Here is a 57671-nt window from a genome sequence, read left to right as displayed (position 1 = left end):
GTAATGAGGATTACTATCCTCCCTTAAACCTGTGGCAGGAAAACCGGGTGTATCCATCAGGCAAAGGCGTTTCCATGTTTATCAGAGATATAACCGGGCGAAAGATCAATGATTTGCACAAGGCTTTACTTGCCGAAATTGCCGCCATTTTTAATGAACAGGCTACTCTTAAAGAAATGCTGTTCAGGGTTTTAGGCGAAATTGCCCGTTTCGGCAATTTTAAAATTGCGGAAGTCTGGTTGGTATCGTCTGACAAGAGAAAGATTAACCTGACCGTAAACTACTGTGAAACGGATGAGGCCCGGTCTTTTTATAATGAAGGCGGCACGCAACTTAGTTTTGTAAAAGGAGAAGGTTTGCCCGGAATGGTATGGGAAACCAAAGCCATACAGTTTTTCGCTGATGTGCAGCGGAATGATTTTTTTGCACGTAAGCCTGAAGCGCTTATTGCCGGGATCACCAGCGCCTACGGGGCTCCGATAATGTTTGGAGGCGAGGTAATAGGGGTTATCCTATTAGGGTTATCGGTAACTGATTACCCGGAAAGCTTTTATACCTTGCTATTTGAGCGCTTTAGCCAAACTTTTGGCGCGGAAATATGCCGTAAACAGGTTGAGCAGGAACTTGACCAGATTTTTACCCTTGCACCCGACCTGATCTGTTCCACCGGCACAGATGGTTATTTTAAAAAGGTAAACCCCGCCATGATTTCATTACTTGGCTACCCGGAACTGGAATTATTAAACAGGCCTTTCGTTGATTTTATACATGTAGATGATAGAGAAATCTGTCTTGCTCAATTCCATACTATCCTGCAGGGAGAAGCCACCACTTATTTTGAATGCAGATTTGAAACCCGGGAACACAAAACCAAATGGCTTGCCTGGACAACCTCGGCCCCCTCTGAAGATGGTTTGATTTTTTGCGTTGCCAAAGATATTACAGAAAAGAAGGAGCTTGAAGATTTGCTTGCAAAAGCCAACAGTATGGCCCGGATAGGAAGCTGGGAGTTTGATTTGCGCACGGGAAGCATTTACTGGTCTAACGTAACCCGGGAAATCCATGAAGTGGATGATGGTTTTGTGCCTGACCTTGATACAGGCATCAACTTTTATAAAGAGGGCGAATCAAGAAATATCATCAGCGCAAAAGTTAAGGAGGCCATTGAAAAAGGTGTATCATGGGATATTGAGGTGCAAATAGTTACCCAAAAAGGTCACGATAAGTGGGTAAGATCAATAGGCGAGGCCGAATTTGCCAAAGGCAGGTGCCTGCGGCTTTACGGTAGCTTCCAGGAAATTGATGCGCGTAAAAAAGCGGAAATAGCAGCTTCGGAAATACTGGAAGAACGAAACTTAATATTGGAAAGCATTGGTGACGGTTTTTTTGCAGTGGATAAAAATTGGGTGATAACTTATTGGAACAGCATGGCCGAAAAGGTGTTGGGCAAATCCAGGGAAATCATGCTTAATTCCAATTTATGGAATGTGTTTAATGAATCGGTAAATTCTAAATCCTACCATAACTATCACCAGGCTGTGGAAACCGGGAAAGCCGTTCATTTTGAAGATTTTTATGATCCCCTGCAAAAGTGGTACGAAATTAGCGCTTATCCATCGGCTACGGGGTTGTCGGTCTATTTTAAAGATATCACCGAGCGTAAGCTTTCTGATCAGCGCCTGATGGAGTTAAACGAGAGTTTAAAACGTCAGACCAAAGAGCTAACCGCATCCAACGCCGAACTGGAACAGTTTGCATACGTTGCATCGCACGATTTACAGGAACCGTTAAGGATGGTTACAGGTTTCCTTTCGCAAATTGAAAGAAAATATAACGATAAACTGGACGAAAAGGGCTTGCAATACATAAACTTCGCTGTAGACGGCGCTAAGAGGATGCGCCAGATTATACTTGATCTGCTTGAGTTTTCGCGGGTAGGATCAATGGCCGAAAATATTGATGATGTTGAGGTAGACCGCTTAATTAAAGGCATACTGGCGTTTTATCATAAACGGATAGAAGCAGGGAAGGCAACCGTTTTGTTTGCAAATATGCCGGTGGTGCGGACCTACAAGGCCCCGTTGCGGCAGGTTTTTCAAAACTTAATAGGTAACAGTTTAAAATACCACGACCCAAAAACGAATGTACACATAGAAATAAAATATGAAGAAACAGAAGAGTACTGGCAATTTTCGGTAGCGGATAACGGCATCGGTATCGAGCCGCAGTATTTCGATAAGATCTTCGTGATATTTCAACGGCTGCACCACAAGGATCAATATTCAGGAACCGGAATGGGGCTTGCCATAACAAAAAAAATAGTAGAGAACCTGGGAGGTAAGATTTGGGTTGAATCTGTTTATGGACAGGGAACTACCTTTTATTTTACCATAAAGAAAACAGAGTTATGAAATCGGTAAGTATTTTATTGGTTGAGGATAATGAAGGAGATATCCTGTTAACCACCGAAGCACTTGGTGAAAGCAAAATCATTAATGAAATAACCATTAAGCGGGATGGTAGAGAGGCGATAGATTTTTTTGAAAGCCTCAACTCAAAGGATTTACTGCCCGACATTGTGCTGCTGGATATTAACCTGCCCAAAGTAAGTGGGCATGAGGTGTTGATGTATTTGAAAAACAGCGAAAAGTACCGGCATATACCGGTTATTATTTTAACAACATCGTCATCTGAAAAGGATTTGTCCAAATCGTACAACAATCATGTTAACTGCTACATTGTGAAGCCCATTGAAGCAAATGACTTTATCAACGCGGTAAGTAAAATAGAAGATTTTTGGATAAACATTGTTTCAATTCCCCCCAGGTAATCATGTCAATGTCGGTGGATACAAGAGATTATAGCATTTTAATTATTGAAGACAACGCGGGCGATTTAGCGCTTATTGAAGATTTCCTGTTCGAGGAGATCGAAGTGCCTCACATCAGGCATTGTTTTAATTTTGAAGCCGCCCGCGAGGTGTTGTTAAACAACACCTTTGATATTGTTTTGTTAGACCTCACTTTACCCGACAAAACAGGGGAGGAACTGATCAGAAATATTCTTGATTTGATCGGCTCGTCGCCTCTGATTGTGTTAACGGGTTACACAGATATCAATTTCAGCGTTAAATCATTATCAATGGGGGTTGCCGATTATCTTTTGAAGGATGATTTAACCCCAACTGCGTTGTATAAAAGCATTTTATACAGTATTGAACGTAAAAAGAAGATCATTGAATTACAGAACTCCGAAAGGCATAGCAGTAACTTATTTAATTTCAGTCCGTTACCCATGTGGGTGATGGATATTGAAACAATGAGGTTTCTGGATGTTAACCAGGCCACGGTAAACCATTACGGATTCAGCTATGCGGAGTTTTCTGTTATGACGTTGAAAGATATCAGGCCCCCCGAGGAAATACCGCACCTGCTGAATAGCCTTGCCAAAGCCGGGGCAAACCCTGAAGAAATAGCCCGGGAAGTGTATATCCACAAAAAAAAGAGTGGCGAATTAATAACTGTAAAAATCCAGGTATCGCCAATACAATATAAAGGCCGAAACGCTAACCTGGTAATAGCCACTGATATAACAGAACAGTTAAAACACGTTAAAGCCATAGAAGAGCAAAATAAAAGGCTTAAAGAGATCTCCTGGATACAATCACATATTATACGCGCACCTCTGTGCAGGATCATGGGATTGGTACCACTGATAGATGACCCAACTGTTACCGATAAACAGCAAGTACTCGACTATATTCTTTCCTCTGCTTATGAACTGGACGACGTAATTAAAAAAATAACGGATACGTCAAATCTTTCTGGCTTATAACTTACTGGCAACCGGTTATCACCAGGCTTTGAGCCTTTTTTAGAAGCATTTTATTATTTGCAGTGAACCCGGAATAATTGTTATATTGACACCAATTTTCCGGCCACCTATAGCCGTAGCTAATTAAACCAAAAAATGAAGATATTCCGGCGTACTCCTTCGCTGCAACAGCGAACAACTGGGTGGTTTTTGATCCATTGGCTTTTTTATTCAGCAATATTTGCCGGTTGCGGCAATAACAAGCCTGTTGCAGATACAAATACCCCGCTGTTTAAACTGCTTGCTCCCGAACAAACCCATATTGATTTCGCTAACACTTTAACCGAAGGCTTAAATACCAACGTACTCATGTACGAATATTTTTATAATGGGGGAGGCGTTGCTACCGGCGATTTAAATGGCGACGGCCTGCCCGACGTGTATTTTACCGGCAATATGACCGATAATAAACTATACCTGAACCAGGGGAAACTGCAATTTAAGGATGTAACTGCCGAAGCAGGCGTAGCCGGTAGGCCGGGCCCCTGGAAAACCGGGGTAACGATGGCCGATGTGAACGGCGATGGTAAGCTTGATCTGTACATATGCTATTCTGGTAAAGTGCGCGCCGAAAAACGGGTCAACCAGTTATTGATAAACCAGGGGAACAACGCGGCCGGAGTCCCGGTGTTTAAGGACATGACGGCCGACTATGGTTTAGATTTTCCATCCTTCAGTACCCAGGCTTATTTTTTTGATTACGACAGGGATGGCGACCTCGACCTGTTGCTGATCAACCACAATCCCGGCCGTATCAGCATTATGGATGAGGCTTTTGTAAAAGATATGGCCGCGAAAAGGGATGCTGAATCGGGTATCCGTTTATTAAGAAATGACAATAACCGGTTTATTGATATTACCGAAAAAGCCGGTATCGTAAACAATCCGCTATCATATGGCCTGGCTGCCGGGATTGCCGATATTAACGACGATGGCTGGCCTGACATTTATATTTCTAACGATTACAGCGTGCCCGACAGGTTGTATATCAACAACGCGAAGGGCGCTTTTACGGATGAACTGCAAAAGCAAATGGGCCATACCTCATTTTACTCAATGGGCAACGATGTAACAGACATCAATAACGACGGCAAGCCCGATATTTATACGCTGGATATGCTGCCCGAAGATAATAAGCGCCAAAAGCTGCTTTTTGGTATTGATAATTATGAGGCGTTTGATCTGAACCTGAAGGTAGGCTTTTATTACCAGTATATGCGTAATATGCTGCAGATCAATAACGGCAACAATACCTTTAGCGAGGTTGGGCAACTGGCCGGTGTTTCCAATACCGACTGGAGCTGGGCTCCGCTCTTTGCCGATTATGATAACGACGGCTGGAAAGATCTTTTTGTAAGCAACGGCTACACGCGCGATTATACCAATATGGACTTTTTAAAGTTTATGGGCGATAACCTGAAAGACAGGCGGGTAATGCGCGAAGATCTGCTCAATATTGTAAACCAAATGCCGTCGTCGCAGGTTAAGAGTTATTTTTTTAAAAATGAAGGTAATGCCATGTTCAGCAATGTAAGCAGCCAATGGGGTATTACCATGCCATCAAACAGCAACGGGGCGGCCTATGCCGACCTGGATAATGATGGCGATCTTGATCTGGTGATTAACAACATTAACCAACCTGCGTTTGTATATGAAAACCAGGCATCCGCGCAAAATAGCAATCATTATTTAGCAGTCAGCCTTAAGGGCGCAGGCGGGAATACGCAGGGCATAGGCGCTAAAGTTTCTGTTTATAGTAAAGGCAAACAACAACTGCTTGAACAGATGCCAACCCGTGGTTATCAATCTACCGTATCATCCGTATTACACTTTGGCATGGGTGCTAATCAGGTAATTGATTCATTAAGGGTTACCTGGCAAAGGGGTGGTTCGCAATTACTCACCAATGTAAAGGCAGATAGGCAGGTTACCTTGAATGAACAGGATGCCAAAGGCACAAAACCGTTCCTTAAAGCGATAAAACCCGTATTTAAAGAAACAGCTTCGCCCATAATAACGCATCAAATCGAAAATACAACCAACGATTTTAAACGGCAGCCTTTATTACCCAATTCGATATCCTTTTCGGGCACCTGCCTTGCCAAAGCTGATGTTAACGGCGATGGTTTAGAAGATGTGTATGTTGGTGGCCACGATGGGCTGCCGGGTGCTTTATACCTGCAGCAAAAGGATGGTAAGTTTACCGCTAAAGCCAACGCAGCATTTACGGCCGACCAAAAAAGCACTGACGCAGCCGCACTTTTTGTTGATGTTAATAACGATGGCAAACCTGACTTATACGTGGCCTCTGGTGGGTACGCCGATTACAAAGTGGATGACCCTTTATTACAGGACAGGCTTTACCTTAACAATGGCGGGGGTAATTTTACCAAGGCCGCGCAGGCGCTGCCAAAAATGACCGGCAGCAAAAGCTGCGTAAAAGCGGCAGATATTAACGGGGATGGTTTTGCGGACCTGTTTGTAGGAGGCCGGGTAATACCCGGGCAGTATCCCGAAGCGCCGGAGAGCTATATTTTAATTAATGATGGCAAAGGCCATTTCAGCAACCAAACGGCTAATTACAACCCGGCCATAAAAAATATCGGCATGATAACCGATGCCGCCTGGGTAGACATGAACGGGGATCAAAAGCCCGACCTGGTGTTGGTGGGCGAATGGATGCCGATCACCATTTTTGAAAATAACAACGCGAAGCTAACCGATGCTACCGGAAAATATTTTGATAAAAAATATACAGGCTGGTGGAACTGCATCACGATAAGCGATATTAACCATGATGGGCACCCCGATATTATAGCGGGTAACATCGGTCTCAATACCCAATGTAAAGCTACCGATGCTGAACCTGCCGAAATGTTATACAAAGATTTTGATGACAATGGCTCTGTGGATCCCATCCTTTGCTTTTATATCCAACATGTTAGTTACCCGTATGTCACCCGCGATGAAATGCTTGATCAGATGAGCATCATGAGGGGCCGTTTTCCTGATTATAAAAGCTATGCCGATGCTACCGTTGATAAGATCTTTACCGCCGAAGAATTACAGGGGGTAAAAAAACTCAGTGCCAATCATTTAGCTACAAGCTTTTTCCTGAGCAATGCGCAAGGTAAATTGCATGAAAATAACCTGCCTGCCCAGGCCCAGTACGCCCCGGTTTATACCATCACTATCCTTGATTATGACCATGATGGCAAAAACGACCTGCTGCTTTGCGGTAACCTAAACCACGCCCGCATCCGTTTTGGTAAATACGATGCCAATTACGGCGTATTACTTAAGGGCGATGGAAAAGGCGGTTACAGCTATGTAAACCAACCCGAATCGGGCTTTAACTTAAAAGGAGATGTAAGAAGCGTACTTCAATTAAAAAATATGCTTCTTTTCAGTACGGATCAAGGCGGTCTTAAGGCCTATAAACAACAGTAACAGGTTATGAAAAGAAATATATGCATATGGGTATCAGGTTTATTAGCATTAAGCGGCTGCCACAAAACACCACCGCCGCGGTTGGGCAACCGCGATATCGGTAAGGTAATTAACCAAATGGCTGATGTAATGATCCATGATGTTACCAACCCACCATTGGCCTCCCGCTTTTTTGCCTACACCTGCCTGGCGGGATACGAAGTAGTAAGCCGGGACAATAAACAGGTAAAAAGTTTGCGGGGTAAACTAAATGATTATCCTGTAATTGATGTGCCCAAACAAATTTCGGGATATAGTAATGAGCTGAGCGCGGTACTCGCTATGTATGAAACAGCCGCCAAGCTTCAACCTTCGGGCAGTTTAATGCTTAAAAAGGAGGAACTCTTTGTAGATTCGTGCAGAAGGATCGGTTTCAGCGACGCAATAATCGACAGTTCAAAAAGCTACGCGAAACTGATCAGCAAAAAGATCCTGACTTACGCCAAGGCCGATAACTATCGGAAAATAAGCAACTATCCGCGCTATAAGCTCAAGGGCACTCCCGGCAGTTGGGACCTAACCCCGCCGGCCTATATGTTGCCGGTTGAGCCTTATTTTAATACGGTGAGGCCTTTTACACTTGATTCGGCAGCACAGTTTGTTCCGGATCCGCCAATTCCTTTTTCTACCGATAAAAATTCGGCTTTTTATAAATTCCTGTTAATGAGCTACGCTAAAAGCGGAAGCGGTTTAAAGCAGGAAGAAAAGGATATAGCCAACTTTTGGGATTGCAACCCTTTTGCCGTTCAAAACGATGGTCATATGCTTATCGGTTTAAAGAAAATTTCGCCGGGGGCGCATTGGATGGGTATTGCCAATATAGCCTGCAGGCAAAGCAATGCCTCTTTCGCCAAAACAATGGAGGTGAACACCGTTGTCGCCATAGGCTTGATGGATGCTTTTATTTGCTGCTGGGACGATAAATACCGCACCAACCGCATCCGCCCCGAAACGGCCATCCGCAAATACATCGATCCGCATTGGAAACCGCTGCTGCAAACACCGCCTTTCCCGGAGTATATCAGCGGGCATTCGGTGGTTTCAAGTACATCAGCGGTTATCCTTACGCATTATTTCGGTAATAATTTTGCATATACCGATAATGTGGAGGTAAGTTACGGGGTACCGCCAAGGCGCTTCGCTTCCTTTACGCAAGCGGCTAAAGAAGCCGCCATATCGCGCTTTTGGGGCGGTATCCATTTTATGGATGCTATTGATAACGGTGTCATGCAGGGAAATAAAGTGGGCAACAGGGTGTTAAGCAAACTAAGTATTGATCTGCATTAAAGAATTTTACGTTTAGCAAAAGCGGTTTATAGAAAGCTATAAGCCGCTTTTGCTTTTATAAACTATTTGGTTTGAGCTTTATAACGGTATTTTTACATACCGCCGGCACATTTTGCATACAAACAGTTAAATAAAACCTTTTACATCTGTAAAAAATACATTTATTTGTATTGTTAACCGCAATTATAAACCGCCTTAAACTTTTTACTATCTATGACTAAAACGTTTTTCCTGAAAAATAACCTTGTTTTGTTTAGCCTTAGCTTTATTTTTTGCTGTAAGGCAGGCTTCGGCTTCCAGGCGCCTGCGGGCAGCAGGTTATCGGCGACAGATACCGCTTTTGTACCTAAGGAAATTGAAGACCCGGAAAATATCGGTATCAATAAAGAAGCCAGTCATGCTACGCTGATGCCTTATGCCTCTTTAAAGGAAGCATTAGCTGCCAACCGTCATGCATCGTCGTTTTGTCGCAGTCTCAACGGCTTGTGGAAATTTAACTGGGTTGACTGGCCGCAAAAACGCCCTGTTGATTTTTATAAGCCTGGTTTTGACGTATCTAAATGGAAAGATATCAAAGTGCCCTCTAACTGGCAGATTGAAGGTTACGGCACACCTTATTACAGTAACTACAACTATATTTTTCAAAAAGATTTTCCGAGGGTAATGAGTACCCCGCCTCAAAAATTCACCGCCTACACCGAGCGCAACCCGGTAGGCAGCTACCGCCGCGATTTTACAGTGCCTGCCGAATGGAGCGGCAGGCGCATTTTTATCACTTTTGACGGCGTTGATGCGGGTTTTTTTATCTGGGTAAATGGTAAAAAGGTAGGCTATAGTGTTAACAGCCGCAATGCCGCCGAGTTTGACCTTACCAAATACATTAAGCCCGGTAAAAATACATTAGCTGTCGAGGTTTATCGCTTTACGTCGGGCAGTTACCTGGAAGACCAGGATATGTGGCGCCTGAGCGGCATTTTCAGGAATGTAACGCTGTGGAGCAGTCCGCAGGAGCATATCCGGGATTACTTTGTTAAAACCAATCTTGATAAACAATATAAAAACGCAGAGGTACTGGTATCGGCCAAAATAAAAAATTACAGTACCGCCGCGGTTAAAGCCCGTGTGCTTGATGTTGCGCTATATAATGGCACCATGCCGGTTCCCGGAGCAATAGCAAAGAAAATTATTCCGGCGCTTAAACCGGGTGAAGAGGTTACTGTGGAAACCAGTTTTCATGTAAACAACCCGCAAAAATGGACCGCCGAAACGCCCAAGCTGTATACCACCGTAGTTAAAATTAATGATGGCAATAACGCGGTTGAAACATTATCGTCACGCACCGGCTTCAGGAGTATTGAAATTAAAGGCCGGTTGTTTTTGGTTAACGGTGTGCCGGTTAAGCTTAAGGGCGTAAACCGGCATGAAAACTGGCCGAACGACGGTCATGCAGTTACAGAAGAACAGATGATCAGGGACCTTGTAATGATTAAACAGGCCAACTGCAACCATGTACGTACCTGTCATTATTCCGACGATCCCCGCTGGTACGAACTATGCGATCAGTACGGGATTTACCTGGTAGCCGAAGCCAATTTGGAAAGCCACGGCGCCTGGGATGAGTTTAACGAAGAGCCAAGGATTAAAGCCGCGCTGATTGACAGGAACGTTGCTAACGTACAAAATTTCAAAAACCATCCGTCAGTGATTATCTGGAGCCTGGGTAATGAATGCGGCAGCGGAGGATCAAACTTCCGGGCCATTTTAAAAGCCATTAAAGATATCGACACTACGCGGCCAACGCACTATCAGGGTTTCGGCATCGGTAAAAACAACCCTGCCGATATGGACAGCGAGATGTATACCGATGTGCAAAACCTGGAAAAGCATGCCAACGATAACACTTTAACCAAGCCGTTTTACCTGTGCGAGTATGCGCACGCTATGTTCAACTCCATGGGGTCGGTAGATATTTACAACGAGTTGTTTGATAAATACCCGCAGTTACTGGGTGGTGCGATATGGGAATGGCAGGACCAGGGCATTTACAATAACCGCGACCCTGAACACCCGATAACGGCTTATGGCGGCGGTTTCGGCGAATTCCCTAACGATCATTATTTCATCCACAAGGGCGTTGTGTTTTCTGACAGATCGCCAAAACCCCATTATCCCGAGCTAAAGCATGCTTATCAGTGGATCGGGATTCGCGCTAAAGATTTGAAAAATGGTGTGGTGACCATTAAAAACCGGTACCAGTTCATTACCTTAAACAGTTTTACCGCTAAATGGGAAGTAAGCGAAAACGGGAATATCATCTCATCCGGCAGTTTACCTTTAAAAGAGATTAAACCGGGAGCAGAGCAGGATGTAAAAGTACCATACCATATTACTCCGAAACCTGGTGCCGAATACTTCCTGCGTATATCTTGTGATCAGGCTGCCGGCAATATGTGGGCCGCCAAGGGCTTTGAAGTTGCGGCGCAGCAACTGGAATTGCCGATAGCCATCCCGGCAGCGAAAGAACAACCTGTAACCAACCAATTGACTTTAGCCGATGGTAAAGATGAGATCAGGGTAAAAGGCAAGGGCTTCGCGCTTGAATTTGACAAAGCCAAAGGTACGTTTAGCAAAATGGAAACAGATGGCGGTAACCTTTTAGAAGGTAACGGCGGCCCGATGCTGCATCTTTGGCGCGCGCCTCACCGTATTGATGATATGTGGGCATACGATGATTACTGGGTTAAATACGGCTTGAAGGAGCTGGCCTGGAAAGCCGGTGATGTGAAAGCCACTCAACTGCCTACCGGCGAAGTGGAGATAAAAGCAAGCCTTACCGGCACCGGTAAACATGATTTCGCAGTGCATCACCAGGTGGTTTACACCATTAACGGCAACGGTAATATCAGGGTTGATAATAACGTAAGTTTTGATGGGAATGATAAAATTGTATTTGCCCGCTTAGGTGTGCGCCTGTTCCTGAAAAAGGATCTGGACAGGTTTGAATATTTTGGTCGCGGACCGATGGAAAACTATGCCGACAGGAAGAGCGGCTTTGACGTTGGCCACTACAGCAGCAGCGTAGCGCAACAGGTTACTCCCTATGAAAAACCGATGGACAACGGCAACCATGAAGATGTGCGCTGGGCTAAGCTGTTTACCGGTAAAGGATCGGGCATTGCGGTAAAGCAAACTGATGAACTTTTACAGGTAAGCGCGCAGCCTTATTGCGATGAAGAAATGACCGATGTTGAATACAAAATTGACATGCCAAAAAGCAAATGGACTGTTTTGTGTATCAGCCATAAAACGCTCGGCGTAGGTTCAAATGGTTGCGGACCAAGACCATTGGAGCAATACCGGGTATATTCCAAACCAACGTCATTTAGTTACCAGATTCGGTTGCTGGGCAGGGAATAGCCTGAAGTTCAAAGTCTTAAATTCTAAGTTGGGTAGCGGACGCTTAAACTTAAGATTTGCACAGTTGCTTTCACTAAGCATGTTCCGGTGAATAACTTTTAAATTCATCAAAAAGTTGATAGCCCGCGTGTACCTCTTAACCTCACAGGATTAAACGGTACACGCGGGCTATCTGTATTTAAAGAGCCTTTATGGCAGAGCCGGTACCCGGCTCTTTAGTACTCTCTTTCCGTTCCGGCTGCTTATTGCCGACTTTTAAAGCTTTTAGTTAGGGCCGGTCGTCAGTTTTAGCGGTTATATAATTATAGATGGCTACCCGTACATAAAAATCCGCAAAGGCTGTGGCAACCGTACTTGCTGCTTGCTGATAAGCGCTTTGCGCATCAAGTACCTCCGAAATGGTAGCCAGGCCGGCCTTGTAATTGTCCTTGTTCACTTTTAAATTTTCAGTGGCCTGCTCCAGGTTGTCCTTGGCGTAATGAATCTGCGTTAGTTGGTCCTGCATATCGTACCAATAGCGCATAATGCCTACCCGCAGTTGGTTCTGCCCGTCTCGGTAATCATTTTGTGCAATTTCTTCGCTGATCCTGCGCTGATTTACCTTTTGCTTACCACGGCCCCATAAGCCGCCGGATATAGGTATGCTCAGGGTTACAAAACCCGCCGGAGAAAAGGTGCCGCCTACGCTGTTGCGGATAGTGCCTACCTGCGAAGCGCTCAGGCCTACAGCCAGGCTGGGCAGGTTATCGCCGTTGGCCAAACGGGTTTGCAGCTTTTCGCCTAACACACGTTTGGTTAACAATTGGTAATTGGTATTCCTGTCTAAGGCGGTATCTGGCTGCAAGGCCGGCAAGGCAGGGATGCTGTTTTTATTCAGGGTATCCTGCATCACCATCAGCGAATCAAAAGGGATGCCGGTATATACCGAGAAATCCAGCAGGGCCACCCGGCGGCCGTTCTGTAATTTACTTTTAGATACCAGCAACTGGCTCAACTGTACTTTAACCTTGAGCAGGTCATTACGGGCTATTAAACCGGAGGCCAGCATGTCCTGCTGCATTTTCAATACGCTGTTTAACAAGGTTTCGTTAACCGCCAGCGTTTTCTGCTGTTCCTGTATGTTCACCAGGTTCCAGTATTTCTGCTCGGTGAGCAACAATACCGAATCTGCTGATTGTTTTTTGCGGATCTCGTTTACCTGTAGTTGCAGCGCTGCCAGTTCGTTGCCTGTTTTAACTTTGCCGCCGGCATAAATTGTTTGTGTGCCGGTAACGCCTACAAGGTAAGCGTTGTTGATGCCTTTGGTTAATACGCCGGGTATTGCAGGTACAAAATCTTTAAAACCAAACAGGCCTACGCCTGTGCCGTTAACCGAAGGCAGGTAATCTGATTTGGCCGCGGCAACATCCGCCTTTGCCGAATTTACCCGCAGCAGGCCATTTTTAAGGGCATAGCTATAGGCTATGGCGGCCTGCTTGCTTTGCTCCAGGGATATGGTATGCTGCTGCGCGTTAGCCTGCAGGCCTACCAATAAAATAATATATATGATAACTGATTTCATGATGATAAACTTATTCGGTTACGGTTTCCGGTGTTTCCTTCGCCGGGTTAATGTTGTCTTCCTTGCGGAAGAACAGCCAGTATAAGGTTGGCAGTACAAACAGGGTGAACAGCATGGATACCAGCAAACCGAAGCAGATCACGGTACCCAGCGGCCCCCAGAGGGATGACCGGCTGATCACCATTGGTATCACACCAACTGCCGCCGCCGCGGAAGTTAAAAAGATAGGGCGCATTCGGCGTTCGGCGGATAGCTTTGCCGCTTCAAATACCGATTTACCTTCGTGCAGCCTGAGTTCTTCTGCAAAATCTATTAGGATGATGCCGTTACGTACAACTATACCGCAAAGGGCCAACAAACCAAGGAATGACGTAAACCCAAATGGGTAACCCATAATCAGCAGGCCGGATGCTGCGCCCAATAAGCTTAACGGCATTGTGGTAATGCTGAGCAGGGCGTGTTTAAGGTGTTTAAAGTGCCACAACAGGATCAGGAATATAAGAATGATGCTTACGCCAAGCGCCGTGCCCATCGGGCCCTGGTTTTCGCCTTGTAATTCCAGTTCACCCCCATAACGCAATTCAACGCCTGCGGGAAGTTTTATTTTTTCGATGGCGGGCTGCATGTCCTGCAATACGGCATTAGCAACTGCGTCTTGCGTTACATCCATCCTAACGGTAAGCGTACGCACACTGTTTCTGCGGGTAATCTGCCCATCGTTCCATTCCTGGTTAATGTCTGCCACCTGCCTCAGCGGAACCAATGAATGGTTTTGCTGCGAAACGATGTTCAGGTCGCGCAGCGCCGAAAGGTCGCTCCGGGAAGCTTTAGGCGATTTGATCTTTACGTCTATCGCGTAGTTGTTTTCCCAAACCTGGGTTGCGGTAATCCCTTCCGAATGCATTGCTACGGTGTTGGCGATATCGGTTTTACTTATGCCGAGCCTCGACGCATCTGCCGTTTTAATATCCAATTTAAGCGTAGGTTGGATCTCATTGTAGTCTGTCCTTACCCAGGTAACCTGTTTGTGCGTTTTGCCTATGGCTATCACCTGGTTAGCCACCTGTTTTAAGGCAGGGATATCATTACCGCTGATCCTTACCTCGATAGGGGCCAGGGCATTGATCATGTTCAACTGCTTCATCCGCACGTAAGCGGCCGGAAAAAGGTTGCTGTATTTATGCTGATAGTCTACAATCACCTTCGCGGTAGCATCTTCTGATTCAGTTTTTACCAGGATCTGGGCATAGTTCTTCGACGGCAGGTTTGGAGCGTAAACCGAATGGAAGCGCGGTGAACTGCTGCCGATAAAACTGGTATAATTTAGGATGCGTTTGTCCTGCTTTAATATCTTCTCCATGCCTTTCACTACGCTGTCTGTTTGCGCGAGCCTGTAACCGGATGGCAGGTATATTTCCATGGCAAACTGGTTCCGTTCAACTTTCGGGAAAAGTTGCTGCGGCAGTATCCCCATAATGGCCATACCTGCCACTACAGATAGCGCCGCGAAAAATACGGTTAGTTTGTAGTGCTTCATGGAGTTGCCGATATGGTTGTCAAAGAAATCCTGCAGCCTGTCAAGAAACGACCGCTTTTCGGCTGCTTTATTGTGCAGCAGGCCCTTTTTGATGAACAGGGTATTGAAAAAAGGTACAATCATCATAGAGATGATCAGGGAAAGTGTTAAAGCGATCATGATGGTTACCGGGAACACCCGGATAAAATCCTTGGCGGTGCCCGTCATGAAAAATGCAAGAGGTACAAAGGTTGCCGATATGGCCAGCGTAGCGGTGAACACAGACGGGAATAACTCCTTAGCGCTGCTGATGGCCGCTTCCCAAACCGACATCCCGTGATCCAGTTTTTCAACATGGTTATCAATTACTACAATCGGGTCGTCCACCACAATCCCCAGTACAACAATCAGCGCTGCAAGGGTAACGGTGTCCAACTCAATACCGGCCATGTACATGATGGCTAATGTTGCTGCTATGGTGATGGGAATAGTTGCGGCGGCAACGGCGGCAACCCTGAACGGAAGTAATAAAAGGGCTACGCAAACTACGCCGATAAGCGCGAAGGCAAACTCCTTCATAAAATGGTTGATGGAATCATCTACTACTTCCGATTGGTCGGCCAGTTTTACCAGCTGGATATCGGGCGGCAAATGCTGCTTTACCTTTTCGATATGTTCTTCCAGTTCTTTACCAAACTGTACAATGTTTTTACCGGCGATCATCTCTAAAGAGATCACAATAGATTTGGTGCCGTTAGAGGTTACGTAGCTGTCCGGATCGTCATATTCCCGTTTAAGGGTAGCTACATCGCGCAGGCGTACCACATTGCCGTTCGCATCCTGCCTGATGATCTGCCCGGCAAGTTCTGCCTCTGTTTTATAGTAGGTACTCAGGTGGATAGGCTCGTCTACCACTTTGCCTTCTTCTTTACCGGCAGCACTGATAGCGCCTTCGTTTTGCAATACCTGCATCACATTACCAACCGATACCCCTTTTTGCAGCAGCTTATTATTGTCTACATAAATGGTGATCTGCTCGTTTAGGTTTCCGGTGTGGGATATTTTGGCCACATCCTGAACCTGCCTTAATTCGGCCTCAATATCTTCCACATTACGAAGTAATTCTTTGTAGGGCCGCGTTTTTGATTCTACCGACATCAGCAACGCGGATGTATTACCGAATTCGCTGTCGATGTAAAAGCCTTTTACCTCTTTAGGGAGCTGACTTTGCAGGATGAGCATTCCGTTTTTGATCTTGTTCCAGAAAGCTTTGGTCTGGATGGCGTCCTGGTTATCTGCTACCTCCACAAAGATGTACATTACGCCATCGCGCGAAAAGGAATAGGTTTTTTTCTTGTTAACCTCGTTGTTGCTGAAAAGGTATTCCTCTACTTTTTTGGTTAGTTGTTCTTCTACCTGTTTTGACGAAGCGCCCGGGTATTGGCCCACAATGAGGCCCTGCCGGATGGTGAAATCAGGGAATTCGTTCCGCGGCATGTTAACCAGCCCGGCCAGACCGAGCAGTACTAATATGGCGGAAAGCGCCAGCGGGAATACATGGTATTCCATGGCCCATTCAATTAAATTTGAGTTCTTTTTCATGATGGGCGCTTATTTACTAACTATCACAGGGGTTTGATCGGCAAGTTTCTGGTAACCGGATGTGATCACTTGCTCATTACCCGAAAGGCCAGATTGGATGGCGATGCCGTTGTTGTAAAGCTGCCCGGTTGTAACCTCTTTTCGCACTGCCTTATGTTGGGCGTTCATAATGTACAAGAAATTGTTTCCTTTTTCATCTACCTGTACGGCTTCAACAGGTACGATAATTTCTTTGGCACCGGCGGGAGCATTTGTTTTTTTAGTAGCGGCGGCAAAAGTAACTTTACAAAGCATACCTGGCCTTAATTTCAAACCGGTATTAGGGATAGCTATTTTAATATTGTAATTGGCGCTGCCATTTAAAGCGGTTACACCAACCTCGGCCACTTTGCCTTGTAACGGCTGATTGCCCAGCGCGTCGATTTTTATGGTTGCGGGTGTACCTGCCTGGTAACGGTTTACCTCATTTTCGGGCACGGCAACCAGTACCTTTACAGATCGGGTATCCAGCAGCTGTAATACCGGCTGCCCGGGACCGGCTACCGCGCCTGCTTCGGCCATCTTATTGCCGATGTAACCGCTAACAGGGGCATATAAGCGGGTATGCACAATATTTTGATAGGTGGCGTGGGCGGCCGCGGTTGCCTGTTCGTAATTTGATTTGGCTTCCAGCATTTTGATTTCCGCAACACTGCCTTTTTTAAAAACCTCGTTAATACGGGTGTAATTTTCATTGGCCAGTTTAGCCTGTGCCAGTTGCGCGTTGTACTGGCTGCGGTAGGTGGTTTCATCTATAGATGCCACCAACTGACCTTTGTTAACATAGTCGCCTGTTTTGAACGGGAACGATACGATGGTTCCGGAAACCTGGAAGCTCAGGTCGATGGTTTTTTCCGCTTCAAGGGTACCGTCATAAACAATACCATTGTTGGTCGTCGCGGTGTCGGCCGACAAATTAAAAACTTTTACAGTGAGGGTATCGGAACCCGTTTTGAGTTTGGTGTTGCTGGAGCAGCCGGTTATCCACAGGGTGGTCAATACCGCTCCGGCCATTGTAATTGTTGTTTTCATTTAATCAATTGAACGTTTAGTGTTTTTTTGTCGACTATTTTGCATGGCATTGAACCGGATTCCATCAACCCTCCATATTCGCAGTTTGAACCAACAGGTTCATGAAGCCGGATAAATTTTTAATTTTCGACAAATATACATTTTTTGTATCTGCATTGTTTTTAATTTTATTGTCATAAATGTATAAATACAATGTTTTCTAATTAAAGCCATCAATTATGCTGGCTATAATGAACAAATAATGTATTTTTGTCGACTATGAAAAGAACAGAAAACGATCAGGTGCGGGAAGAAATAATTTTAGCCGCGGAAGTGGTTTTTGAGCGTTACGGTTATATCCGGGTTTCCATGCAGGATATTTCTGATGAGTGTAAAAAGGGAAGGAGCACCATATACCATTATTTTAAGAACAAGGAAGAGGTTTTGGACGCGTTGTGCGAGAAGCTTTTTTTAAATTGCCTGGCAGAGAGCGAAGCTACGATAAGTAAAAGGCGCTCCTTTTCGGCCAATATCGAATCTTTTAATATCACCAAGCTAAAAAATCTCCGTCACTTTGCCGCGAAGTATAAGTTGGCGATCGACGACCTGCGTTTAGATCTTGCAGGCTTTATACTGAAAATGCGGGCATTTGCCGAAAGGGAGGTTGCATTAGTGCGGCAGATCATAGAATGGGGTGTTGAAAACAAAGACATCAGCCAATTCACCACCGAAGAGATTGACTTTTTGTCGGTAACATTGAATTCTGCTTTTAAAAGCTTTGAGCAGGAAGTTATTGTTTTTGGGAAGTTTCCGCAAACCGATAGCCAGGTTGCCTGGCTGGCGCAGATGATACATAAAGGTTTGTCATAATTTTTAAAACGGGTTGTTGCCTGGTTATACAACAAATTTTATGCTTTGATTTGCGCGTCTGATGTTGTTGTTGACGAATTTTGAACCCGTAATGGCTTTCCGTGTCTGGCCGTGATGTCATGATCAGCGCGTTTTGTTCCGCCGGCATTTTTCTGAACAGTACTTAACTTCTTCCCAAACTTTTTCCCATTTCTTACGCCAGGTAAAAGGCTTGCCGCAGGTTAGGCAATTTTTTTGCGGCAAATGTTGTTTTTTAACCCCTTGCATATCCTGGTATTTTTTAGATCGTATTGATCATTATTTGCAAAATGCGCGAAATACTAACCGCAAAGATAGTTTTTAGGCGTCTCGCACTCCAGCTCATTTTTGCACAACTAAAATATCGCTATAACCAGGTTAATTTGTGGCATACCTTACGCGCTCCCATTTATCAGTTTCCTTGTTGTAGCACTTAATTATTTTAGCCGGATTGCCTGCCACCACGCAAAAGGAAGGTACACTTTTGGTGACTACAGAACCGCCTGCGACTACGCTATGTTTTCCAATGGTAACACCGGCTGTAATCACTGAGTTTGCCCCAATCCATACCTCATCTTCTATAAAAATATCAGCGGTAGTCACTTTTTGTAACCTGATGGGGGTATTAATATCCGTATAAGTATGGTTAAGGCCGCTTAGCACAATGTTTTGTGCAAGGATAACGTGGTTACCTATGCTTACCGGGCCAATAATTACATTACCGATCCCCACGCGCGTATGATCGCCGATAATTACTTCACCAACGCCATTGTTTACCGTGCAAAAATCTTCAATGGTTGAATATTGGCCTAACCGGAAGTTATTGAACGGTAATATATCCATTCTCGCGGTGCGCCTGATAGCTGATTTTTTGCCGCGTTTATAAAAAAGCGGGCTAACGAAACAGCGCACCCACCAACGCGGCCTCGCGTTGCTGACAATGAGCTTATAAACAAAGGCTTTGATTGCCGGGTTTGATTTAATGGCAGCTTTAAGGCTCATGATTAACTATGAATAAGGTTTGATATTTCACGATTGATGAGGGCTTCATCTTTAAGGCTTTTAATAAATTTAGCCGGTACGCCGCCAACCAGCGTGTGCGGCAGCACATCTTTGGTAACTACAGCACCTGCCGCAACTACGGCGCCTTCGCCAATAGTTACACCTTTTAAAATTGTAGCCCGGGTGGCTATCCAGGCGTTATCACCAATAATGATGGCCTCTTTTACCGAACAGTTTTTCTCGGCGGCATACACATCATGGAAGTCATCATCCATAATAATTACCTGGTTAGCAATCTGGCAGTTTTTTCCTATCCTGATATTCTTCCGGGAGGTAATGATTGTGCCCGTATTGATAAATGTATTTTCGCCTATTTCGATAACCGCGCGGGGGCCTGCCGATAGTTGTGTTGTACCGATGTGCGACCAGATGCGGCAGCCATTGCCAATTATTATTTTGCCTTCGTTCCTGACCATTAACCGGCCCTTTACGGTGACTAACCTGCCCGTAAGGCAGTTGCGCAGACGGTATTTGGCGTTCAGCACATTAATTACGCTGCTTAACAATCTCCTGAGCAGCACCCAATAAATAAAAAGTTTTTCGCGGGCTGTTTTTGCCCTGCGGCCATAGTAATCAGTTGCCAGGACATCAACCTTATCAAGTATTCTTTTTTTCATTTACTTAATCATTTTTTCTACTTCGTGATAAACTGAAACCGTTTTTTTTGCCGCATCTTCCCAATTAAAGAGCGCCGCTCTTTGTGTGCCGACTTCAGACAGCCGCCCCGCAACTGTCGGATCGGTTAAAATGATGTGCGCTGCAAATGCCAGTGAAGCAGGTTTTCCGGGATCAATATAAAGGGCGGCATCACCGGCTATTTCGGGCATACACGATACTGATGAGGTGACAACCGGAGTGCCCGACGCCATTGCTTCCACAATCGGTAAACCAAACCCTTCGCTGAAAGATGGGAACCAAAGCATGCTTGCGCCCTGGTAAATCATAGGCAGGTCTGCGCAGTCAATGTATTCTATGGTATCTATTTTCTGCTCTAACCACTGTAAATCTGTTTTGGCAAGCAATACATTAAGTTTTTCCCGGTTTATGCCTTTCATGAGCAGCCTGGGCGCATTGTTGTTATGTTGTAGCAGCTTTGCATAGGCTTTTAAAACACCGGTAGTGTTTTTACGTGGATCCGTGTTGGCCATGAAAAATATGTATCCCCGTAGCAACCCCAGCTTACCAAGCGTGTTGCTGATAGTTTCCTGGGTATGACGAACAAAGAAACGTTCATCGGCGCCGTTATACACTACCTTTATTTTGTCTTTCGATATCTTAAGTTTTTCGGCTATCACATCCCGTTGAAACTCGGATACGGTAATGATCTTCAGCGCCTTTTTGGCAATTTTTGTTACGATCAGGCCGCGATAGATATTTCCTAAGCGCTGGTACCAATTGGTATTGGCCTGCCTTGCAGATTTTTCGAGGAATATAACATCATGAAGCGTTAAAATAAGCGGCACCTTGCTGTTCAAGGGGGCGGTATTTGCCGTACAATGCAAAACATCGGCATGATACTGGCGGCAGGCTTTGGGTAAAAAATATTGCTCCCAGATAAAATATGGCGCCCTGCGTATAGTATGTATAATGCGGTGGGGGATGCTTGACAAACAGGCGTCGGCATCCGGTTTAACCATAACGTGGTAATCAAAGCTGTCTTCACCATAAGGGAGCCTTTTTAGCAATTCATGAGCTACAACATCCATTCCGTGTTTTCGGGGCCTGAAAATCCTTTGCACTTCTATGGCTATTTGCAAATTAGGAGATAGGGTTTGAGAATTTAGTAACATGGCGTTTAAAAATTTATAATCAGATAGTTGCATTGCCCTAACCTATAAATATGCCAGTTGTTAAATTGTTGTAAATCAGATATTTATTTTAATTCTAAATTCCGGATATTGGAATAATTCCTGTTTTTAGCATGAGGAAACCGCTATAAAAAACAAAAGCAGGAACCGGATGGTTCCCGCTTAAGGAGATTGAGATATAGTTGATTTTGGTTGTTATTGCTTATTTGAAAGTCCCTTTCCATACGGCCCCGTTAATAACCAGGATTAGGATATAAACCGGTTGCTGACCGGTAAGCGTGTCAGGTACGTTATCTATAATTTATTCATCATCATTTTACCTATGTATTCTTTAAGAGTCTTTTGCAGAGACATCATCGGCAATCAATATTTAAAACCATTGTTTTAATAATACGCGGTTGACTATTTTCCCTATCTGCTAAAAGTATGCCGGTATTTTAATTAATTTATTGTCAGAATGTTGTAATATCCGGTAGTCTAACAAATGGAAAAAGTATCCATTTGTTGGACTTATAGCGAGTGTATGGGATAAACGTAACAGCATTCCGTAATGAACGCGCCGTTAAAGCGCAAAATCCCCACCAATCGGCGACCAAAAATTCCAGCAGCAAGAAAGTTTTCCATAAAATGGAAATTAAATAATTTGGTTCTTTATGTAAGCTATTGGTAGTCAGCAGGTATTGTGAATTTTTATAATTGGTATAGTTGATGGTTCTAACGGAGGAGACAACGCTATCCTCAAACTATATTTTAAGAATAAAAAATGCGATACTTTGTAATTATATATTTCCTCCTGTTAACTGCTACGGTTCCCTCTTTCGGGCAGGCAAAGCAGGCAAATCCAAATAAAGTCCCGCCCGCGCTTGATGAAAGTGCAGATCTCCAGGCGCAGTTGGTTCCGCTCGATAGTATCATTGACCTTGCCATCAAAAATTCACCTTCAGTAAAATTCCAGAAAGACCTCGTTGAGTCGTCAAAAGCGCAACTTGATTTTGCGAAGAGGGTTTGGACCAATAACATCATGGGCTTCGTAAACTACTCTACCGGCAATCAAAGCATCGTATCGTCTGATAGCCAATCGCCGGGTTCGGTGGCATCGTCAAATATCACCAGCGGTTTCCGGATGGGGGTGCAGATCAATCTGCCGCTTTATGAGCTTGTCGGGCGTAAATCGCGGGTTAACCTTTATAAATATCAATACAATTCATCCATTAACAAGCGCGATGAATCAGTACAGGAATTAAAGAAAGAGGTAATACAAGCCTATTATAACCTCTTGTATGCCAGTAATGTATTATCTATACGTAGTGAAGCTAAAGAATCAGCTATCAGCCAATATTCCATTGCCAAAAAGCAATTTAAGGATGGCGCGATAGACGCGCTTGAACTATCCCGGTTAAAAACCATTGAGGTTAACGCCCGGGCCGATTACGAAGAGGCCAAACGCCAGTTTTCAACCTATTACGCGCAGATGGAACCCATGGTTGGCGTACCATTTAACCAATTAGTAGCTAAAAAATGAACCTGATCCATTATATAAAGTTATTGCTGCGGCACAAAACCTGGCTGATATCAGTACCCTTAATTTGTGCTTTAACTGTGTTTTTTTTAACCAAAAAAAGCAAAAAGCAATATACAAGCTCAACAACCCTTTACACCGGCGTAGCCAGCGGTTATTCAATTACCAGCACCGAGGACGAACGGCTTGACTATTTTGCCGTAAACAATGCGTTTGATAACCTGATGGCTTCGGCAAAATCGCGCGAAACTATACAGGCCGTTTCCCTGCATCTTTTAGCAGAACACCTTTTATTAAAAAAGTCCGATTTTCATGTATTAGGTACTGTTGACTTTAATAAGTTAAAAAAACTGGTTAGCCCTGATGTGATCAATAAGGCACAAAAGTTGGGTAATGAACCGGCGGTTTACAGTTATTTAAACGCTCTTTACACCGATAAAACCAATAATACAATTGCTTACATTCTTGATAACCCGGGATCATTTTACAGTATTGACGATTTGAAATCAAACCTGGCGGTAACCCGGTTAAATGCCAGCGATATTTTGCAGGTGGTGTATACATGTACCGATCCGGCCGTGTGTTTACGTACGCTTGAGTTACATAGCGCTATTTTCACTGAAAATTATAAGCGTTTAAAGGCCGACCAAACCTACAGCGCGGTACAATATTTTGAAGGTAAACTTGCAGAAGTTAAAGCCAAGCTTCAAAAATCAGAAGATGATTTGAAACTTTTCGGTCAAAAAAACAGGGTAATTAATTATTACGAACAAACGAGGTATATAGCACAATCAAAAGAGCAGCTGGAAAAAGAGATTTATGCCGAAAAAGTTACCCAGAAGGGCAGTCAACAAGCTTTGGGAGCTGTCGAAAAAAAATTAAACTCCCGCAATCAGCAAATTGATAACAGCCTTAACGTAATTAATACCCGGCAGCGCCTGAGCCAGGCAAAGTCAAACCTTGAACGCGCCAAATTATATGGCGATAATGAAAAAATAGCGCAGTATTCATCCCGCGTGCAAGTACTGGAAGACTCGCTTAAAACGGCATCCGACGATTATCTTAAACTAAATTACACCCTCGAAACGGTGCCCCGCTCAAACCTCATCCAGGAGTGGGTTGATAACGCCGTTACCGGGCAAAAGGCAACCGCTGGTTTGGATGTTCTTGATAAACAGCGTCAAAACTACCTCAACCAGATCGATGAATTCGCACCGCTGGGCTCAACGCTCAAAAGGCTTGAAAGGCAGGTGGATATTAACGAAAAAGAGTTTTTATCTATTTTGCATGGCCTTAACCTTGCCCGGCTTCGCCAAAGCAACATCGCGCTCAACTCAAACATTGTGGTGCAGGATAAGCCGTTTTTTCCGCTGCGTGCCCAACCGTCAACCAGGGGTTTACTGATAATCGTTTCGTTTGTTCTCGGTTTTGTTTCGGTGGTTTCGGTGGTGGTGGGCCGCGAGTTGATGGATTCATCCGTTCGCACAGCCGAGAGGGCTGAAAAAAGCATTGGCTTACCGCTTGCAGGTATGTCAATAGCATATAGAAATGAAATCTTGCTGCCTTATCAAACGCAGTTAATGCATTTGCTGGCCGAGCGCCTTACCAGCGCTATTTTACCCTTTGTTTCTGCGGGTATTGAAAGTGAGGGTAAAGCTACCCTCGCTTTGATTGCCACAAGGCAGGAAGTTTATAATCCAGTTGACGTACAACTGTTGCACCAGTCGCTGCGGGCCGTATTCAAAAAGGTGTTTTGGGTGGTGCCGGTTGGGTATTCTCATATTTTTTTGGCTGCAATCCCTCCTGAATCCATATACATATATACGCCGGCGCTCGAACAGTTAAATTATAAAGACGTTCGCAATTTTTCTGAAGATTCAATTCCGCAGGATGGTCTGGTGGTATATGTTTCGCCCAATTTATCATTGAACAGCCTTCCTGTAGCTGTTGCCAAAGGGGCGGAAATGATGTTGTACGTGTTTAACGCAAAAGATACTAACCAGCAAGCCGACAGGCAGGTGATCACTAAAACCCAAAATGCGGCTCCCGGAGTGCCTTTGTATACCTGGCTTGTCAATGTTGATGAAGCCAATATTGATAATACAATAGGTGAAATTCCTAAAAAGCGCAGTTGGTTGAGGCGTAAAATTAAAAAAATGATAACCCTTAATTTACGATAATATGCCTGATACCAAACCCCGGCACATTGTTTGCCTGGCGTTGCCCGCCTGGGAAGCCGAATACCTCAGATCCACAGTTGAATTGATGAAAAGCCTTTCGGAACGGAACCTGGTTTTATACGTTGACTACGCCTATACCATATCCGATCTGATTAAGGGTATAACAGGAAAAAAGAAATTTGACTGGAAACGCCTCATCGGTTTAAAAAAGCGGTTGCGGAAAATCAGTGCCGGTAAAGATGGTACCGGTTTGTATGTGTTGTCGCTGCCGCCGGTATTTCCGGCTTTTATGTTAAAATCAGAGCGGTTGTTCAGGCTCGCAAACAAATTTAACGCGGCAATAAGCGGATACTTCATCAACAAAGCTATAGCACACCTGCAAATGCAGGATGTGATAGCTTTCAATTCGTTTCAGCCCTTTTTGGGCAAGTATTGGAATATCAGCAACGTTACCTTCAACGTTTACTATATCTACGACGATTTTTCGAACGTCCCATGGTTTAACGGCTTTGCCGTGTCGGCAGAGCGGCAATATTTAGCCAATACTGATTTGGTAATTGTAACCTCCTCCGAACTGAAGAAAAGACAGCAACTGTTAAACAAACCGGTTGAAATTGTAAACAATGGCGTTCATTTCGATTGTTTTTTCAAAAACAGGAATTTGAAACGGTTTAATGAGGGATACATTAAAACCGTAGGTTATACCGGGGTGATAGACAATCGTATTGATGTTGAGATGCTTGAACGCGTAATTGGATCGATGCAAAAAACGCGGTTTTTGTTTGTTGGTAAAGTTGCTGATCAATCAGTTTACAACCGCCTTGTTAAGTATATAAACGTTTGTTTTGAGCCTCCGGTGCCCGTTAACGAGGTGCCTCTGATACAGAGCCAGATCCATGTTGGTATTATTCCATACGTCTGCAACGAACTAACCGCAGCCATATACCCCCTTAAAGTTAACGAATACCTGGCCATGGGCCTTCCGGTGGTAATGACATCCTTTGCCTTGCTAAACGATTGTGCCGACGTAGTGTACGTTGCCGATGGCTATCATGATTTTAAACATCGCCTGGAACTGGCCCTACTTGAAAACGATACGACTTTGCAGGAAAAACGGATCTGCATCGCTAAAAAGGCCGACTGGCAGGTGCGGGCCGACCAATTACAAGACTTGGTTGACGAATATAAAAGTCGTCAATCTTTAATTAAAGAACAGGTTAAAGCATAGTTTATGGTCAGGAAGCTACTGTATAGCAATACCTCGTGGTCGTTAATTTCAAATGGCCTCACCGCAATTTTAGGTTTTGTAAACCTTGCTTTAATTGCCCGGCTTTTCAGCAAAGACGAGGCCGGCATGTGGTTTATGCTTTTAACCGTTTACACCCTGTTAGAAATGCTTCGCAGTGGTTGGGTGCAAACACCATTTATCCGTTTTTACGTTTCTGCCCGGCATGAAAACGAGCGGCGGCAACTAACAGGCGCTTCATGGCAGTTATTACTGTTTTTTACAATAGCTATTTCGCTGCTGCTTTTACCGGCCTCTTTATTTAAAAGCTTCGATCAGCCCGCTTTTAAGCTGGCAAAGCACTATACGGTTGTTTGGTTGTTTTGCGCGCTGCCTTTTCAACTGCTGCAGTGGCAATTGCAGGCGCGCAGCCAGTTTAAAAAACTTGCTGCCGTAAAGATATTTTTTGCGCTGTTATTTAGCGCCTTGCTGCTGTTACAGTTCAGGCTAAAATCTGGTATCAATATAATTGTCCTGTTTTATGGGGGCATCCAACTCTTTATCGGCATTGCAGGTATGGCGTTTAATTGGCTCCGGCTTGGTAAGTGGACAAATACATCCGCCGAACGCAAAAGTTTGTCGGGGTTCGGCAAATACAGCATGCTTACAATGATCGCGTCAAGCCTGCTCAGAAGTTCAGATCAGTTTATCATAGCCGCCTGGCTGGGGCCTTCGGCGCTTGCGCTGTATGCCATCCCCCAAAAACTTGTAGAAGCCATCGAAATCCCGGTGCGCTCATTTGCATCAGTAGCAATGCCTGCAGCCACCGCTTTATATCATAAGCATGACAGCCAGGGCTTAAGGAAGCTTTTTTACCGACAGGCCGGATTTTTAAGCTTTCTTATTTTACCCCTTGCGGCCGCATTTATGTTGTTCCCCGTGCCGGTGGTCAATTTATTAGGGGGCGGTAAATACCTGCAGTCTGCCATGTTATTGCGGATCTTTTGCTGCTATACCTTATTGATTCCTTTAGATCGCTATTGCGGCTTACTGCTCGACGCCGCTAACAGGCCTGGTTATAACACCCTGAAGGTAATTTCCATGTTAATAATTAACGTTGTTTTGGATATAGCAGCGCTAAGTATGGGCGCGGGTTTGTATGGCGTTGCCGCAGGCTCAACCATAACTTTTTTGCTGGGCGTAGTTATTGGCTGGGTGCAGCTGAAGGATATCCTTTGCGCGTTTAAACCGATACTGTTTTGGAGAGAAGGCATTACCGGGTTTTGGGGTTCTTTGAAAAATACACCAATCCCTTTAAAATGATACTAAAAATGGCTGCGGAAAACAGGTTGGTGAAGGTTTTTTTTGTGGTGAGCCTTGCTGTTTTGCTGGGTTTTGTTGTGGCTCATATTGATGTTGCCGGAACTGTGGGCTTAATAGCCTTACCGTTTGTGGCTTTGTACCTTATCTGGATATTCAATAAACCCGTAAGGGGGCTTTATACCGTGTTGTACGCGGGTTTTTTTGCCAACGGCATGGTACGCTATTCAACGGCGCCTTTCGGGTTATCAATTGATATTTTTTTGCTTATCACACTAATAGCTGCCCTTGCCAAACCTAAAAAGGGGAGGGCTTTACTGCTTAGAAATCCATTTGTTTATGCCATCTCGGTTTGGACCGCCTTTACAATTTTCGAGATCATAAACCCGGAGGCAAGGAGTTTCGCGGCCTGGTTTTATTCCGTAAGGGGCACCGCGCTGTACATGATCCAGTTGGTTGTACTGACCACCTTACTAATCGACGATAAAAAGGGGATGCTAAAGTTTGTTAATATCTGGATCTTTTGCTCGGCTCTGGCCGCGATTTACGGCATGAAGCAACTTTATCTTGGTGTAAACCATGCCGAGCAGGTGTGGCTTGATGCCGGGGCTTACAAAACACATCTTTTGTTCGGCAGGCTGCGGGTGTTTTCGTTTTATTCAGACGCGGGCCAGTTCGGCGCGGCCATGGGGCACATTTTGCTGGTTTGCCTGATCCTGTCGCTCGGGCCTGTTAAACGGAAGCTTAAGCTCGGTTATCTCGCGTTAAGCTTGCTTTTCTTTTGGGCCATGGCTATAAGTGGTACGCGCGGGGCTCTGTTCGTTCCGCTTTCGGGCTTTATGGTATACCTGTTCTTAACTAAAAACTTTAAGATTTTGAGTGTTGGGATAGCGGTTGTTGTCATATTATTCGGCCTGTTGAAGTTTACTACCGTAGGCGCCGGTAATTACCAGGTGCAACGGATGCGCAGCGCGCTCGATCCTAACGATCCGTCGTTACAGGTTAGGCTTGATAATCAAAAAAAGTTCGCGGCCTACCTCAAATCCCGGCCAATAGGAGGAGGCATCGGCTCGGCCGGTTCCTGGGGGCAACGGTTTTCGCCCGGCACCTTCCTCGCCGAAACGCCCACAGATAGCTGGTATGTAAAAATATGGGCCGAAACCGGTATTGTTGGTTTATGGATCCACCTGGGGATGATCATCACCATAGCTATAACCGGCACAGTGATGATTTTCAGGATGAAAAACGATCTGCAACTGCGCCAAATCAGTATGGCCCTTTTTTCAGGATATATAGGGATAGCCTTTGCAAGTTACAGTAACCAGGTAATAGGCCAGGCGCCCAGCGGTATTGTGGTATTTATGAGTATTGGCTTAATCTGGCTGGCTTATAAATGGGACAAAGCCGGGCAGTCCGCCGGTAATAATGAAACAAAAAATTAAAAAATGTATAGCGAAACTAAATTCCCGCTGGTGTCTATAATTACGGTTAATTATAATACCGATGAGGTAACCGCGGCGTTGCTTAAATCCCTGCGAGGTGTTACCTATCCCAGCCTGGAGATCATCGTGGTAGACAACGCTTCGGATTCAGATTGCGCTTATCTCAAAAACAGCTTTCCTGAAATTTTATTGATCAAGAATGGTTGTAATGAGGGTTTTGCCGGCGGTAACAACCGCGGCATTGAACAGGCAAAAGGCGATATTATTTTTTTGCTTAATAACGATACCGAGGTAGATCCTGGTTTTATTGAACCAGTGGTTAAACTTTTTATGGCAGATCAATCCATCGGGATCGTATCACCTAAAATTCATTACTATCACTCCCTTGGAATAATTCAATATGCAGGTGGCGAGCCAATTAACCCGTTTACTGCCCGCGGCAAATTTATCGGCACCGGCGAAACTGATAACGGCCAATACCAGGTGCCCGTTAAAACTCAGTTAGGTCATGGCGCCGCTATGGCTATCCGCCGTACAGTTTTCGATAAGGTCGGGTTATTGCCCGAAAAATATTTCCTGTATTATGAAGAACTTGATTTTTGTGTGCAAGCGAAAAACGCGGGCTTTTCTATCTGGTACCAACCACATTCGCTGGTGCTTCACAAAGAATCGATGAGTGTTGGTAAAATGAGTAGAATCAAGGTTTATTACCAAAACCGCAACCGTTTGCTATTCATCAGGCGAAATATTAGAGGTTTGCAGGGTTGGATAAGCAGGCTGTTTTTTGTGCTGATCTCTGCTCCTTTAGCCATGCTCAGGTATATTTTTAGCTATACCCCGCGCTATGCCACCGAAATATGGAAAGGGTTGATCTGGAATCTTCGTAACACTTCAAAATAGATTAGTTTCACGCCGTTTATCAGGGCGGCACTGAGGGTTGTTTAGAACTGTCACTATTTTAAACTTTTTACCTATTGTCGGGATTGACCATCATGGAGGCAGCGCTATTACATTATATTTCCCCGTGCTTTAAAGTTGCCATAAAGGCCTTTCGTAAGACAAAAAAGTCATATCCGCCAGCGTTATTATATATGTTTTTATGAATTTTATCCGTGTGAACATGTGGCGATTGGAAGCAAGCCTTGAACTTTAGATTGTTAATGACGTTTTATCAGCAATAAGTGGTGCTCGTATTGGTTTCTATAGAATAACATTCATAGCTAAGTTTTAACCCAATCTTTTCATTCAGGAAATTCAGGTATCTGAGTTCGCGCTCGTCTGGAGGTTGAGTACCAACCACAACTAAATGTTTTTCCAATGATGTTTTTTTACTGAAGGCATAATCTGTCAATTGCCCTAAAGCTTCCCTAATACAGGTGAAAGCAGAATTATAAGGTTTGACCTCATAAATAAAAAAAGAGAAATCGTTACGCCGCCAGATATCAATACGCTTTCTTTCAGTACCCACTTTATCATCCGGAAACATCTTTTTTAAATATTGGGCAAACCCATTTTGGATTTGGTTGTGAACCTGTTTTACAAGTTGGGTAGTTTCAATATTTCGTGTAAAAGAAAAAGTGTCTTTGGTTCGGATATCATCATCCATCGGTTCTTCGTCTGTAGCATCTCCTTCGGTCGGTTCTTCTAAAGAAAACTCATCATTAACACCGGTAATAGCATAACTGCCGAATATTTTTTCAAAATGTCCCTCTTTTTCGCCGGGTATAATTTTATGTATCGTAAGGGCATAGTTGAGACCGGTGTCTATTCGCAAGCCTGTCTCCAAAAAATTTACGTTAATCAGATGCCCGAGGTCCGGGTCGCCGAACTGATATACTGTCCCGTTTACTTCCGTTACTTCCGCATAAGCGATGATAGTGAGGTTATTAAAACGACCGTGCGACTTTACAGCTACCAAATCACCCTTTTTAAGGTTTAGAAAATATTTGAGAGTTCGGGAAGAGGTATCAAATTTAGGTTCGTCATGTGAAATGTTTTCGTTAATCCATTTACCGATAGTTGTAAAATCTTGGCCGACCAATCCGGAGAAATCGGTATTCCAGAAAAAACCGGTGGCGATTGCGCTTTTTTCCAGCATATCGGGAAAAACGTTAACAACATCATTGCCGTTATCATCTTCGTATTTGGAACCAATGATATAATAATTGCGATCAGGAATATCGGTCGCGATCTGATAATACTTACTCGCAAAATCAAAAAAATCTTCGTCAGTTTCCCTTTTGGTTAGAATAAATTGATGTAAAACCGAAAGTGGCGCGGTCGCATAATCATCATATTCGAAATGTTTAGCTAATTTCCGGATAATCTCTTTCTTATATATTGGGAGCAGCTTGTAATTCGAATAAATGAAAGCGATTTTCCATTTAGTCATGCTGTCGATATCGATGGTATCAATTGCCGAGAAATTTCCAGCCTCTGCGTTTCTGATAATGGCGACAATATTGGCTTTAACCCTTTGAAAAGCTGCTCCCGGATCCTCTCCGTACTTTTTGAACCATTTGTATTCGGGTGTGAAAAGGAAGGCAGGCGACGAACCGTCTTTATCTGAAGCGCGGCTCCAGATTCCGAATTTAGAGGACGTGCCGCCGCCTAAAATACCGATGGACTCAGAACCGTGTTCCAGTAAATAAGTAAAGGTATCGGGGTTCCCCACTTGGGTATAATCCGTAAGTGCCATGGTTTCCACTGCATGCAAAGGCCAGCGCGCCAAAAATTCGTTTAGTTTATTGTAAGAAATTTGCGGATCGGAGGTAATAATGCTCATGAACTAAGATTAGGGTTTGAATTCTGTAGCTAAGATATTGTTCATCCGGTTAATTGCGCAAATAGACTTTGCAAATTAACTATGGCTTCACTGATAGTGGTGTCGTAGATTAATTTTTATAGATGAGAACGGTCGTTATGGGAAAGATTAGTTCATATAGACTAAAAAGCATTGAACTTAACTCACAGTTGTCCACTTAGCTTACAAGAGTCTTTTTAACAAACCTTTAAAACACACAAAAGGAGCGGAAAACATGCTTCCACTCCTTTTCACTCCTTAAATATCAAAGGGCTTTTTATGAGCAATTGTCGAACCTGGCTTTTTATTCCATTAAAAACTATTTCTATTTTCTATATATCATCGATTCATTTCGGTTGCCTGCTGTACTCAGGTACCAGTCAGGGTGTAAAGCCCCGCCTGATTTTGCCCATTGCAGAAAGTAGTTGTAAGTTTTGCCGATGTTGCTGCCTTCCGACGGGTAGTCAAACTGCTCCACAAAGTTTAAAGCCCATGGCCATGCGTTTTTAGTTTTGTAGTAACTGTTTAACCCGGGTTTGGAGTAATCCTGCAATGTACCGAACAGTTTTTGGTCTGCCAGATCTGTAGGCAGGTTATTAGGCAGGTGTACTTCGTAGCCCCTGCGTTGATTGCTGATCAGGAAGGGGTTAAAAGGAGCTGTACCTAATGTGGCGGCCGAAATAGGCGTAGTAAAGTTAACACGGATATGCACGGTATCGCCGGTTATAAAAGGCGCGCCATTTTGCGTATTGATATAATAACCGCCGGGCCGTTTTATTACAGCCTGGTAACTATCAAACGGAATAATAACCGCCTTAGCCTGGCCGGATTCGGTTCCGTTGCCGTTTTGTTTAATGTAATTGGAGGCTCGCTTTTGTCCGGTTACGCTCTGAACCATATTTGAACCAAAAGGAAACTGTACGCCAAAACCGCTCACAAACGAAGCGCCTGAAGCTTTTACAGCGTAGTCTGCATAAATTTCTACAGCCAGATTTTTGGCATTGGTAACGGTTTTGTACCTGTAACCTATTACCATATCATTCATATCATAGTCGCCGGTTGCAGGCCATAGGTCTTCAAATAATGTTGTTCCGAATGTTGTTTTCGAAGGGTAGTAGCTTACATATGCCCTTGTCGGGTCGGTAGGGAACTGGTCGAAAGTATCTGTTACGCCGTCTCCATCGCTGTCTATGGGTTTGTCAATTGGCTGAACGTCAGTTTGCGATATCGCTTTTATCGGGTTTGATGTGGCGTAAAATACAATATCGTTAAAATCATTGTCGCTGCCGCCTGTCTGCCGGTTTTGATCGTCAATACCAATCAGGAAAAGATTTTGAGTTTCAGAATAAAGTAATACGGTATGCTTTTTAAGATCAGCGGTTGTTTCAGGATTGCAGGCCGTTGTTGAATAAAACTTGGCTGTACTGGTGCTGACGGTTTTTGAGCCGCCATCCCAGGCGTTGGCTAATAGCACAAAACCTATTGATGTGCCTGCATTAAATCGGCCGAGTTTCACTTTGCTGCCCGAACGCAGGTTACCGCCCGAGCCTGGCAGCGACGCGTTAGGGAAAATATAATTAACGGTAGCTATGTCTGCAGGGCTTTTTGGCGGGTTGCCGGTAGTATAGGTATAATAACCAAGCGAATTGAGATAGCCCGCACCTTCACTTACAAAAGTTATCCAAACATCCGCGGTTTCGGTAACATTAAGGTCGGCGACTGCGGATGACTGCAGGTATTGAGGGTGGTGTTTTCTTACATCTATAGTTTCAGGCAACGAAGCGTTGATAAACGATAAAAGATCAGCGGTAATCACATCGTAAGTAGGCTCCAGGTATTTTGGAACACCGGAATTATCGTACAGCCCCATGTATTTGTAAATGGTATTTGAACTATTGGAAGCCATGGCGCTGAATGAGTTCAATGTTCTCATTTTACTTATGCTTTTGCTAACATAGCTGTTTTGAGAAATATTACCTGAAAACCCTGCCGAACCGCCGATAGTACCGTTAACCGCGTTGTTTACTATAACGGCTTTAGCATTACGCATAAGGCCGACATATTTTGCATCAACTATCAATGTATCAACATAAGCAGGCAAGTTAACCTGGGCCTGTAAAAGGCCGTTATTGTCGCTAAGGCTTGTTAATATGGGGGTGCTTGTTGCAGGATCGCCCACAAATACATCTACCGGCACACCTGCAATAGGCTCATTGTTGTTAGATTGCAGGTTGATTTTCAGGGAAACAAGTTTTGTAGTGCTGAAATTGAAGTTTTCAGGCGCTATAACACTGTCTCCAGGAGTGATAACTACCGGAGGTGGCGTATTGACCAGGCCGGAGCTGCTTTCTTTTTTGCAGGATGAGATCAAAATTGCCGACACAAATAATATTAACAACAGGTGTATTTTCACTCGCCTGTCTGAATAAGTTTTTAAGGATAAAGGATTCATAATTTTGATTTTACAACTCCTTTTCAATTGCTGTGCCTTGTGATAAATAATTGTAAATCAATTACTTGAAATTTTTCATTATTCTATATTTTGGAATTTTTCCAATTTTAAAGCATAGAGTTCGGCGTATATTAACGATTTTGTAGAGGAGAAAGTAAAATTTTAATCCTGTAATCCCTACAGCCGGGTTCAGGTATCACTTGAAACGGAGTAAAAGAAAGGGCGATGATCCCTCATCGCCCCCATATGCTAAGAAGCTAACTAAAGCGCTATGTGCCAGTCCCTAAATTATCGAATTTAAGCGGTAACAATATGCTCTTTGGCTGCCAGATAACGCTCGGCGTCTATGGCGGCCATACAGCCTGTGCCTGCTGCAGTTACAGCCTGGCGGTAAATATGGTCCTGAGCGTCGCCGGCGCAAAATACGCCTTCAACGTTTGTTTCTGTCGATCCCGGGCGGGTAATGATATAGCCTGTTTCATCCATGTGCAACCAACCCCTGAAAATATCGGTATTGGGATGGTGACCTATGGCTACAAAGAAACCGGTAACATCCAGGTCGGTTTCGGCGTTGGTTACATTATTGATTACTTTAACGCCGGTAACGCTTTGGCCGTCGCCCAAAATCTCCTTGGTTTCGGTATTGTAAAGCACTTCAATGTTTGGGGTGTTCAATACACGGTGAACCATGGCTTTTGAAGCCCGGAACTCGTCGCGACGAACGATCATGTAAACCTTGCGGGCCAGTTTGGCAAGATAGGTAGCTTCTTCGGCAGCGGTATCGCCGGCGCCAACAATAGCTACATCCTGTCCTTTAAAAAAGAAACCATCGCAAACCGCGCAGGCAGAAACGCCAAAGCCGCTGTATTTCTGTTCCGATTCAAGGCCAAGCCATTTGGCAGATGCCCCTGTTGAAATAATAACGGTATCGGCAGTAATAGTTTTAACATCATCAACTATTACCTTGTGCGGAAGGCTTGAAAAATCAACCGCGCTCACATAGCCGTAACGGATGTCGGTGCCAAGGCGCTCGGCTTGCTTGCGGAAGTCTTCCATCATTTCGGGGCCCATAATTCCTGTAGGATAGCCCGGGAAGTTTTCAACTTCGGTGGTTTGGGTAAGTTGCCCACCGGCCAATAAGCCGGTATACATAACCGGTTTCAAATCAGCGCGTGATGCATATATGGCGGCAGTATAACCCGCCGGGCCCGACCCGATGATCAGGCATTTTACGTGTTCTGTTTCCTGAGACATTTTATTATAAATGAGTTGCGAATTTACGTTTTTGAGCCTGAAAAGCAAAGCCCTTATCGTCAGGATAGTGACATCATTTACCCGTATTGGCAGCAAGTACCCGCATCACATTGCCGCCCAATATTTTAGCTACATCTTTTTGCGAATAGCCGGATCTGAGCAGTGCTTCGGTTATTTTAGGATAGTCGGCCACGCTGTTCAGCCCCAGAGGGTATGATTCGGCACCGTCAAAATCCGAGCCTATACCTACATGATCAACACCTATCAATTTAGCAATGTAATCGATATGCCTGATCAGCAGGCTTAACGGCGGGCGCATTTTATCCGATTCATTCCTGTAAATGGTATTTAGCCTGATGTTGGCCAGGTCGCCGTCATGGTAAACCCGCGTTAATGAATCCAGTTCGGCGCGATGTTGCCGCGAAAATTTGCCTGCCTTTGCCGAATAGGTACTATCAACAAACGCGCTGTAAAAATTAATACAAACTACGCCTCCGTTTTTTGCCAATGCTTTTAACTGTTCATCCTTCAAATTACGGCGATTGGGATCGAGGGCATATGCGCAGCTGTGCGAGGCGATAACCGGTTTTTTAGTTGTTGCCAGCACATCATAAAAAGTACGCTCGCCAACGTGCGATACATCCACCATTACGCCTAAATCATTCATGTGTTTTACTATTTGTTTGCCGTAGGCTGTTAAACCAAGGTGTTTCAAACTGTCTTTTTTAATAACCTCATCGCGGGCGGAGGTAGCCCATGTGGTGCTGTTGTTCCAGGTAAGGGTGAGGTAGCGCATGCCGCGTTTGGCTAGGCTGTCAATATAATCCATGCGGTCTTCAATCATGTGGCCGCCCTCAACACCTATCAGGGCGGCAAGTTTTTTCCGGGCTACCGCCTGCCGTAGTTCTTTGCTGTTTTTTACAAGCGTAATTTTACCGGGGTTGCGTTTGATGAGCGCGCAAAGCGAATCAATTTCGCGGTTGGCGAAGGCAAAGGCGGCGCCTTTCCCATAATCTTCACCGCACCAGATGGAGAAGATCTGTGCATCCAAACCACCTTCCCTGGCACGGTCAAGATCAAAGTTTCCTTCGGTTTGACGCTTGCCCAAATCAAGCTTAGTGATCAGCTCGTTCGAGATCACATCGTTATGGGTATCTATCAGGATAGCTTGTTGATGGATTTGCCGGGCGTTTTGGGCGCTTAGCTTCATCGCAAGTATCAGCGGAAATAACAATAGCGATTTTTTCATTCGGTAAGATAGGTAATCTTCACCGTTGATTTTTTGATTACTTTGATTTTTTGAATAAAATATAACTTGCTTTCTTGGATTGTGCCGGTCTCTGAATCATAATATAATGAATAATCCGCCTCCGGTTGATACTATGCCCAATATCAGCACCAGCCAGGGTACAATTTTGGATAGTTTATCATTAAGCATAAATGTGGATGGGTTTTCAGGATCGTAAAAAACGGTTACACTTTCGCCTTCTTTAAAAGTGCTTGGGTTGCTTCCTAAGGTATACTTTTTGGTGATCCACTCACCGTTATTGGCAACATACCTTATTACCGGGTAATATTGTCCACTGTAACCTTGCGAACCAGGTTCGTATTCAATGCTAAATACTATACCCTCAACTTTAATCCCTGTCTTTAAAAGGCGCATCCTTCTGTATCGAAGCACAACTCCTGCTATGGTTAATCCGGCTCCTATTATCCCGGTTACCACTGCTGTGGTTATGGGATTATAAGTGGTATGGCGCGTAATGGAAAGTAAAATAGTTGTGATCATGGTTTGGTTAAGTGTATATCAATTTCTTTGTGTTCTATCTATCGATAAATGCCAAATATATTGAATAACCATATAATTAAGGAAGCAAAATATACTCGCCGTCAAACGGTATGTACATATTTAATAAAAATTATTCATCACATTTGTAAACAGCACTTACCTCTTAACTATGTATTTTTTATACCCGGCTTTTTTGTTTGCGATGCTTAGCCTGGCCATCCCGGTGATAGTCCATCTTTTTAATTTCCGCAAGTACAAAAAGGTTTATTTCAGCAATGTGCAGTTTTTAAAAGAGGTGAAGGAGCAGCAGGCTTCGCATCGTAACCTTAAAGAGCGGTTGATATTGGCGGCGCGCTTGCTTGCCCTGGCTTTTTTAGTGCTGGCTTTTGCGCGGCCTTATATTCCCGGTCGGCAAAAAATGAATGCCGGCAAACAGCAGGTTATCAGTGTTTTTGTTGATAATTCATACTCAATGCAAAACCTCAGCCGCGAAGGATCATTGCTTGATGAGGCCAAAAGCAAGGCTAAAGAGATAGCCACGGCTTATGGCATTAACGACAGGTACCAGCTGCTTACCCATGATTTTGAAGGAAAACACCAGCGGCTGCTTAACCGCGATGAGTTTAACGATGCCGTTGATGCCATAAAGATCAGTCCGCAAAGCCGCACCCTTAAAGAGGTGATCAGCAGGCAGGAAAGTTTGCTGGAAACGGAGCCAAGCTCGTTAAAATCGATCTTTATCATATCCGATTTTCAAAAAAATAAAAATGAAAAACCGGTTAAGGCCGATAGTGATATATCAGTTAACCTGGTGCAGTTAAAAGCAGGTAACCTGCCAAATGTGGCCGTTGATTCGGCCTGGCTGCTCAGTGCCGTACACCAACCGGGCCAAAGCGAAAAGCTGGTGATCAAATTACATAATTACGCTGCCGAACGTGCCGAAAAAATCCCGCTGAAGGTTTTGATCAACGGAACGCAAAAAGCTATAGGCAGCTTTAGTATTGATGCCCGGTCGGCACAAGAAGATACCTTATCATTTTCGGGCCTGCAGGCCGGCTGGCAAAAAGGGGAGATCCAGTTACAGGATAATCCGGTTACCTTTGATAACCGGTTTTACTTCAGCTTTAACGTAAACCGGCAAATGCCGGTTTTGCTTATAGATGGCGGTACGCCCAACCCTTATCTGAAAGCGGTTTTTGGTTCAGATAATTTTTTTGCCGTTCGGCGCGTAGCGGATGGCGGGGTTGATTATGCCGCCTTAAACAGCTATCCGGTAGTGTTCATCAGCGATGTTAAAGCCATAGCCACCGGTTTGGCCCAGCAGCTAAAAACATATGTGGCCAGGGGCGGCTCGCTGGTGGTATTCCCGGCGGCTGATGCCGATCTGGTTAATTATCGCTCATTTCTGCAATCGCTTAACGCCGGTTTTCCCGAAAAACTGGTTACCCGTGATGTTAGGGTAAGTGAAATTAACAGGCAAACCCAGATATTTAAAAACGTGTTTGAGAGTTTTCCGCCAAACCCAGATCTGCCGGTCGTGAAAAAATATTACCAGTTGGGTAAAGGAACCGGTGCTGCCGAAAACCTGATGTCGCTTGCCACGGCCGAGCCGTTTTGGGCATCGTATCAAAACGGCAAGAGCAAAGTTTATGTTGTATCGGTACCGCTGAATGAGGATTTCAGTAATCTGCCGCGGCACGCGTTATTTGTACCGGTTTTATTCAGGATAGCCTTACTAAGCGGGCATGAGCAACCTTTGTTCTATACCCTTGGCGCCGATGAGCCCTTGGAGATAGCGCCTGTTCACACCACCGAAAAACAGTTGCTGAAGTTAACCAGGGACAGCCTGAGCATTATACCGGATGTAAGGCAACAGGAAGGTGGCACTACCTTATATATATCAGACCAGCTACGCGAAACCGGTATTTACGCTTTGAAAAAACAGGACAGTACCCTTGCAATGTTGGCATTTAATGATAACAGGGCAGAATCAGACATGAGTTATTTTACCCCGGCTGATCTTCAAAAACTGCTGCCTGATGCAAAGCCTTTATTAACAGCCGGTAACGGCCGGTTAAAAAGCGTGATTGCCGAATCAAATTTTGGCACACAATTATGGAAACTTTGTATAATTTTGGCCCTGATCTTCCTGCTTGCAGAAATATTGCTGATCAGGTTTTATAAGCCTGAAAATCAGGCTACAACCCAGGCAGGTTAGATTGTTAAAAATCCATACATAAAGCGGTGCTAATGAATTTGCTTATCAAATCTGCCACTATCCTTGATCCCGGATCGTCCTTTCATCAACAAGTTGCCGATATTTTAATTGAAGATGGTGTGATAACCCGTATAGCGGATGTTATCGATGCCGATGCCGAAATTGTTGATGCCGAAGGCAAGTATATATCGCCCGGCTTTTTCGATCTGAACTGTAATATCGGCGAGCTTGGCCTGGAAACCAAAGAGGATTTGGCTTCCGGAACCGCTGCCGCAGCCGCGGGTGGTTATACAGGTTTAGCGCTGATGCCCAATACCCAACCGCCCGTTCATTCGAAAGCGGAGGTTGAGTACCTGCGTAACAGATCAAAAGGTAATATTGTTGATGTTTATCCCTTAGGCACCATCTCACAAAAGCGCGAAGGTAAAGACCTTGCCGAAATGTACGATATGTACCAAAGCGGTGCCAAAGCTTTTACCGACGGCAACCGCCCTGTACAGGATGCCGGTTTAATGGAACGGGCTTTACTATACGCGCAGGGGTTCGACGCGCTGGTTATTTCTTATCCGGAAGATACCGCTATAGCCGGTAAAGCCAAGGTAAATGAAGGCGAGATCAGCACCCTGCTGGGAATGAAAGGCATCCCTTCACTGGCCGAAGAACTGATGGTGGCCCGCGATCTTTATCTTGCTGAATATACCGTTTCGAGGATCCACTTTACTACCATATCCACTGCGCGCTCGGTCGATCTGATCCGTGAAGCCAGGCGTAAAGGCATTGAGGTAACCTGCGATGTTGCCGCTCACCATCTGGTACTTACCGACGAGGCGCTGTTAGGTTTTGATAGTTTGTATAAAGTAAAACCACCCCTGCGTACTGCCGATGATGTTAACGCGTTATTAAAGGGTTTAAAAGATGGTACCATTGATGCGATTGTATCACAGCATACCCCGCATGAAATCGAATTTAAAGATGTAGAGTTTGAGGTTGCCGAATACGGCATGGTTGGTTTGCAAACAACGTTAGCGCTTGCATTGAAAGCCGGTTTGCCGGTTGAAATGGTAGTTGAGAAACTTGCAGTTAACCCACGCGAAATATTAGGTATTGAAGTACCAGTAATTGCCGAAGGGGAAGCGGCTAACCTCGTACTTTTTGATACCGAAGCAGAGTGGGAGTATAGCGCTGTTGCAAATAAATCAAAATCGGCAAATTCGCCTTTCAGGGGGCAAACACTTAAGGGAAAAGTGTTGCTCACTTATAATAACAATCAAATATTTAAATAACATACCTATGATCGATCCGAAAATTGAAACAGCCTTTGTAGCGGCGCTTGAGGCTTTCTCTAAATATAGCAGCTTTGATGCTACCAGCTTAACCGACGACTTTGCCGAAGTTTTTGCATCGGAAGAAGACTTTTTGACCAAGGTTGACCTGCTTGATGATGTGTTTGACGAAAATCCGCAGATTGAAGGTCTTCGCGAAGTTTTTTTTGATTTGCTGATGATCAACTTTTTCAGCGCCGATGTTAAAAAGCTGGAAGAGGATTACCTGGATACCCCTGAGTGGGAAAGCATTGAAGAAGAAACGCTTGACCGCGGCACCGAACTGCTTAACCTGCTTTTGTACCTGAATGAGTGCGAAGACGAAGATATTGAGCCCGAGCTGGAAGATTACCTGAAAGAGTTTTTATTGGTTGATGAAGATGAGTTTCAGGATGAGTACCGCATTTATGAACCGATAATTGCCAACCAGATACTGATGGAAAGCCCCGTGGCCGAGATAGCCAAGGTTGCTGAGGCTTTGCCTGCTGATTCGGAACTGAAGGAATTGTTTTACCCGGTAATGTGCTTCTTCCAGAATATCGACCCAACCGATGAGGAAGTGAATGAGATTGCTGACAACGCCCTTGACCAGGAATTTGATATGGCAGTTTACCAGATTTTAATCAATTTTCAATAGTTATTAATGAGTGCTGAGATAGATAAAACCATAAAAATACAGGGGCTTATCAGAGGACTGCTCTTAGGGGCGATCTTAACGGTAATAAGCATCGGTTATTTTTATTTTATGATAGGCGTGGCGTCGGCCGTGGCTATAACAGTAGGTTCGATGTTATTTACCTATATATTACCTATTGCCGTAGCCGCATTATTTTGCCTGGGCCTCCGGAAAAAAATAGGAGGTTTTTGGACATTGAGACAGGCTGCTACCGGGATTTTTATCATGTTTGTAATTTCTTACCTAACCATATTTATTGCACGCGACCAGGTTTTTGCCCGTGTAATTGAGCCCAATATGGTTGAGAAAACTAAAACAGCCATGATCAGCGCTTTAAACAAGCTTAAAGACGCCACCACCAAGCCCGACGAAAAGAAAGCTGCCGATGCCAAGATCCTGGAGATGAGAAAAGGTTTTGATTCCGATAAAAACGTATCAATCGGTCAGCAAATTCAAGGTTTTGGGGTAACCATCATCTTTTTGTTTGTTTTAGCCATAGCGTTCGCGGCGTTTTTTAAGCGCGAGCCGCCCGGTTACGTAGCCGGAAATTAGGTTGATGGTTCGTTAATTATTATAAGCAAAACGGCTCCTTTATAAAAAGGGGCCGTTTTGCTTATAGTTGGTTTTACCGCAAATAAAACTTTGAGTTTTAAATAAATTGGCTAAATTTAATTAAAACTTAACAACCTCATTATCATGGAAGTGAAAAAAGCGAGCCCCTCGCAACCTGCCCTTAAATGGGCATTGATTAACCTGATAGCCTCAATAGTGATCACCTATGCTTTTCAGTTTTTAAATGTTGATCAAAGCACATCAGTAAAATACCTGAGTTTTCTACCTTTTATCATTTTCCTTCTGTTAACTCAAAATGAATTCAAGGCGCAACTTGGTGGCTATATGACCTACGGCAATGGCTTTTTATCAGGTTTTTTATACGCCATTTTTACCGGGATTTTCATTGCAATATTTACATATGTTTACTATTCTATATTAAGCCCCGAAATGGTTGATAAAATAATGCAATCGTCGCGTGCTCAGATGGAGGCCAAAGGGAACATGACCCAGGAACAAATTGATACGGGTATGGGTATAGCAACCAAATACTTTGTAGTTTTTGCCACTGTGGGTATTGTTTTTTCTTACGCTATTTTTGGCGCTATTGTAAGCCTTATATCGGCGGCGATATTTAAAAATGAACGGTCGCCTTTTGATATCCCAGATAACTACGACACACCCACTTCCTCAGATCCGACAGTATAAAGCTGCAAAAAGTTAATAAATCACACTAAAAATAAAACAGGCCTTCATACAAAGGCCTGTTTTGTTTTTATCATACTAAATTGCGAGGAGGAAGCGAAAACTAATCTCCAACCTCAAGTCTCTAATCTCTATTTCTTCGTAACTATTTTTAAAATATCGTTTCCAAAAACAAACACCATCAGGCAAACCAATATTACAAAGCCTACAATCTGCGCACGTTCCAGGAATTTATCACTTAACGGTTTGCCTTTAATCATTTCGATGATCAGGAATACAGCGTGACCGCCGTCGAGCGCGGGAATTGGCAGCAGGTTCATCAATGCCAATACCATCGATAGGAAGCCTACCAGTGTCCAGAAGTGAACCCAGTCTACCGTGCCGCCAAACAGGTTGGCAATAGCCACAGGACCGCTCACCGCTTTACGCGGGTTAACATCACCTTTTATCATTTTGCCAATGCCTTTAGCGTTATCCCTGAAAGTGCTCCATGCCTTTGCTGCGCCAATCGGGAACGACTCGAAAAAGCCGTAGTTAACGGTACGGAGATCCGGGAAATCATTTTTCGACCGGTAGAAGCCCAATTTTCCGTCGGGAGAAACCGTAGCTTTTAGGGTTACCAGCTGATGGTTGCGTTTTACACCCAGATCAATCTGTTTGCCTTTGTTAGCGGCAAGTTGCGCCTGCAGTTCATCCCAGAATACTACAGGGAGATTGTTGGCCATTACAATGCTGTCGCCTTTTTGTAAACCGGCTTTTACCGCGTTGCTTCCCGGCTCCAACGAATCCACAACAAACTTAGCACGTGGTAAACGGCTGATAAAGCCTTCAATGTCGTGATCGTCAAGATCATTCAGGATAGTTTTAGGGATGCTGATCTGTAGGGTTTGCGCCCCGCGCTGAACCGTGAAAACAGTATTATCCAATAAAACATTTGGGCTTGTTAAATCGTCAAAACGCTCAAACGGCTTACCATTGATGGCTGTCACCTTATCGCCAAGCTGTAAGCCTATTTTTTTACCTACAGCGCCAGGCACAATGCCGTATTTGACGCTCGAATTAGGGATATAGGTATCGCCAAAGCGCATGGTCAATACCCAGAATATTAAAATGCCGAGGATGATGTTCACCGTTACGCCGCCAAGCATCACAATTAAACGCTGCCAGGCCGGTTTTGAACGGAACTCCCAGGGCTGCGGCGGACCGGCCATTTGTTCTGTATCCATCGATTCATCAATCATACCGGCAATTTTTACATAGCCGCCAAGAGGTAACCAGCCGATGCCGTATTCAACACCTTTATAAGTGAATTTAAACAGACTTATATTCCATGCATCAAAAAACAGGTAAAATTTCTCTACCCTGATGCCGAAGGCCCGCGCTGCCAGGAAATGCCCCAGCTCGTGCAGGATTACTAAAATTGAAAGGCCCAGTATCAGCTGGCCCACCATGATCACTATACTCATTATCTGTTGTTATCGTGTATTAAAATTGTAATGCTTTTGAAGGTAATTGCTTGATATAATTTTGCGCAAAGATGCGTGTTTCTTTGTCAGTATTCAAATAATCGGCAAGGGTAGGGGTGCTGATAAAGTTAATTTGCTGCATACATTCTTCAATAACGCCGCTCATGGTTAAAAAACCGATATTGCCGTTTAAAAAGCCTGCCACGGCTATTTCGTTTGCCGCGTTAATGATACATGGCATATTACCGCCCTGTTTCAGCGCCGTGTACGCTAAATTTAAATTACGGAAAGTATCGGTATCCGGTTTTTCGAAGGTAAGGTTAGGATAGTCCATAAAATTAAACCGCTTAAAATTGGTTGTAACTCTTTCAGGGTACGTTAGCGCATACTGGATGGGCAGTTTCATATCCGGCAGGCCCAATTGTGCTTTGATCGATCCATCCCTGAACTGCACCAGCGAATGAACGATGGACTGCGGGTGTACCACCACTTCAATCTGGTCGGCTTCTATATCGAACAGCCATTTGGCCTCAATAACTTCCAGGCCCTTGTTCATCAGGGAGGCCGAATCGATAGTGATTTTTGCGCCCATTACCCAGTTGGGGTGTTTTAACGCATCTTCGCGGGTTACATTGGCTAAAAAATCAAGCGAGCGACCGCGGAAGGGGCCGCCAGAAGCGGTGATGATCAGTTTTTCAATAGTCTGGTAATCTTCACCAACAAGGCATTGAAAGATGGCCGAATGTTCAGAATCTACCGGTAAAATACTGATGCCGTGTTGTTTGGCAAGCGTGGTGATGATGTCGCCGGCAACTACCAAGGTTTCTTTGTTAGCCAGGGCGATATCTTTACCGGCTTTAATGGCGGCGATGGTTGGCTCAAGGCCGGCAAAACCCACCATCGCGGTAAGTACAACCGCGATATCCGGGTGTGTAACCAAATCAATAATAGCCTGGTGACCGTCCATTACCTGTATGGGTAAATGAGCCAAAGAATCTTTAACCTGTTGATATTTGCTTTGATCACATATAATGGCGTACTCGGGCACAAACTCAATGGCCTGGCTAATCAGCAAGTCGGCATTGGAGTGCGCGGTCAGCATAAACGCCCTGAATAAGTTACTGTTCCACCTGATCACATCAAGTGTTTGTGTACCGATGCTGCCCGTTGAGCCAAGGATGGCTATGTTTTTTACCTGATTGTCCAATTAATATTATTTTTTCCTGCTTCCAGCTTGTGTACGGTGTTATCACCGCACCACTTCGCTATTCATATTAATACACGCCCCAAAAGTCGTATGGCGCGGTGATAACACCGTCCATAGGCTTAAAGATCGCTTTTTTCAATTAGCCCCCCCTGTTAATCGTATGGTGCAGTAACAACACCAATCGTAAACATATTCATTAAGTCTCCCCGTCTGGGGGAGATTTAGAGGGGGTTTTTATATTCTTCCAATCCCTCAGCTATCTTCCTGTCGTTCGATAGCCTTGGTACTTTATTTTGGCCGCCAAGCTTACCTTCCGAACGCATGTAATTAATAAAAGCGTCTTTTTGCAGGGTTTGGATAACCAAAGGTTGTAAAATGTTACCTTCAATCAGGTCAAAATAGTAAATATTTTTTTTCTGCAAGGCTTTATCCACTTTAAGGGCAAACGACTTGACATCGGCAGGGGCGGAGCCAAATTCTATAAACCATTCATGGTAAGGTAATTGACCTGGCCCAGGGTTAACCTGCGGGGCTACGGTAAATTCAACCACATCTACACCTTCCTGTTTGGCAACGCTCATCAACGCATGTTCAACCTCTTCGCCAATAACGTGCTCGCCAAAGGCCGATATATAATGCTTTATACGGCCTGTTACGACAATACGATACGGATCTTTCGAAACAAACTTTACAGTATCGCCCAGGCTATACCCCCATAACCCGGCATTGGTATTAAGGATGATGGCATAATTTTTATCCAGCTCCACATCTTTTAGGTTAATGCGGGCCGGTTTATCGTTGAAAAACTCTTCGGAAGGAATGAATTCATAGAAGATACCGGAATCAACCAGTAACAAAAGCCCTTTTTCTTTCTGCGAATCCTGGAAAGCTATAAAACCCTCGGATGCCGGGTATGTTTCTATCGAATCGATCTTGAACCCAATGCTTTCTTCCATACGGGTGCGGTAGGGTTCGTAATTTACGCCGCCGTACACATAAAGTTTAAAGTTGGGGAAAATGTCTTTGATTTTTTTGCCGCCGGCTTTAGCGGATAACCTGTCGAAATACATCTGGCACCAGGGTGGGATCCCGCTGATGAGGCGCATATCTTCATTAAAGGTCTCTTCCACAATGGCATCCACTTTTTGTTCCCAGTCTTCAATACAATTGGTTTTGTAGCTGGGGAGCCTGTTTTTTTGCAGATAAGCGGGTACGTGATGGGCCACTATACCGGATAAGCGGCCGGTTGAAATGCCATGCTTTTCGGCCAGGATGGGGCTGCCCTGCAAAAATATCATCTTGCCATCCACAAAATCCGCCTTACCCGTTTCATGAATATAGCTGAGCAGCGCGTTCCGGGCAGCTTTGATGTGCTCGGGCATGCTCTCCTGCGAGATCGGGATGTATTTTACGCCCGATGTTGTCCCCGAAGTTTTAGCAAGGTAAGCGGGTTTACCCGGCCACAGTACATGCTCTTCGCCGTTCACTACGCGGTCGATATAGGGGCGCAGATCTTCATAATCATGAACAGGAACCAGGCGCTTAAAATCCTCATAATTATTGATAGCTGCAAAGTGATGATCTTTACCAAAAGCGGTGTTTTTGGCGGCGTGAATAAGATCGGTAAAGGTTTTTTGTTGCAGGGGTACCGCGTTTTTACGCAAATAATTGAGTTGCCTGTTAACCCGCGCCGCGAATATTTTGCTTAATGCTGCTTTCAGTCCCATGATTAATCGGTTTCAGACAGGTCGTCATCTACATCCTGGTGGCTGTAAACCAGTTTGCGATAGGTTACCATGATGATCACCTGAATAAAAGGAAAAGTTAAAATAAACCAGCAGTAAAAAGCCAGCCTGAAAACAAAGCTACCGTTATCTTCATCAAAACCAAGCAAACCTATAAAGGCAATAACCGGAATTAATACCACAGTCAGTATTAAAATGATGATGGCAAAAATGCCAAGCGTTTTAAAAAAGTTGTCTTTAGTAATCTCAAAGCTTTGACGTAGCGATTCAATAGGAGAGGAGTCGTCATCTACAATAAAGCAGATGCAAAAAATACTACGAAGACTTACATAAAGAATAAGCAGCAATTCAACAATTTCAAAAATGCGGTCGTAACCTATACTGCGTTTCCCTAAAACATATAAAAAAACAAGCAGGGCAACAAAAAAGCCGGTTAAAATACCGATAACAACAAAGTTAAAGGTCATTTTAAAGGTTGGCAGAATATCTTTAAACTCAAATTCATAGTACTGACGGTCCATAAGCGTCAATATGAGTTTATAAAAGCTAAGACCGATGAAACATTGTACTATCAACTGAATAACGATAAACACCATTTGGGTTGCCGTGCTGTCATCAAGAACAATAAACGTTTTTAAAAATTCAACAAACTCGTTTATAAACAGCGAAATAACCGAGTAAACCACCAGTGGTACAAAATTTTTCTTTAAAACATTCCATGCGGTTTTAATGGTTTCCGCTACAGAAAAAGGGTGGTACATATTGCTTATGATCTACTTAAAACTTTCCGCTTCCAAAAATCCTGTATAAATCCTAACCCGTAGGCAATAAGTTGTGTGAAGGCAGCTACAATGCTCAAAAATGCGATTTTTAAAGATTTATTTTTCACCAGCGAGTGAAAAAATATCAACAAAGTGAAAATGGCTAAAATAATATTACCTAATTGCGCAATTGGCCATCTAAACAGGTTGCTTACAATGGTGATGATAACGCCGATGGTGAACGCCGCCGGGAAAAAATGAACCAGCTTTAGCTCGGCGGGGAAGAATTTGGATATGTTGATCCTGGCCCGGCCAAAAAAATGTAGCTGTTTATAAAACTGGTGAAAATTAGTGCGGCGCTTATGGTAAACAATAGCCTCGGGGATGAGCCCTATTTTAAAACCGGACGAATGAATGCGGATGCTGTACTCGATATCCTCGCCCAGGCGGGTGATGATAAAGCCGCCCACCTTTTCCCAAACCTGCCTCGAAACGCCCATATTAAAACTGCGCGGATGAAACTGGCCAATCCCTTTTTTGTTGCCGCGGATGCCGCCGGTGGTGAAAGGTGAGGTCATGGCATAGCTGATGGCTTTTTGGGTGGGGGTGAATGACTCGTGTGCACCGTCCGGACCTCCGTAAGCATCAAGATAATTGGTACTTAATGAATCATTAACTATTTGCAGGTAAGCCGGGGGAATGAGGCAATCCGAATCAAAAATGATAAAGTAATCGCCTTTAGCGCGTTCAAAACCAAAGTTGCGGGTAAAACCCTGGCCCTCGTTTGGTTTTTTAAAGTAACGCAGGTTAAGCTGATCTGTAAAGGTGTTAACAATAGCTTCGGCATCGTTTACAGAACCATCCTCAATCACCAAAACCTCAAAATCCCTGTAGGTTTGCAGGCACAGGCTTTCCAGCAGTTCTTTAATCTCCTGCGGGCGGTTGTATAACGGAATGATGATGGAAAAAAACATGTTTTGTAGATAGATATGAGATTTGAGACAGGAGATTTGAGATAAAAGGCGTTTTGAAACATCTCAAATCTCAGATCTCCAGTCTCAAATCTAAATATTAAATCGTTTCTTCAATTTGATAATGGTTGCGTTCGCTGGCGCTGCGTGACACCAGTTCGGCAACAAAGCCGGTTAAAAACAACTGCGAACCTAATATAATAGCCACCAAAGCGATGTAAAACAGCGGGTTATCGGTAGGCTGGCGCACGGTAATGCCATGGGCAAGGTTGTATAGCTTTTCGCTAATGATCCAGATAGTGATGATGAGGCCGGTAAAGAAGCTCAGGGTACCCAGGCTGCCAAAAAAGTGCATGGGGCGCTTGCCGAATTTGCCTACAAAAAATATCGAAAGCAGATCGAGAAAGCCGTTGATAAACCGGCTTAAACCAAACTTAGTTTTGCCATATTTACGGGGACGGTGCTCAACAATCTGCTCGCCGATTTTGGTGAAGCCGGCCCACTTGGCAATAACCGGGATGTAACGGTGCATCTCGCCGTAAACCTCGATGTTTTTAACCACGGTGCCCCGGTAAGCCTTTAAGCCGCAATTAAAATCGTGCAGGTTATTGATACCACTCATACGGCGCGTGGCCGCGTTGAACAGTTTGGTTGGGATGGTTTTGCTGAGCGGATCGTGCCGTTTGGCCTTCCAGCCCGATATCAGGTCGTATTTTTCTTCGGTAATTCGGCGGTAAAGCTCAGGGATCTCATCGGGGCTATCCTGCAGGTCTGCATCCATGGTAATCACCACATCGCCTTTTGATGCTATGAAGCCGGTATTGAGCGCGGCCGATTTACCGTAGTTACGCCTGAATTTAATGCCTTTTATAAAAGGATTGGCGGTTTGCAGCTGCCTGATCATTTCCCATGATCCGTCTTTACTGCCATCGTCAACCAAAATAATCTCGTAAGTGAAACGGTTTGTATCCATTACCCGGCTAATCCATGCCGTTAATTCGGGTAACGATTCTACTTCATCGTAAAGTGGTACAACAACTGATATATTCATTTATACGGAATACGATAAGGGCCAATAGGTGCTCCAGATCAACCGCAAAAATATAAAAAAATAGGGATGATTATGAACCCGTTTTTTTGTTTGCAGGAGCGTGTATCAACTGTTAAAAAAAGTTAATTTGGTAAATATTCAACGTTTATAAATTGATATTTGTGTACGAAGTATCTGATTAATTACGTTTGCTGTTCAATATAATTTGATATCTTTCCCTCACAATTAATTAATTATAAATGAAGCTTTATAAAACCGCGCTTGCGGTCCTGTTAATTTTTAACGGTTTCTGTTCGTTTGCTCAAAATACCGATCAGGCCCCTAAATACGATCAGCATAAAGTGTTTAATCCCATGTTTTATCCCGAACGTGGCGGCGAGTACCGGCAGGCCAATGGCGCGCCGGGGCCTAAATACTGGCAAAACCGGGCCGATTATAAGCTGGATGTTACCCTTGATACTGCCAGGCACAGAGTTGAAGGTACTTCCTTAATCACCTATACCAATAACAGTCCTGATGCGCTGGGTTTTTTATGGCTGCAGATTGACCAGAATATTTATAAAAACGACTCGCGCTCGGAAGCTACCAGCAATATATCCGGAGGGCGATTTGCCAATAAATCGTACACCAAGGGAGCCGAAATAAAGTCGGTTTATGTAATTAACAAAGGCAAGGCCACAAAAGCCGACTACCTGGTTACCGATACCCGGATGCAGATCAGGCTTAAAGACTCTTTGAAAGCGGGCGGGAATAAATTACAGGTAAAAATTGAATATGCTTTTGACATACCTGAATACGGAACCGACAGGATGGGCCGTGTGCAAACTAAAAACGGCTGGATTTATGAAATTGCACAATGGTACCCCCGTATGGAGGTTTACGATGATGTAAGCGGCTGGAATACCATCCCATACCTCGGGGCGAGCGAGTTTTACCTCGAATACGGTAATTTCGATTACACCATAACCGCGCCTGCAAGCCTTGTAGTCGCAGGATCTGGCGAATTGCTTAACTCAACCGAGGTGCTGTCCGCAACAAGCATCAGCCGTTTGGCCGAGGCCCGTAAAAGTGATAAAACGGTTACCATTAAAGATTCGACGGATATTTTGCGCAATAACGATTATCCTAAAAAGCCGATGCTAACCTGGCACTTTTTGTGCAAAAATGCCCGTGATGTAGCCTGGGCGGCATCAAAAGCATTTATATGGGATGCCGCGAGGATTAACCTGCCCAGCGGAAAAAAGGCGCTTGCTCAATCTGTTTATCCGGTTGAAGCCAAGGGTAATAATTCGTACGGCCGTTCTACCGAGTATGTGAAAGCAGCCATCGAGCTGTATAGCGAAAAGTGGTTTGAATATACTTATCCGGTGGCAACCAATGTAGCAGGTATAGTTGGCGGCATGGAGTATCCCGGCATCGTGTTTTGCGGATCAAACAACCAGAACGGCGGTTTATGGGAGGTTACCAACCACGAGTTTGGCCACAACTGGTTCCCGATGATTGTAGGATCAAATGAACGCAAATATGCATGGATGGATGAAGGCTTTAATACTTTCATTAATAGTGTAGATACAAAGGTGTTTAATAAGGGCGAATATTACGAAAAGCCCGATGCTCAGAAAAGCGCCCCAATGATATTTGGCGCGGCTGCCGAAGCCATCATGAATACGCCCGACGTATTGCAGGAAGATTACCTGGGATATGCCGCCTATGAAAAACCTGCTTTGGGCCTCACTATTTTACGCGAGCAGATACTGGGGGAAGACCGTTTTGATTATGCCTTTAAAACTTATATTAAACGCTGGGCATTTAAACACCCAACCCCATGGGACTTTTTTCATACCATGGATAATGCCGCGGGCGAAGACCTGAGCTGGTTCTGGAACGAGTGGTTTTTTACAACATGGAAGGTTGACCAGGCTGTAAAGGATATTACCTATCCGGATAATGATGCATCTAAGGGAGCGCTGATCACTATCGAAAACCTGGAAGAAATGGCACTTCCGGTTACTGTTTACATAAGGGAGGAAAACGGAAAAACGGGTACGGTGAAATTGCCTGCCGAGATCTGGCAACGGGGCGATACCTGGACGTTCCCTTATAAATCAACATCAAAAATAACTTTAGCGACGATAGATCCCGACCATGTACTGCCCGATATCAACCCCGAAAATAATTCGTACAGCGGTTTACCCATCGCGCAGGGCACAACAGCGGCTACAGTGATTAAAAATTACCTCGACGCGATAGGCGGGGCGGATAAACTTAAAAACATACGTGATCTGCAAACGTCGGCTACAGGCTCGGTACAAGGTTCGGAAGTACAACTGATCACCCGTTATAAGATGCCTGATAAGTATTTCCAGGAAGCTACAGTGCCATCGTACAATAACCTGGTGGTAATGCATTTATCTGTTAACGGAGATAGCGCCAAAGTTAAACAGCTAAATAAAGAAATACAGCTTGATGAAAACGGCAAAAAGCTGCTGAGGCTTAAAGCCAGACCGTTTCCTGAGCTGGATTATGAAAGGATAAATCAAAACCTCACTCTGCAGCCAACGCTGCGCGTTGTAAACGGTGAGCTTGCCTACGAAGTTGATGTTACTTTAGGAACAGATGTGCATATTCGTAATTATTACAGTACCAAAACAGGTTTAAAGCTCAAACAGGCTATCGATGGAGCCGCCGATGCATCGGTTGAATATGGAAATTACGAGGGAATAAACGGCGGAGTTAAAATTCCGTTCAGTATTAAAACCACGTTGATTGGGCAGCCAATAGAGTTTAAAATAAAGGAAACGGCAGTAAACTCCAATCCGGCGAACGAATCGTTTAGGTAGATATATTTTACCCTCAAATAAAAAATCAAGCTCATATTCCGGACCCGATATGAGCTTGATTTTGTTTGAGGGATGAGCAGAATTAAGCCAGTCCCAAAATTTCACTGGTTCTTGCCCTCGTAGCCTCGCTCAATGCCTCGTTATTGGCAAGGGATTCGCCGTAGGATGGTATCATTTGTTTAAGCTTCTGCTGCCATGAATCTGTTTTAATGTGATTTTTGAAGCAACGTTCAATCAACTGGATCATGATAGGTACCGAAGTTGATGCCCCCGGCGAAGCGCCCAACAGGGCCGAAATACTGCCATCGGCGCTGCTTACTACCTCTGTACCAAATTCAAGTACGCCGGTGTGTTTTGCATCTTTCTTAATTACCTGCACACGCTGGCCTGCAATATCCAGGTCCCAGTCTTCGGCTTTGGCGTTAGGCATGTAATCTTTTAACGCGTTTAACCTGTCGGCAGGCGATTGCATTACCTGCTGAATGAGGTATTTGGTTAAAGGCCAGTTATCGCGCCCTACGGCCAGTAAAGGCAAAATATTATTCAGTTTTATTGATGTAAAGAGGTCAAGCAACGAGCCTTGTTTTAAAAAACGGGTTGAAAAGCCCGCGTAAGGGCCAAAAAGCAACGCGCGTTTGCCATCAATCATCCTGGTATCCAAATGCGGTACCGACATTGGCGGCGAACCTACTGAGGCCTTTCCGTATACCTTAGCTTCGTGCTGTTTAACTATATCCGGATTATTGCAAACCAGCCACTGCCCGCTTACCGGGAAACCGCCAAAGCCTTTACTTTCTTCAATGCCCGATTTTTGCAGCAGGTGTAAAGCGCCGCCGCCTGCGCCAACAAATACAAACCTGGCGTTCAGTTTCCTTTTAGTCCCGGTCGATTTATCTTTTACAACCACCTTCCAGCTGCCGTCGGCATTACGTTTCAAATCATTAACCTCATGGTTAAGGTTAACGGTAACACCCGGTTTTTTATTCATTTCGCCAATCAGCGCGCTGGTAAGGCTGCCAAAGTTTACATCGGTGCCGATGTCCATAAAAGTTGCAGATACCTTTTCGTCGGCATCTCGCCCTTCCATCACCAGCGGAATCCATTTTTTTATCTGTTCCCGGTCTTCAGAATATTCCATTCCTTTAAAAAGGTGATGCTTTACCAAAGCTTCACGGCGCTTTTTAAGATACTCTACATTTTTTTCGCCCCAAACAAAACTCATGTGCGGCACCTTGCGGATAAAATTCTGCGGGTTGCCCAAGTGCCCTTTTTCAACCAGGTAAGCCCAAAACTCTTTGCTGGTTTCAAATTGTTCGGCAATTTTGATCGCTTTTTTAATTTCGATGCTACCGTCGGGCAATTGCGGTGTATAGTTCAGCTCGCAAAATGCAGAGTGGCCGGTACCGGCGTTATTCATCGGTGCCGAACTTTCGGCCGCAATAACATCCAGTCGTTCAAAAAGCTCAATCGTAAAATTGGGTTGAAGCTCTTTAAGCATTACACCAAGGGTAGCGCTCATAATACCTGCGCCAATTAAAACCACATCGACTGTTGAATTTGAAGCTGTACTGTTGTTAGTCATCTTATTATCGTATACCGCCATGCGTTAGCAGGCAGTTATAATTTAACACAGGTATAACCCTGTTTTTTTTAAAATGTTATGATGGTTCAAGGCCTGCCTTTGGCAATTGGGCGGGCAGAAATTAAATCAGGCAATTTTAAGAAAATTTTATAGAATAACTGTCGTCCGCTTGTTTAATAAATGCAATAAAAAACGGGTTTAAATTACTTAAAGCTATTTTTTACCCGGATTATAATAAAGGGAAAAAAGTATTGTCACACAAAATGAGTTAAAGAATGTATATCTTCATAGTAACCAATTAGCCAGTTATGTTTATGTTAAAATTACGCACTTATATTTGTATTTTTTTAGTTACAGCTTCCGCCTGCCAGCAAGCTAAAAATAAACCCGCATCAAAAGATAGCTCTAAAACTTCCGCGACGGTAGCCGACAAAACAGATAGCGTGATCAATAACCCCACTAAAAAGTACGGCTCGGCCACTGTTCCTGATCCTTGTGTCAAGTGTCTGCTGGAAGTTGTAAAGGATAGTAAAAGCTACAAGGAAAGTACAGAGAACGTATCCGAACAAAATATAGGTTATACCATTAACTGGGTAACCGCGATTGCAAAAAACGGATCGGCAAAGGAAGATAATAAAACCAATGCCATCAGAATAGACGTTAAAAAAGACGAAGACGGGGAGGCTACCCACTTATGCTCTTATATGTACAACAATGTAAACGGAACCATGTTTGTACTCACCGATAAAGATAAATATCAACACGAAGTATCAGGGATAACGCCTGCCATCCTCAAAAAAATCCGCAATAGCTGTTACTGGGGAGTGGCATCGGCGAAGTAGAGGTTGGAAATAGGAAATTGAATGTTTAAATATAAAGAGGCTGTATCATAAATCATTTTACACTTTTGGTGTCGAAATTAAATTTTGTTAAGGTGTAAATAGATCTCAAAACGTAATAAAAAAGGGCAATTTTAAATCGAAAATTGCCCTTTTTTTATTAGTGACCAGCCGATGTCGAAATTTTATTTGGCCACAGACGGCCAATTTTGATTTATGACACAGCCTCTTTTTTGGCTGGTTCAGTTAAGTTTTGAAAAAGAAAATTAATCTTACAAACTCCGAACACAAATCTCTCAAGTCGTATAACCGAGTATCTTCAATACCTGCTTGCTGTTTTGCTCTTCGCCAAACACCTCGAAGTTAAAGGTCTCGTCGCGGTTGCGGCGGATGATCACGTGTTTAGGCGATGGTAGCAAACAGTGGTGGATGCCGCCGTAACCGCTCAATACCTCCTGGTAGGCTCCCGTGTTAAAAAAGCCGAGATATTGCACCTTACGGGTTTTAGGCATAAATACGCTGTTCATATGTGCTTCCTGGTTATAGTAATCCTGGCCGTCGCAGGTAATGCCGCCGAGGTTTACGCGCTCATATTCCGAATCCCAGTTGTTAACCGGCAGCAGAATATACTTTTGGTTTAGCGCCCAAACATCGGGCAGGTTGGTGATGAACGAACCATCCAGCATCAGCCAGCGTTCGCGATCATTTTGTTGCTTCCGGCCCAATACTTTGTACAGGATGCCCGATGCTTCGGCCACGGTATATTTGCCAAACTCGGTAATGATATCGGGTTCCATGGTATCATGTTCGGCGCAGATTTCCTTAATACGGCTTACAATTTCATTGATCATGTACTCATAATCAAAATCAAAAACCAGCGAGTCTTTAAACGGCATGCCGCCACCGATATCAAGTGTATCCAGGTGCGGGTTCACCTTTTTTAATTTACAGTAAAGTGTTACATACTTTTCAAGCTCGTTCCAGTAATAGGGTGTATCCGAGATACCTGAGTTGATAAAAAAGTGCAGCAACTTAACATGGAAGTTTGGGTTATCTTCAATTTTATTATGATAAAAATCAATAACATCCTCCATGCGCACACCTAAGCGCGAGGTGTAAAATTGCGAATCGGGCTGCTCTTCGGCGGCTATTCTGATGCCGAGGTTGCATGGGGTGTCCATCTCAATCTCATCGTCGTACAGGTTAAATTCTTCTTTGTTATCCAGCACCGGGATAATATTTTTAAAGCCGTCGTGCAGCATATCTATGATATACTGCTTGTACTGGAAAGTTTTAAAACCGTTGCAGATAACCGTGATATCCTTGCTTACAACACCCTTTTTTTCCAGCGCGTCAATCATCGGCATATCAAACGCCGATGATGTTTCCAGGTGGATATCGTTTTTAAGCGCCTCTTCCACAATATGCTTAAAGTGCGAGCTTTTGGTGCAGTAGCAGTATTTATACGTACCGCGATAGTTGTTTTTGATGATGGCCTGCTGAAACAGCAACTTTGCCTGCTGGATTTTTTTAGAAACTAAAGGCAGATAAGTAAAACGCAAGGGGGTGCCATACGTTTCAATCATCTCCATTAAATTCAAATCCTGGAAATATAATTCATCGTCGATGATCTCAAAACCATCCTGGGGGAAACCAACACTTAAGTCAAGAAATTCCTGGTAACTCTGCATCCTTAAAAAATTTGGGGCAAAAATGTAATTTTTAAATGGAATTTACTGTTATTTACCAACATAAAATTTATCGCTAAAATGTAATGTTTTTGATGTGTTTTAGGTGATGAGAAGCCAATGTTATCATTAAATGTCTTTTATATTGATAATATATTGATTTTTAGATATTTACAGAGGTTTTTTTTCTTGTTAAGTTATTATTAACTCGTTTGTTAAACCAGTGGTAAATGTACTTCGGCCATCATACATCTGGCGCTGCCCCCTCCGTTGCTTTCTATGGTGTTAATATCCGCGTAAACCGGTTTGCCAAATTGCTCAAGTTTCAGGCGTTGTTTATCGTCAAGCGCGTTGTAGGCATTGGCTGACATTACAATCAATACCTCCCCGGCTTTGTTTTTCACTTCCAGCATGTTACCTGCGAAGCTGTTCATTTGTCCGAAAGAAATATCGATAATCTCTTTACCTGTTGATTTAAGACTGTCGATAACCGTCAATCGCTCGTGCGGGT

41 protein-coding genes (2 of these 41 only partly in view) are annotated in these 57671 nt (G+C 44.2%); 20 read left to right on the top strand and 21 right to left on the bottom strand.

All coding sequences use genetic code 11. The annotated features are described in order from the left end of the window. The 6 genes from LX99_RS09035 to LX99_RS09010 form a co-directional block, all read left to right on the top strand. A protein-coding gene (locus LX99_RS09035) for a PAS domain S-box protein (protein ID WP_109607546.1) crosses the window boundary here: on the top strand, positions 1-2411 show its 3' portion. 1450 nt of this gene lie to the left of the window's left edge; only the last 2411 of its 3861 coding nucleotides appear in the window; its start codon lies off the left edge, out of view; the stop codon is at positions 2409-2411. Then, the gene (locus LX99_RS09030) at positions 2408-2830 is read left to right on the top strand and encodes a response regulator (protein ID WP_022831260.1); all 423 of its coding nucleotides are present in this window, start codon (positions 2408-2410) and stop codon (positions 2828-2830) included. Before LX99_RS09035 ends, LX99_RS09030 begins: the two co-directional genes overlap by 4 nt. Positions 2831-2838: 8 nt before the next feature. Beyond that, positions 2839-3834 carry a response regulator gene (locus LX99_RS09025; RefSeq protein ID WP_109607620.1) on the top strand — a complete coding sequence of 332 codons (996 nt, stop codon included), beginning with the start codon at positions 2839-2841 and terminating at the stop codon, positions 3832-3834. Positions 3835-3969: 135 nt separating this feature from the next. Continuing rightward, the gene (locus LX99_RS09020) at positions 3970-7323 is read left to right on the top strand and encodes a VCBS repeat-containing protein (protein ID WP_109607545.1); all 3354 of its coding nucleotides are present in this window, start codon (positions 3970-3972) and stop codon (positions 7321-7323) included. Positions 7324-7329: 6 nt separating this feature from the next. Beyond that, the gene (locus tag LX99_RS09015; protein ID WP_109607544.1) at positions 7330-8649 is read left to right on the top strand and encodes a vanadium-dependent haloperoxidase; all 1320 of its coding nucleotides are present in this window, start codon (positions 7330-7332) and stop codon (positions 8647-8649) included. A 213-nt stretch (positions 8650-8862) separates the two neighbouring features. Then, on the top strand, positions 8863-12066 hold the full coding sequence (locus LX99_RS09010) for a glycoside hydrolase family 2 TIM barrel-domain containing protein (RefSeq protein WP_109607543.1): 3204 nt from the start codon (positions 8863-8865) through the stop codon (positions 12064-12066). 268 nt (positions 12067-12334) lie between these two features. Here LX99_RS09010 and LX99_RS09005 read toward each other — a convergent pair whose 3' ends face one another. The 3 genes from LX99_RS09005 to LX99_RS08995 are packed head-to-tail and all read right to left on the bottom strand — an operon-like array spanning position 12335 to position 17816. Further along, positions 12335-13627: a TolC family protein gene (locus tag LX99_RS09005; protein ID WP_109607542.1), complete on the bottom strand. Its 1293-nt coding sequence runs from the start codon at positions 13625-13627 to the stop codon at positions 12335-12337. 10 nt (positions 13628-13637) lie between these two features. After that, complete coding sequence (locus tag LX99_RS09000; RefSeq protein ID WP_109607541.1) at positions 13638-16745, bottom strand: efflux RND transporter permease subunit; 3108 nt, start codon at positions 16743-16745, stop codon at positions 13638-13640. Between the two features lie 9 nt (positions 16746-16754). Beyond that, a complete protein-coding gene (locus LX99_RS08995; protein ID WP_109607540.1) occupies positions 16755-17816 on the bottom strand; it encodes an efflux RND transporter periplasmic adaptor subunit in 1062 nt (353 codons plus the stop codon). Positions 17817-18074: 258 nt separating this feature from the next. Here LX99_RS08995 and LX99_RS08990 point away from each other — a divergent pair, with 258 nt between their 5' ends. Further along, positions 18075-18665 carry a TetR/AcrR family transcriptional regulator gene (locus LX99_RS08990; RefSeq protein ID WP_109607539.1) on the top strand — a complete coding sequence of 197 codons (591 nt, stop codon included), beginning with the start codon at positions 18075-18077 and terminating at the stop codon, positions 18663-18665. A gap of 123 nt (positions 18666-18788) precedes the next feature. Here LX99_RS08990 and LX99_RS08985 read toward each other — a convergent pair whose 3' ends face one another. The 4 genes from LX99_RS08985 to LX99_RS08970 all read right to left on the bottom strand — a co-directional run bounded on the left by LX99_RS08985 (position 18789) and on the right by LX99_RS08970 (position 21535). Next, positions 18789-18932, bottom strand: a complete 144-nt coding sequence (locus tag LX99_RS08985; protein ID WP_109607538.1) for a DUF2256 domain-containing protein — start codon at positions 18930-18932, stop codon at positions 18789-18791. A 129-nt stretch (positions 18933-19061) separates the two neighbouring features. Then, positions 19062-19685 carry an acyltransferase gene (locus tag LX99_RS08980; RefSeq protein WP_109607537.1) on the bottom strand — a complete coding sequence of 208 codons (624 nt, stop codon included), beginning with the start codon at positions 19683-19685 and terminating at the stop codon, positions 19062-19064. 2 nt (positions 19686-19687) lie between these two features. Beyond that, positions 19688-20362 (bottom strand): acyltransferase, encoded by a 675-nt coding sequence (locus LX99_RS08975; RefSeq protein ID WP_109607536.1) that lies wholly within the window; start codon positions 20360-20362, stop codon positions 19688-19690. Continuing rightward, positions 20363-21535, bottom strand: a complete 1173-nt coding sequence (locus tag LX99_RS08970; protein ID WP_170122660.1) for a glycosyltransferase family 4 protein — start codon at positions 21533-21535, stop codon at positions 20363-20365. It lies immediately after the preceding gene. A 781-nt stretch (positions 21536-22316) separates the two neighbouring features. On the opposite strand from LX99_RS08970, the gene LX99_RS08965 reads away from it, so the two are divergent. Genes LX99_RS08965 through LX99_RS08940 form a run of 6 tightly spaced genes read left to right on the top strand, consistent with a single transcriptional unit; the run spans position 22317 to position 30139 of the window. After that, positions 22317-23075, top strand: a complete 759-nt coding sequence (locus LX99_RS08965; protein WP_022831878.1) for a TolC family protein — start codon at positions 22317-22319, stop codon at positions 23073-23075. Further along, a complete protein-coding gene (locus LX99_RS08960) occupies positions 23072-25252 on the top strand; it encodes a GumC family protein (RefSeq protein ID WP_109607534.1) in 2181 nt (726 codons plus the stop codon). Before LX99_RS08965 ends, LX99_RS08960 begins: the two co-directional genes overlap by 4 nt. A gap of 1 nt (position 25253) precedes the next feature. Continuing rightward, complete coding sequence (locus tag LX99_RS08955; RefSeq protein ID WP_109607533.1) at positions 25254-26480, top strand: glycosyltransferase; 1227 nt, start codon at positions 25254-25256, stop codon at positions 26478-26480. Between the two features lie 3 nt (positions 26481-26483). Then, a complete protein-coding gene (locus LX99_RS08950; RefSeq protein ID WP_109607532.1) occupies positions 26484-27800 on the top strand; it encodes a lipopolysaccharide biosynthesis protein in 1317 nt (438 codons plus the stop codon). Between the two features lie 8 nt (positions 27801-27808). Next, the gene (locus LX99_RS08945; RefSeq protein ID WP_211318978.1) at positions 27809-29239 is read left to right on the top strand and encodes an O-antigen ligase family protein; all 1431 of its coding nucleotides are present in this window, start codon (positions 27809-27811) and stop codon (positions 29237-29239) included. Between the two features lie 3 nt (positions 29240-29242). Next, complete coding sequence (locus tag LX99_RS08940; protein ID WP_109607531.1) at positions 29243-30139, top strand: glycosyltransferase family 2 protein; 897 nt, start codon at positions 29243-29245, stop codon at positions 30137-30139. Positions 30140-30410: 271 nt separating this feature from the next. Here the strand turns inward: LX99_RS08940 and LX99_RS08935 are convergent, their stop codons facing one another. The 5 genes from LX99_RS08935 to LX99_RS08915 all read right to left on the bottom strand — a co-directional run bounded on the left by LX99_RS08935 (position 30411) and on the right by LX99_RS08915 (position 37537). Further along, positions 30411-32024 carry a hypothetical protein gene (locus tag LX99_RS08935; protein WP_109607530.1) on the bottom strand — a complete coding sequence of 538 codons (1614 nt, stop codon included), beginning with the start codon at positions 32022-32024 and terminating at the stop codon, positions 30411-30413. 343 nt (positions 32025-32367) lie between these two features. Beyond that, a complete protein-coding gene (locus LX99_RS08930; RefSeq protein WP_109607529.1) occupies positions 32368-34494 on the bottom strand; it encodes an LruC domain-containing protein in 2127 nt (708 codons plus the stop codon). 297 nt (positions 34495-34791) lie between these two features. Continuing rightward, on the bottom strand, positions 34792-35748 hold the full coding sequence (trxB, locus tag LX99_RS08925; RefSeq protein WP_109607528.1) for a thioredoxin-disulfide reductase: 957 nt from the start codon (positions 35746-35748) through the stop codon (positions 34792-34794). A gap of 73 nt (positions 35749-35821) precedes the next feature. Continuing rightward, positions 35822-36997 carry a dipeptidase gene (locus LX99_RS08920; protein ID WP_109607527.1) on the bottom strand — a complete coding sequence of 392 codons (1176 nt, stop codon included), beginning with the start codon at positions 36995-36997 and terminating at the stop codon, positions 35822-35824. A gap of 96 nt (positions 36998-37093) precedes the next feature. After that, complete coding sequence (locus LX99_RS08915; RefSeq protein ID WP_109607526.1) at positions 37094-37537, bottom strand: DUF3592 domain-containing protein; 444 nt, start codon at positions 37535-37537, stop codon at positions 37094-37096. 169 nt (positions 37538-37706) lie between these two features. Here LX99_RS08915 and LX99_RS08910 point away from each other — a divergent pair, with 169 nt between their 5' ends. The 5 genes from LX99_RS08910 to LX99_RS08890 all read left to right on the top strand — a co-directional run bounded on the left by LX99_RS08910 (position 37707) and on the right by LX99_RS08890 (position 43013). After that, a complete protein-coding gene (locus tag LX99_RS08910) occupies positions 37707-39755 on the top strand; it encodes a BatA domain-containing protein (protein ID WP_109607525.1) in 2049 nt (682 codons plus the stop codon). 32 nt (positions 39756-39787) lie between these two features. After that, the gene (locus LX99_RS08905) at positions 39788-41038 is read left to right on the top strand and encodes a dihydroorotase (protein ID WP_109607524.1); all 1251 of its coding nucleotides are present in this window, start codon (positions 39788-39790) and stop codon (positions 41036-41038) included. Between the two features lie 7 nt (positions 41039-41045). Continuing rightward, on the top strand, positions 41046-41714 hold the full coding sequence (locus LX99_RS08900; protein ID WP_109607523.1) for a hypothetical protein: 669 nt from the start codon (positions 41046-41048) through the stop codon (positions 41712-41714). A gap of 6 nt (positions 41715-41720) precedes the next feature. Continuing rightward, positions 41721-42305: a DUF4199 domain-containing protein gene (locus LX99_RS08895; protein ID WP_109607522.1), complete on the top strand. Its 585-nt coding sequence runs from the start codon at positions 41721-41723 to the stop codon at positions 42303-42305. A gap of 144 nt (positions 42306-42449) precedes the next feature. Further along, complete coding sequence (locus LX99_RS08890; RefSeq protein WP_022829576.1) at positions 42450-43013, top strand: DUF4199 domain-containing protein; 564 nt, start codon at positions 42450-42452, stop codon at positions 43011-43013. A gap of 128 nt (positions 43014-43141) precedes the next feature. On the opposite strand, the gene rseP is transcribed toward LX99_RS08890, so the two are convergent. From rseP to LX99_RS08860, 6 genes are all read right to left on the bottom strand, one after another. Then, positions 43142-44476, bottom strand: a complete 1335-nt coding sequence (gene rseP / locus LX99_RS08885; RefSeq protein ID WP_109607521.1) for an RIP metalloprotease RseP — start codon at positions 44474-44476, stop codon at positions 43142-43144. A gap of 19 nt (positions 44477-44495) precedes the next feature. Then, complete coding sequence (locus LX99_RS08880) at positions 44496-45683, bottom strand: 1-deoxy-D-xylulose-5-phosphate reductoisomerase (RefSeq protein WP_109607520.1); 1188 nt, start codon at positions 45681-45683, stop codon at positions 44496-44498. A 221-nt stretch (positions 45684-45904) separates the two neighbouring features. Next, positions 45905-47410 carry a GH3 auxin-responsive promoter family protein gene (locus tag LX99_RS08875; protein WP_109607519.1) on the bottom strand — a complete coding sequence of 502 codons (1506 nt, stop codon included), beginning with the start codon at positions 47408-47410 and terminating at the stop codon, positions 45905-45907. A 2-nt stretch (positions 47411-47412) separates the two neighbouring features. Next, complete coding sequence (locus LX99_RS08870; RefSeq protein ID WP_022834206.1) at positions 47413-48189, bottom strand: glycerophosphoryl diester phosphodiesterase membrane domain-containing protein; 777 nt, start codon at positions 48187-48189, stop codon at positions 47413-47415. Positions 48190-48194: 5 nt separating this feature from the next. Further along, complete coding sequence (locus LX99_RS08865) at positions 48195-49163, bottom strand: glycosyltransferase (protein WP_109607518.1); 969 nt, start codon at positions 49161-49163, stop codon at positions 48195-48197. A 97-nt stretch (positions 49164-49260) separates the two neighbouring features. Beyond that, positions 49261-50211 (bottom strand): glycosyltransferase family 2 protein, encoded by a 951-nt coding sequence (locus LX99_RS08860; RefSeq protein ID WP_022834204.1) that lies wholly within the window; start codon positions 50209-50211, stop codon positions 49261-49263. Between the two features lie 239 nt (positions 50212-50450). Between LX99_RS08860 and LX99_RS08855 the strand changes: the two genes are divergently transcribed. Beyond that, positions 50451-53051: a M1 family metallopeptidase gene (locus LX99_RS08855; RefSeq protein ID WP_170122659.1), complete on the top strand. Its 2601-nt coding sequence runs from the start codon at positions 50451-50453 to the stop codon at positions 53049-53051. 82 nt (positions 53052-53133) lie between these two features. On the opposite strand, the gene LX99_RS08850 is transcribed toward LX99_RS08855, so the two are convergent. After that, positions 53134-54654 carry a malate:quinone oxidoreductase gene (locus tag LX99_RS08850; protein ID WP_245927878.1) on the bottom strand — a complete coding sequence of 507 codons (1521 nt, stop codon included), beginning with the start codon at positions 54652-54654 and terminating at the stop codon, positions 53134-53136. Positions 54655-54947: 293 nt separating this feature from the next. Between LX99_RS08850 and LX99_RS08845 the strand changes: the two genes are divergently transcribed. Continuing rightward, a complete protein-coding gene (locus LX99_RS08845) occupies positions 54948-55475 on the top strand; it encodes a hypothetical protein (protein ID WP_146203084.1) in 528 nt (175 codons plus the stop codon). A gap of 293 nt (positions 55476-55768) precedes the next feature. Here LX99_RS08845 and LX99_RS08840 read toward each other — a convergent pair whose 3' ends face one another. Together LX99_RS08840 and ctlX are read right to left on the bottom strand one after the other, a co-directional pair. After that, positions 55769-57163, bottom strand: coding sequence for an arginine decarboxylase (locus LX99_RS08840; protein ID WP_109607516.1), 1395 nt, complete (start codon positions 57161-57163; stop codon positions 55769-55771). Between the two features lie 212 nt (positions 57164-57375). Beyond that, positions 57376-57671, bottom strand: partial view of a citrulline utilization hydrolase CtlX gene (gene ctlX / locus LX99_RS08835; RefSeq protein WP_109607617.1) — the final stretch only. 622 nt of this gene lie beyond the right edge of the window; only the last 296 of its 918 coding nucleotides appear in the window; the start codon falls outside the window, past its right edge; it ends in the stop codon at positions 57376-57378.

Origin of the sequence: Mucilaginibacter oryzae (genome assembly GCF_003148845.1) — a bacterium.
GTDB classification, from domain to species: Bacteria; Bacteroidota; Bacteroidia; order Sphingobacteriales; family Sphingobacteriaceae; genus Mucilaginibacter; species Mucilaginibacter oryzae.
Note: the sequence above shows the minus strand (reverse complement) of the source record. Positions and strands in the feature narration are given on the sequence as shown.

Coding starts and splice junctions, on each gene's coding strand:
- LX99_RS09030 (WP_022831260.1), top strand. CDS start 2,408: ATGAAATCGGTAAGTATTTTATTGGTTGAGGATAATGAAGGAGATATC.
- LX99_RS09025 (WP_109607620.1), top strand. CDS start 2,839: ATGTCGGTGGATACAAGAGATTATAGCATTTTAATTATTGAAGACAAC.
- LX99_RS09020 (WP_109607545.1), top strand. CDS start 3,970: ATGAAGATATTCCGGCGTACTCCTTCGCTGCAACAGCGAACAACTGGG.
- LX99_RS09015 (WP_109607544.1), top strand. CDS start 7,330: ATGAAAAGAAATATATGCATATGGGTATCAGGTTTATTAGCATTAAGC.
- LX99_RS09010 (WP_109607543.1), top strand. CDS start 8,863: ATGACTAAAACGTTTTTCCTGAAAAATAACCTTGTTTTGTTTAGCCTT.
- LX99_RS09005 (WP_109607542.1), bottom strand. CDS start 13,627: ATGAAATCAGTTATCATATATATTATTTTATTGGTAGGCCTGCAGGCT.
- LX99_RS09000 (WP_109607541.1), bottom strand. CDS start 16,745: ATGAAAAAGAACTCAAATTTAATTGAATGGGCCATGGAATACCATGTA.
- LX99_RS08995 (WP_109607540.1), bottom strand. CDS start 17,816: ATGAAAACAACAATTACAATGGCCGGAGCGGTATTGACCACCCTGTGG.
- LX99_RS08990 (WP_109607539.1), top strand. CDS start 18,075: ATGAAAAGAACAGAAAACGATCAGGTGCGGGAAGAAATAATTTTAGCC.
- LX99_RS08985 (WP_109607538.1), bottom strand. CDS start 18,932: ATGCAAGGGGTTAAAAAACAACATTTGCCGCAAAAAAATTGCCTAACC.
- LX99_RS08980 (WP_109607537.1), bottom strand. CDS start 19,685: ATGAGCCTTAAAGCTGCCATTAAATCAAACCCGGCAATCAAAGCCTTT.
- LX99_RS08975 (WP_109607536.1), bottom strand. CDS start 20,362: ATGAAAAAAAGAATACTTGATAAGGTTGATGTCCTGGCAACTGATTAC.
- LX99_RS08970 (WP_170122660.1), bottom strand. CDS start 21,535: ATGTTACTAAATTCTCAAACCCTATCTCCTAATTTGCAAATAGCCATA.
- LX99_RS08965 (WP_022831878.1), top strand. CDS start 22,317: ATGCGATACTTTGTAATTATATATTTCCTCCTGTTAACTGCTACGGTT.
- LX99_RS08960 (WP_109607534.1), top strand. CDS start 23,072: ATGAACCTGATCCATTATATAAAGTTATTGCTGCGGCACAAAACCTGG.
- LX99_RS08955 (WP_109607533.1), top strand. CDS start 25,254: ATGCCTGATACCAAACCCCGGCACATTGTTTGCCTGGCGTTGCCCGCC.
- LX99_RS08950 (WP_109607532.1), top strand. CDS start 26,484: ATGGTCAGGAAGCTACTGTATAGCAATACCTCGTGGTCGTTAATTTCA.
- LX99_RS08945 (WP_211318978.1), top strand. CDS start 27,809: ATGGCTGCGGAAAACAGGTTGGTGAAGGTTTTTTTTGTGGTGAGCCTT.
- LX99_RS08940 (WP_109607531.1), top strand. CDS start 29,243: ATGTATAGCGAAACTAAATTCCCGCTGGTGTCTATAATTACGGTTAAT.
- LX99_RS08935 (WP_109607530.1), bottom strand. CDS start 32,024: ATGAGCATTATTACCTCCGATCCGCAAATTTCTTACAATAAACTAAAC.
- LX99_RS08930 (WP_109607529.1), bottom strand. CDS start 34,494: ATGAATCCTTTATCCTTAAAAACTTATTCAGACAGGCGAGTGAAAATA.
- trxB (WP_109607528.1), bottom strand. CDS start 35,748: ATGTCTCAGGAAACAGAACACGTAAAATGCCTGATCATCGGGTCGGGC.
- LX99_RS08920 (WP_109607527.1), bottom strand. CDS start 36,997: ATGAAAAAATCGCTATTGTTATTTCCGCTGATACTTGCGATGAAGCTA.
- LX99_RS08915 (WP_109607526.1), bottom strand. CDS start 37,537: ATGATCACAACTATTTTACTTTCCATTACGCGCCATACCACTTATAAT.
- LX99_RS08910 (WP_109607525.1), top strand. CDS start 37,707: ATGTATTTTTTATACCCGGCTTTTTTGTTTGCGATGCTTAGCCTGGCC.
- LX99_RS08905 (WP_109607524.1), top strand. CDS start 39,788: ATGAATTTGCTTATCAAATCTGCCACTATCCTTGATCCCGGATCGTCC.
- LX99_RS08900 (WP_109607523.1), top strand. CDS start 41,046: ATGATCGATCCGAAAATTGAAACAGCCTTTGTAGCGGCGCTTGAGGCT.
- LX99_RS08895 (WP_109607522.1), top strand. CDS start 41,721: ATGAGTGCTGAGATAGATAAAACCATAAAAATACAGGGGCTTATCAGA.
- LX99_RS08890 (WP_022829576.1), top strand. CDS start 42,450: ATGGAAGTGAAAAAAGCGAGCCCCTCGCAACCTGCCCTTAAATGGGCA.
- rseP (WP_109607521.1), bottom strand. CDS start 44,476: ATGAGTATAGTGATCATGGTGGGCCAGCTGATACTGGGCCTTTCAATT.
- LX99_RS08875 (WP_109607519.1), bottom strand. CDS start 47,410: ATGGGACTGAAAGCAGCATTAAGCAAAATATTCGCGGCGCGGGTTAAC.
- LX99_RS08870 (WP_022834206.1), bottom strand. CDS start 48,189: ATGTACCACCCTTTTTCTGTAGCGGAAACCATTAAAACCGCATGGAAT.
- LX99_RS08865 (WP_109607518.1), bottom strand. CDS start 49,163: ATGTTTTTTTCCATCATCATTCCGTTATACAACCGCCCGCAGGAGATT.
- LX99_RS08860 (WP_022834204.1), bottom strand. CDS start 50,211: ATGAATATATCAGTTGTTGTACCACTTTACGATGAAGTAGAATCGTTA.
- LX99_RS08855 (WP_170122659.1), top strand. CDS start 50,451: ATGAAGCTTTATAAAACCGCGCTTGCGGTCCTGTTAATTTTTAACGGT.
- LX99_RS08850 (WP_245927878.1), bottom strand. CDS start 54,654: ATGGCGGTATACGATAATAAGATGACTAACAACAGTACAGCTTCAAAT.
- LX99_RS08845 (WP_146203084.1), top strand. CDS start 54,948: ATGTTAAAATTACGCACTTATATTTGTATTTTTTTAGTTACAGCTTCC.
- LX99_RS08840 (WP_109607516.1), bottom strand. CDS start 57,163: ATGCAGAGTTACCAGGAATTTCTTGACTTAAGTGTTGGTTTCCCCCAG.